We start from the raw sequence: 57,671 nt of genomic DNA on the forward strand, positions 1-57,671 counted from the left end.
CCATGCCCAAGCCCGAATTGGCCAAGCAAATGCCTGAAACCAGCGCGGCGTAAGCCATGACTTCGCGCGCTCGGCGGTTGGACGGATCTCGGGCAAGGGTCCGCAAGGATGGCAGGGCGGAACGCAAAGCCGATTCGGCCAAGGCCTCCGGAATCGGTGTGCGACGGCGACTGCAATAGCTTTCGATAAGCTGCGTGATCGCGTCCATGCCGGAATAAGCCGTCACCCGCAGCGGAGCCGAGACGGTCAACTCCGCATCGACGAGGGCCAAAGCGGGCAGGATGCGATCATCGCGGAGGCTCTTCTTGAACGGCGGATCGACACTGGAAATCACGGCATTCTTGGTGGTCTCGGTCCCGGTCCCGGCGGTGGTCGGCACTGCCACCACGGGAACGCACGGGCGGCAAAGTCGCAACCCGCGTCCAACGCCCTCGAGGTAATCGCGAATGGAGTCCCCTTCCGGATGGGTGAGACGGGCCGAGACGGCCTTGGCGAGGTCGATGGCGGCCCCGCCGCCCAGGGCAAGGATGACCGCATCGCCCAGGTCCGCCGACTTCCGCCACCGATCCGTCAAGGCGTCGACGTCCGCGACCTGAGGCTCACGGTGAATCTCAGCGATATCGGCGACGGTACAACCGGCGGCTTGGACCAACTCCGCCAGTTCATCGGCGACGCCGGATTGAAGTAAAGTCCGGGACCCCACTAGCACAAAACACTCTCGCCCCAGGGACGTAAGATATCGCGGCAATTCACGACGACGCCCCCAGCCGAAAACCACCCGTCGGGCGGTCGCAAAATCGAAGGGCGGCAAGATATCCAACGAATGGTCGCGGGACATGGTACTGAGACTTCCAGTTGCGTTGAGGAGCCTCCCGGCATGCGGACGACTCGCCGATCACTCTTCCAGCGGTTCGGGACCGCCGCGCGGCCAGCGCGCCGCCCCTGCTAAACCCGGCGGTTCGCTCGATTCATTGAAAGACGTGGGACGCAGCAATTCAAGGGACCGACCGGTCGAACGCGGCGCCGTCGCGCCCGCGGCTATGCGGCTTTCTCAAGCGGGTCCGGCCCCAGCGTTTGCGCCACCCCGTTGTTCGATACAGGCTTCTCGTTTGCTGTTCGAAGCGTGCCGAAACGAAAGACCCGACCCAATTCGCCGACAATACCGGCGGCCATCACTTGCTCGGCGAGTACCAGCATCGCGACGGGGTAGATGTGAAACATCAACCGGCGGAAGGCCGTAAACAGGTGGTAGGTAAGGGGATACGGTGTCACCAAAAACACCGCCAAGTAGGACGCCGCACCCAGCGTCGTGAGCAACCTTAGGAAGGTCGCTTCGGTCGAAACCGGGCGGTTGCGCTTCAGCATCAGCGACAAGAAAAGCGCCCCCCAGCCGAAGCCCCAAACGTTATTGACACACTCGGCGACGGCAAATGAAGCGATTTGTGGTATTCGCCCGACGCAATGTCCCAGCCAATCCCAGGACAGCGCCTGAAAATACGACCGGTACAGGGGTGAGCGCGGAATGTCGCCGTGAACCATTCGCAAAAGCACGATCATCGATAGACCCGTTACGGTGACGATGCCGAAATTCGTAAGCGACTTCCATCGTCGGCCGACGTTGACATTCGTGCCGATTCCCTCAGCAAGTAGCGATTCTCCCGCGGATCGTGCCGGGGCGCACCGTCTCCGCCGCCAGTCCACGATCCACGTCAGACCAAGAGTCGTCAAGATCAGGCCGCACCAAAGGACTCCCTCTTGCTTGACGGCCATCGCCCCGGCAATCGCCAAACCGCACACAAGGGCGTAGCGATAGCCCTTTTCGGTTGTCGATCGAGCAGCGCATACCGCCGCCGCCAAAAGGTAGGCCGTCAGGACGACATCCGCGGAACCCGACAGCCCCGCCCCCTCCGAGAATTTCCAGAGCCAGGGCGTGAGTGCAAAGAAGAGAGTGAGCCACGCCGCCGCAGTCCGGTCGAACCTCGCCACGTAGCTTGCCCAAAGAATGACGTTCGCCGTGAGGAATGCCCAAAACAGAAGCGGCAGGCCTTGATCGCTTGCGTTGCCGCTTAGCCTGAACACTTGGGCTTCCAATATCGGCACCAAAAGGGGATAGCCGGGCATGAAATGGAGACGATGGACGTCGCGGAAATCCACGTCGGTGAGCATCCCTTGCTCGGCCAGGACCTTGGCCTTCAGCCCGTAGATCGCTCGCGCATCGTAACCCAAAAGCCCCAAATGCCCCCCCACCACCGCTGCGGATAGGAGAACCGCTCCCGTTGCGGCTACGGCGATTCTCGCGGAGGGAGCCGCGTTTCGCCAGAGCGCAATCCAGTACCGGCGATCTCGAACGAGCAGCACGATCGCGGCCAAGGCAAGCCCGGCGTGGACGGACCAAACCGCCACCCAATACGCCACGGTCCAGCGTGCCCCAACGGCCAAACGCAAATACAAGAGGACCGAGAACAACAGGCAGCCCAACAGCAAGGAAGCACCGAGCCTCAGCAGCGATTCCGCCGTTTGCTGCCGATCGGCGGGCACCAAGAGTCGCGCAATGGGATAGCCCGACAACCACAACACGATCAAAACGGCTATGGTATACCCAAGCGAACCGGTCATAGGCAAATCATCATGGTCGGAAGAGGATGATTACGGCGATTTTGTTTCGGGATTCTTTCGCGATTCTTGCTGCACGGGATGGATGCCGCACTCGCATGGGCGACTTTCGTCGAAAGTGACGACGAAGTCGATGCCGTACCGTCGGATGAATTCGGCTTCCGAAATCGACTGAAAGCGGTTGGCTGCCGTCCAAAACCGATCCGTAGCCGCATCGGCGTTCGAGCGCCCATCGGTTCTCATTTCCAGCCAAGCGTGCTTGTGCCACCGCTCGGCCAGGGCTTGCAAGTCATCGGGCAGGGCGAAGACTCGCCGCGGGAACACGTCGTACGAGAAGACCATCCCCTCCCATCCGCCGCGGAACAAGATTTCGGCGTCAGGAGGCGTTTCGTCGTTCACCCTGCCAGTCCAAAAGGGAGCATTGGCCGCCCAGGAGCCTCGAAACTTTCGGACGGGACTCACCGATGCCAGACGCAGTTCCTCATCCGCAACGCGAACGTCCCAGGGGACCTCCAGCCAATAGCCCAAACCGATGAGCACGTGGGCGATGATGGCGGCAATCAGCAACCGGTGCGTCCGATCGGCCTTTAGCCAGAGGATGGAGAACCTCAAGCCGATGCGGCGTAAACGGCGACCGACGCGGCCCAGGGGTCGCGCGGACGTCATGGCCCAAACCAGCACGCCCGTCAAAACGCCCAGCAAAGGCCAGCCTGCGTGCCGAGCACCCGAGATGGGCACCGCCAACTCCGGGCGGACGGCGCCCAGCGCCCCGACCGCGAGATAGCTCAACGCGGCCAGCGCGGCGAAACCGGCGCCCCAATGTGTCAATTTCGTCGGTAACGGATGCGACCGGTAAGTGACCACCATCGCCCCTCAACTTGCTTGCGAGTTCGGGTTCAACCGTGCCATGGCTACAGTGTAACGGTCCCCACTCGATTGCCGGAACATCATTTTTCGGCGCCCCAACGGTCCCCGCCCGCTTGACGCCGCACCAAAGGACAGTAATACTTTTTGTGTGATCGTATTACCAGCCAGTCTCCCGGAGGTATTTCCATGAACAAAGCGCGCGTTCGGCGGGGTTTCACGCTTGTGGAGTTGCTCGTGGTCATCGCCATCATCGGCATTCTGATCGCGCTGCTCTTGCCCGCCGTGCAAATGGCCCGCGAAGCCGCCCGCCGTTCCCAGTGCTTGAACAATCTCAAGCAGATTTGCTTGGCCTTGCACAACTTCCACGACGTGAATAACGGGTTTCCCATCGGTTCGCCCGAAAAAGTCTGCCCAGGCTACGAAAGCATTCCCGCCTGGCAGTATCGCTGGGGACCGATGGCCATGCTCACCCCGTACATCGAGCAATACAACACGTACCAATCCCTGAATTTGGATGTGCCGCTGTACGGTCATACGGGTGTTTTCAACGGTCCCGGAGTGGGCGTCCATCCCGACAACGTCCAGCCTCTGAGTCTGGACATTAGCTTCTTCTATTGTCCCAGCGACGTTCGCCGCCGTGTGGAGCCGAATTACGGGTCCACCAATTACATGGCTTGTTGGGGGCGGGGTGCGCCGACGTCCTCCGGTACCGCCGTGTTCGACGGCGACGGACTATTCAAACGGAATTACGCCGTCACCTTTGCCGACGTGCTGGATGGCACCAGCAATACCGCCGCGTTCTCCGAGAGCCTACTTCCCAACGCGGACATGTCCTGGTCGGGAGGAATCGTTTTGTCGCAAAGCAACAAGGACCTGGTGATCGTGGGAGAGTCCAGCCGCTCATCGGGCGGGACGCTGACGAAAGAGTGGTGCATGCGATACGGACAACCGGTCGCGTCTCGCCCCAGTCGCGCGGCCCGATGGTTCGACGGTTTCGTCCTTTACACGGCCTATTACCACTGGTGGGAACCCAATTCTCAGGTCCCCGACTGCTCGAAATGGTCACCCTTGCAGTCCTTGTGGCAGATGGCCCGAAGCCACCACCCCGGCGGCGTCAACGTCGGCTTCGCGGATGGATCCGTTCGGTTCGTCGGTCAAACCGTCGATCTAGAGGCGTGGCGAGCCTTAGGCTCCATTAACGGCGGAGAAGTGACGTCCGGCCTGTGAGCAAGCGGACGGCCATTCATCGGCGCGAGCTTGCCCCACCCCCTACAGGCGATCCCAACCCTATTCCCCCCTTCAACCCGGCATTTCGGCGGCCTTCCGATCGCCCGCCACTCCCGCCGCGAAGGAGTAGAAACACACCAGGAGCAATAGCAGCCCGAATACGCCGGTGAAACAGACCAAAAGCAGCGAGACCACGCTGATCGCGAAGGCGAGTTCGCGATGTCCGGATAGGTAGCGCCAGGCGCGCCCCATGACCGCAAGGACGATTGCCAGCACCGCGATCACGACCGCGACCGTGGCGGCTTGCCGCAACCGGGCGACGGAATAGCCGGGGACCGCTCTGGCCTGAACTTCCATCTCGCCTTGCGGGGCGATGAAGCAATACAGCTTTCCTCTCGTGGGGATTTCCACGTCCAGCGTCGCGCGTCCTTTCAATCCAACGGCAGTGCCCTCGGCGGGAGGGGTTTCGGCCTTGCCCGCCCCGGCGCCGCCTTGAGTCACCGGCGCGGCGGCGCCCCCAAAGGCAACCCCGTCTTGCTTACGCTTCGCGGCATCGGTCGCCAGGTTTTCGCTCGCTTTTTCCTGTGACTCGTACAAGCCTCGCTGCCGCATTTGGTAACGTTCTTCATAACGACGAGCCGTTTCGACGGCGTTTTGCTCCAATATCGAAGTGTCGCCGGAAGCACCGAACGCCGTCCCTCCCTCTCTTGCCCCGTTTGCGCCGCTGCGACGTTCAAGTTGCTCCATCTCTCGACTCTCGGCGACTTCAAAACGGCTTTGAAGTTGCCTGGCCGGGGCTTTGGTCGGCGAAGGAGCCTTCTTGCCCTCCGGTAATCTCTCGGCGGCGCTTTTCGGCGCAGCTTTGTCCGCCCCCGGCACGGCCCCGTACCACGACTGGTCGAACGATGCCCCCGGCCCCCGGCCTTTGCTCGCTGGAATCTCCCGCCGAAACGCGGCGACACTCTCGTCCGTCTTATCGCGGACGCTGACCGCTTGCTGACTCTCGTACAAAGAGCCGAGCAGAGCGCGATTATCGAGGCTGCGATTCGAAGTCGCCGCGGTTTCAGCCTGTCTCAAAGCGTCCGCGATCTCGCCCGTCGGATACTCCGATCCCGAACCGGGAAAGGCGCTGCCGAAATCAAACGCATCATACCCTCCGGCATCGGAGGGATAGGCACCGCGCGAAAAGGGCTTTCCCAACATCCGCAGATTCAATCCGGCCCGCACTCGGGCATAGTCGTCGCCTTGCTTCAAGGTCTCCATCAGATCAGCGGCGAGCTTTTGGCGGAAGCCTTCGAAACCCGATGCCAGTTCCCCTTCCGGAACCGTCCGCGCCGTTCCTCCGAAATCAAACAGCACGCGATCATCACTGGAGTAAACGCGAAGCTGCGACCATTCCGGCGTCCAGTCGGGCGTGCGAACCAAAGGCAGCGCCTTACGACGTTTCCAACCGACGACCCAATCCGAACCGCCGTATTTGACGATCACCTTGACCGGCAGATCACCCTCGGCGGTACGCGCCACGGGGATGCGAACCACGTCCGGGTCCGCGGTCTCGCCGTCGGCAACCGGCTTGGCGGGACGCCCATCAACGGAAGCGGACCAGAGTCGGGCGCCCTCCGGCAATCGGATGCGCAGGAATTGTTCCTGACGGTTCTCGATCCAATACTGGTGCGCACCGCGATACTCGCCGTTCCCATCCAGGGTCAGAAGGCCGTCCGATAAGCGGATCCGAATCCCGCCGCTGCGCTGCGTGGTTCGAGTCCGCGGACGAAATGCCAATCGCGGATTATTCGCCCCGGCGCGTATGATGTAGGCGTCGGTCAGTCGCACGGGCGGACCGTCCGGCCCGCGTAGTCGTTCCTCCAATTGAGCGCGCCGCTGGGACCCGGCCTGCTCCACCTCTTCGGACTCCGCCACGATCACCTCGTCGCGACCGGCGTTTTGCATTGTAACGGCCTGGATCCCCACGCGTACCGGCGGACCGTCGGGAATCTCGATCTCGGTCGGCACCGAAGCCCGGTGCGGCGCGTCGGTCACGGCGAAGTCTTGTTCGACCAAGATCCGCAACAATCCCATCAGCTCATCCTGAAACTCTATCGTGACCCGTACATCGGAATCCGGATTGTCGTCGCACGGTGTGACCGATTTGGAACGCAGCATGGGGGCGTGAATCCGGCAGTCCCGCATACCGGCAGGCAGTCGAAAGCGCAGACCGCGAATGCCCGCCTGCTCCACCGAAAACTCCAACAGCAGCGTCTCTTCCACGGCACGATCGGTAAAGCGCACGTTCCCGATCGTTTCACACGAGACGACGGGCGTTCGAGCGTGAAGACCGATCAGAGCCTCCGAGGACGCGTTTCCGAATTCCAAAGCCAATTGGGTGTCGCTGCGTTGATCTTCGGGCAACCATGCCAACCGGGAAACGAGGATCGGTAGGCAATCTCGCTTAGACTTCAATTCGACCCCATAGCGCGGCTCGACCCTGACTGCCATCTCCCCTTTCAGGGTTCGCACGCCCGGCACCTGAACCGCGGGCACGCTCAATTCGGCGGGCGTATCCTCGACCGACAACGTGGCACGCACCACCACCGGCACGTCGCCCAAGATGCCGTCCTGGAGAAAAACGCTCACGCGTGTCTCGGTATCCGTCGCCTGAACGTCCCAACTCCCTTCCCCCGGCAATTCCACCTGGTCGATGCGATGGATACGAGGGGGCAGCACGATGACGCCTTGGTAGAAGGGGACATTCGTCACATGCCAGACAATCCGCGCCTCCAACGATCTGCGAAAGGATCCTACGCGAAACACCGCTTGCACGTCGGCTGTTTGCTCGGTTTGGCGCACTCGAGACTGGATTAGCAAGCGATACGCATTCGAAAAGAACGAATAGGCCGCCTGCGGTTGCAAGCCCAACGGACTGGCGGGGGCGTTTCGCACGGCTAATTCGTAGTTGGCGGGATCGGGAATCGGCACCGCCGAGACGGCCTCCGTCCGCAACGGCGTGACCTCCAAATAGGGACTCCGCCGCACAATGATTCTTCCGCCGTGCGAGGCCGCGTCCGCCACCACCAACTTGGGAACCTCGAACTCCGCCTGCGTCTCTCCCGCTTTAAGCAACGATCGGCGTAGACGGAGCACGATCCTTTCTTCTCCGCGGGCCGCGGCCAACAACATGACGGCCACACGGCGCTCGCCCTCCGCCTCCTTCATGTCCCAACTCTTGACGTTTTCACCTTCCACTTGCTCAATGCCCCAATCCTTTGGAACGAGGAATTCGAAGCTCCGACGCTCGCCTTGACGAAATCGCAATGTGGCCGCCCAATGGCACAACAAATTTTCTTCGCGAACATCCACGACGACGAAGGATTGGACCGCCAAAGACGGATCGACAACGGCCTCGAATACCTGGGGGCGCCACTGGAGTGACAATGCGCCCGGAGGCAAAAGCGTCCCTTCTACCGACGCATCCGCCGCCGCGGTCACCGTCTTCAAGCGTCCGGTCCCGGCTGGAAACAGCACTTCGCTTCCGGCCTGCGGTACCGTCAATTTCAACAGCCCGGACGCCGGACACGGCAATACGGCCTCGGCCTTGCGCCAACCACCCGTGCGTTGCAGCGGGATCAGCACTTCAATGTCCACGCGGTGGCGGCCCTTGCCGGCGACGTACAACAGCGCGTTCATCGGCGTCGCCGAATCGCGCGCAACTAGCTGCCGCGCAGTTTCGACGGTCGGCGGCAGGGGCGCATCCGGTTCACCGGGTTCCAGTGCCGCGGCCTTGCCGTCCAACCGTACCGCGATCGGTGAAGCATTGCCGAACAGCAATGGGATGCGCACCGGTTTGGAAGCATATACGAATACCTCGAAACCGCCCTGAAGCCGCAAGACCTCGGCCGAGTCGAGAATGCCTTGGTACGCTACGCCGCCCACCGCGAAGGATCGCGCCGGTTGCGTCTGCCCCTGATTCGCGCCTTCGACGGCCTGCCACAGTTCGACGTACTTGGCGAAAGGAATCAACACGCGCCCGCCCGCCGATTCCCAGCCCTTAGCCGGATCGTAGGGGATAATGACCGCGTCGTCGGGTGGATTCAACGGCGGTTCAACGCCGAGAATTCTAACGGTCAATCGTCCCGACGGGTCCGTGGCCACGACCGCCGTATCGTCCGCACCGGTCGCCTGGGCGACAACATGACCGCCTTGCGACGCGAGCAGAACCGCAAGTGCCAGCATTCCGCCCGTCTTTATCCAGGAGGATCGTTTGAAGGGTCTCTTCAACTCGCGACGCAGCCACCCGTAAGCCGCCGATAGGTTGGTTCGGCTATATCTGTAGGCCCCGGCAATCGGCGGCAAGACGAACCAAGCCAGCCACACCCCCAAGACGCCCAACAAGAAGCCGTCGCATACGGCCATGAGGATTTCAAGGCCCGGCACGAGGGGAATCAAGGACGCCAGGGCCACGAGACCCAGCAACGGCCCGTGGCCGAAACGCCCTTTTCGCGCCGCCCGAACCTTGATAACCAAGGCCGCCATGCCTCCCAGCAACGCAAATGCTAAACCGAACACATCGTACGCCCGCACGAGCGTCATGTGTACGGTCGGACGCGCCCCCAAATTGGTCAAGTTCACGATCTGGTATCCCTCGGGCGTCTGCAACTCGATGGGCAGCGGCCCGAAACCCGTCTGCATTCGTCGCTTGGGGGGAACCGCCACGGGGCTTTGAGTCGATGGCGCTGCCTCCTGGGTCGCTTGCGGTTCCGTCGGGACCGGCGGCGCGGCGGGCCTATCGGCGGGCGGCGCTAGTCCCGGGGCGCGGCCTTCCGTCGGCGTTTCCGGACCAGCGCCGGGCATGGCCAAGACCTGCCCCATCGCCGTGTCCCTTTCCGACTGGAGGGCTAATCCCAGTTCACCCGCCGATTTCTGATCCTCGGCCGCCTCCTCCGCCATAGAAAAATGGACTTTCGGAGACTCGCTCTCCGCCTGCGGCATCGGCTCCGCGAACTCGGCTTCGGTCCGGTCCCGGGCCGACTCCCGAGCGGCCTGCATTCCGCAACCGATCATCCAAGGAAATTCCTTGAGAATGTCGATCGCGGTGAGCAACAACGGCGAACGATCGGCCTGAATCTGCATGGCGTTGCCGCGACTGCGAACCACCGCAAAACCCGGCGGTAGCAACACCTCCCATTGCAAGTCCGCGCAGGCAAGTTGTTGTGCCGCTTGTCCGGTGCCGGCCACCGCCGACAGCCAGACGCTTTGCAGTTCCGCCGTCCCCAGCAAACCGAACCCCCGCAAGCGCTGCCCGTACACCAGACGCAAATGCCGTAACGCTTGAACGTCGCCGGCGGGAATGTCCAATCGGTACTCGCTTCCCACCTGCCGCACTCGCAAGGGACGACCGTCCAACAGCGCGGTCCACAATTCGCCGCTTGGCGGCATCTCCAACCGCAGGGACGCGCCCCCCGTCAGCAGAAAGAAATCGGCCTGGCCCACCAAGGCCCCGCCGACGTCGAACTGCGTCCGAATCGCAGCCCTTTGAACCAGTACCGGCGGCGTCTCCATCACCTCGTGGCGCCGGGCTTCAATCCCCAAAGGCGGTGGGTTTCCGCCATAGCTGACGACGGCTAACAAACCCGGCCCGGGCTGGTATTCGGCGGCGGCCAATTCGCCTTCATCCACCCGCCGAGCCGAACCTACCATCTCCACCTCCAATTCCGAGGTGGCCTCCAGCGAAACGATCCCCGTCTGATAAACCACATCGTCGCAGGTCGCTAAAGGCAGAGGCGTTTCCTTGCCGTCGCCGGCTTGCCACTCTTGCCGCCAATCCACGGCCAGACGAACCCCGCCGAGGGCCGGTTCCTGCAAACGAACCGTCCAGTATCGCCGCTCGCCGCGGACCTCATGCGTCACCTGCTTTACCGCATGTCCTCCGCCCGCTGTTACGCGCACTCCCTCCGGCGCGGAAAGCGGCAGACTGAACGTAAAGGCATCCTCCCGGGCGCCCTCCACGCGATAGACCAGTTCGACATGGCCGTACAAAGCCACCGTCTCCAATCGAAAGCATTGGAACAATTCGGCGCTCAGTCGCGGTCGAGCCTTGACCACGTGGAATCGCGCCGAGAAAGGTTGTTCCACGATCCGATACGCTAAAGCGGTTTCCACCGCCGTAAGCCCGAATTCCCGGCGATCGGCCGCATTCAGGGGTACCAAACGATCGAGCGAGATCGGCGCGACCTCCAAATCGGTCGCCATGACCAAAGCCGCCGCCCCGCGCTCACGCGTCGCCGAAGCTACGCGGAAGGCCGGGAAAACGACCTCGCCCGACTCGTCCCAGGACCGAGCGGGCACCGTACTCACCGCTTGAAAATCAATTCGCGTCTGCTCTCCCACGGCGATGCCTTGAGGCAATCGAACGACAAGCCGCCCTGCTTCGTCGAGCCGACCAAAGCTTTCGAAATGCACCGCCGTACCGTCCGACAGCGTCACCCGGGTCACGTGCCAATCGGCCGGTCGCAGCAGCACCACTTCGTACAGTTTCTCCTCCAGCGGCGTCAGAAAAACCTCGCCCAATAGACTCAGTTCGGTTTCCTTCACCGTGAATACCAGGTTCATCAAGGCGTCGAGCTGAGGCTGTGGACGCTCCACGCGTACCGTCACCGCCGGATCTCCCCACGGTGCGTACCAAGCCCCGACCAAACGGCCCCGCAATGTCTCGTCCGTGCCCTCCGTCAAAGGAGCGAGCACTTCCGCGACTGCGGAACCGTCGATCCGCACCACGCCGGCCTCACGAAAGCTCTCCACCCGCAAATTCGGGTCCAGCATCAGTCCAACCACCGCCGCGTGCGAGGCCGTATCCAGCGGTTGGAAGAGAGCGATCGGCACATCCGTTTCGCTTGTTCCTGTTTGCACGCCTTGTACCCGCACCGTAATCCGCCCGGCGGTCGGTTCTCGCAAAGCGATCGTCAGTTCGCGACGATCCTCCGCCTGCTGTTCCTGCCATTTCGTCGCCGCGGAACAATCTACCGCGGTCACAGCGTATCTCTCGGGAATCGACAATCGCAGCGACGATACCGGTTGATCGAGGACGTCGAAGGCGATCTCCCCGCAAATCCTCCGCGCGGCTTCGCCCACCTCCACAACATTGACGCTTCGCGCGTGAATGAGTCTGCGATCCTGCCGCAATCGGCTGTTCAAGGTCAGTACCAACGTCGTCTCTTCGTCAGGAAGAACCAAATCGAAGCGGGTATCGCCATTCGATTCCAAACGCCGATCCAAGACAACGGCGCCGGATTTCAGTTCCACGTCTCCCGGAACGACCGCCGCGGTTCGGCAAGACGCGGCCCTGGGAAGCCGCACCGTAAGACTTTGCTGCACTGACGAAACCTCAAGCGCTGCGGCAGCCATGAACGTGAACACGTGCTCCCCTACGCCTTCCGCGAACAGCTCGATCGCGGTCGGCGCACCGTTCTCTTGCACGAGCGAGATCGCCGCGGGCTGGTCGTCCATTCTTGCCAAGTGCACGACCGCCCCGCGCATGGAAAGCGGAACCGTTTGCAGACCGTCGGCACGCAACCGCAGACGCAGCGTGCCCTGGATCCAGGCCCGATCGCGGTCGAAACGGATCTCGTACTCCGCATCCGTCAGTGCCCACGATCGAGGAGCGGCGGGAGCGGGCGGCGTCCTTCGGGCTTTGGCCAGAAGTTCGTCATATTCTTGGCGGGATAGAAAAACCCGCTCGGGACGGTTCTCCAGCAGGGTCGCCCATTCCTCTTCAGGGACGAAGATTTCTCGGACGTCAATCGCCGGACGATCCCCGTTCGTTTGCGGTCCCTCGTCGGCAAACCCGGGCGATTTCACAAGCGGCAAGACCAGCCATATTGCCGCGCAACTCGCGAGCAGCCGGTGCCGCCGCGCGGATGCCATTCGATTCCATGCCGCACGGGAAGGATTACTCTTGGTCATGGCGCTGCTCTCCTTCCTGCCGCGGATCGGTCTCAGAAGCGTTCGTCTTGGCCGAAGTCGGATCGGCCGCATCCGTTTCCTCATGGCCCGATGACCGCTTTTCGATCACGACATCGTCGTCATCCATCACCACCGCCGCCGATAACACGGCGTCTTCGCGCTTGCCGCCCAACGCGGATGCCGAATCCGCGGGCAGCGGGGGCATTTCGGCGGCTAGAGGGCCGCGTGTGGGCGGCGGTTCCCCCGTCACCTTAGCCGGAACAAAACCGCCGGGCGGTCCTTTCGGACGATTTCTCAACGCATCAGAAAACAGCCACACCACGACCACGCCGACACCGACCAGGAACAAGGTGCGGTCCGCCATCTGCGCCGCGGCAATCGGAAACACGACCGCCGCTATGCACCATGCCAGCGTGAGCCAAGCCAAGATCCACAACCGTGTCCCCCATCGCAAGGGAAGCAGCAACAAACCCACGATCAATCCGCCGGCAATGAGCAAAGCGTTCCAAAGTCGGTAGTCACACATGCGCAGCTTCAGGGCCCCGTGGACGCCGGAAGGCGGATCGATGGACGAATACACCAATCCCATTCCGTCCACCGCGAAATCTCCCACTTGCACATCCGTTCCCTCCGTCACCCAATCGATCAGCGAACTCGGATCGGCCGACGCGTGCACCATAGGCTGAAGCCCCCGACCCGGTTCCATCTCCCAATCGAATTCCTCGGTCCACGGTCCGGACCGGGTCAAGACGCGCATTTCCTCGGGAACGTACACGCTCAAATACACACGTTGAATCGCCGGGGCCAACGGTTGCACGTCTGGGTCGATGGGAAATTCGGGGATCATCAGCCCCGGTTTTTGAGCCGCGGTCTGGTATCGCAATTCCAGCACCGCGACTTCGTCGGGCGAGGTCTGCGCCAAGGGGACATAGTACACCGCGCGGCCCGGTGCGACCGACTTAGGACGCGTCGCTTCCGGCGCCAATTCGAGGTCGAAGCGTCTCCCGTTGAGCCGTTGTTCGTTCGCAGGCTCGGCGCCCGGCGGCAACGCCACAGCAAGTCTTTGCTGCATGCTGCGGATGCGATACAGGGCCTGTACGGCGATCCGATCGCCGCGCGTCATGACCATACGAACCAGCGCCCGCTCGATCGCCGCCTGTTTCGCCGGTTCGATGCGATAACGCAGCGCCTCCAACGCCAGGCTCCAAGTTCCCGTGAACTCGAACGCGCCGGCGGCCTCGGGCATGTTTCGGCCGCGCATCAGTTCCCGCTGAGGATCGATCGGCCGCAAGCCCGATGTCTCGCCCGCCTCACGCACCTCGATGTTCTCGGATTTCACGACGACGATTTGCCCCCACGCTTGGTCCGCGCCGCGCGGTTGCAGGTGCGGCACCGTCACGCGCAGACTCGCGCCTTCATCCAAGTCGCCCGCCACCGGTTCCTCCCAGGTGAGCCGAATGGTGAATTCGCCCAACAATTCAGTGGCGGCCGAGAAGCCGAAAGCGACAAAGCCGGGCGCCGTGTCCGCCGGTTGCGGCGTCAATCGCGTCTCTCGAATTTGCGGCGTTTGATTGCGGAGTTTGTTGGCAACGCTCTCCGGTACGTCGATACGCACTTCCTGGATGCCGCTGAATTGCACGTCGCCAAAGAACGTGCAATCGTAGCGGATCACGCGGTCCTCGATCCGCATGACCAACAGTTGCGCAAGATTCAGTTGCGGACGTCTCCGCTGGGCCTTCACATCCAACGTGGACGCAGCTTCCGTGAAGGCATAAGCGACCATCGGCGCAAGCCCGGCGGGACGATCCGGCGCCGCCGGTTGGGGCGGGATTTCCGAGAGCGAGATCAGGTGCAATCCCGCGACGGGCTTGACTTCCACCTGCAAATACTCAGGCGCGAACAGCGTGACCCTTCCCGTGCTCCGCTCCACCGATTCCGCCGCCACTCGGGGTAGCGGCAGACTCCATTCCCGGGGTTGCATCGGTCTATCCAAACGCTCCGCCTCGGGAAGTTCTCGCGTCAAGAGGATTTCCACCGTCGCCTGCCCCAAGGCTCGTTTGCGAAAGTTGATCGTCAACCGATCCTTCGCCTCGCCTTCGACCCGCCAGTCGGCGATCTCGACGGCGGGGACGTTTTCCGCCGCTCGCGCCTGAACGCGCGCCACCTCGAACCCGGGCGGGATCGCCCAATTCACCTGAAAGATGCCGGCCCGCTCAATATTGAAAACCCCGACAATCGAGAGTTGAAGAGCGCGCTCGGTTAGGTGCAACTCCACGGTCTCGTCAACGGTCACGCGCGGCGATACAGGCTCGACGAGCAGGGCCAATTGATAGGGAACCGCGATATAGCGAAAGACCCAATCCCACGCCTGCTGTCGATTCGCGGCGGGAAGTTCGGAAGGATCCGCCTGCATCAACGCCCGTGAATCCGAGATCTCTCCGCGCAGCCCTTCGCCCAATCGAACGGCCACATAGCCTTCGTGCCGCCCCACCCCGACGGGCTGAATGACGGGCAAGGCCGTCGATTTGCCGGTTTGCGTGGGAACGGAATAGATCACGGAAAGCCGCTGCGTCTTTCGCACGGGTTCGAATAATTCCACGTCGATCTGCTGGACATCGGGCGAATCCTCGGGAAAGCTCCGGGTCCACCGACGAACGTTGGGATCGAAAACGCCCTCGACCGAGCATCCCTTGGGTAAGTGAATTCGCAAGGAGGTCAATTCCGCTCGGCTGACCGAATAGTCCAGTTGCGTCTGGATTCGGGTCTGCGTGACGTCCACGAAGACTTCGACCCTCGCTTGGACCGAGGCCAGGGCCTCCAGCCCGGCGGCCCCTTCCGCCGTCGGCGTCCACCCGATCGTTACCGAGGAACCGGGCGCGGCGTAGGCCGTCACTTCGCTGCCGACTTTTTTTCCGCCGTCCGAATCCCCCGTCGCGGTCTCCGTGCCATTGGCGTCCGGATCGGCCCCGCTTACTTCCGGCACCGGCGGCGTAGCGGCGGGCGACACTTCAATACGAACGCCTTCTTCCGGCGTATGAACGTGCCACCGACTGACCGGGACGGGCGGCGTCTCGAATGTAACCGTTCGCTCGCCGGAATCGTGAGCTATACCTTTCGCAAATTCGAGGGCTAGCTGTACGTCACGCGGTTCGGAGTCTTCGTGATACACCAGCAAGAAGTAGCCTTGCTCGAAGATCAGGTCGGCCGCCGCGTCGCCGATGCTCGCCCGTCGGATGGACACGTCGGACATCCGCAGCGGTATCAAATGCCAGCCCTTGGTCAGAACCACGACGTCCAAGGTCATGGTCCCCTGCACCGCCTGCTTCCCCAATTCCAACTCGGTGGACGCCGACCGGAAGAGGAAATTGACGGGCGGGGACGCTTCGACTTGCGGGTGCAACGCGGACTGCGCGGCTTGCCACAATTCGCGGAATTTCTCGTAGGGCAGGAAGACGCCGCGTCCATCCTGCTCGAATACTTGGCGGAACTTCTCGTAAGGGACGTAAATCGTCTGCTCGCGAATCGTCGCATCGAGCGGCGGCGACTCTTCCGCGGCGCCCGACGTGGCCGAAGCAGGCACGGCGGGGACGTCGCCCGAACCCTCCTCCGCGAGTACCGGCACGGTCGCCAAGGCTGTTGCCACGCAACACGCCAACATCGACCGGATCAAGCCGAAGGCGCAGCCGCGCAACGTTCCCGTCGTTGACATGATCCGCCGACCCCGAAAGAGCGCGTTCATCGAAAGCATCCTCGTAACAGCGACGACGAAAGCCGTCCGCAACCTGGGGCAATTACCTGCGTAAACACCTTAGTCCGCAACGGGAAAAGCGACGATAGCGTCCCACACCGGGCGTACCGCCGCCGCTTAAATGTAGCTTTCCGCCACCCTTGTCGAAAGCGTCGGAGGGGCGATCTCCGAGTTTTTCCCAGAGTTACCAAAGCAATCCGGTTGCGGCGTTCCTATGCCCGTTCCATGAAGACGATTCATCGATGCGAGCAAAAGCGGAACCTGCGCTCACAACCTCCGACCATTCGAAGTTCTTTTTAGGGGGACCGTAAAGGAAACCCGAAGCCCGCCGCCGTTAGAGGGCTAGGGAAATGAAAAAGCAAGAATGAAGATAAAGCCAAGCGTCGCCCACGCAGACGGGGCTATGCCCTTGGATGATGTTACCGCGAGAAAAGTTCAGAACAACGAGCACGATTGTCCTGCCGCCGGTCGCCAGGCGGCATTCGGAGCGGCGATTGTTCGAGTTCAGAGCGACCGTGGAAGCAAGCAACGTAAAGCCCGCCTCCATGCCGTATTGCGGCGGGCTATCTGCATGAGGTCGATTCGTGTCGCGGAGAAGAACCGGGCCGAAAGGCTTCGGACCGAAAAGGTCAGAGCAATTCGCTCGTGGAAAACACCGCATCGTGGGGAGTTACGACCTCCGCTTCGTTGACGATTTCCACGTCCGGCAGGTCGGAAAGCGCGGCTTGCGCCAATTGTTTCTGGAAATAACTGCCAACTTGGCCGTGAATGATGATTCGACCGTCATCAAACCGACAGCGCAGTCGTCGCAAAGCGGGGTAGCTACTGCGATCGAAACGGAGTTGAGCGGCCTGAGCCCAATGTTGTTCGCTGGAAACCGTCTCTCTGCCGTGATGATTCACCTGTAACGATTCTCCCGCCATCGTCCCCTCCCTTTTCCGAATTCCCAGAATCCGCGTGATCGGCGGCCGTCAAACTCTTAACCCAAAGGTTTCACGCGAACTTGCCCGCGTCCCCGAACATGGACGGGAAACATTACGAATTCTTGCTTTGAGCTGGTAACTGTTTATTGGACCTGTTACCAAGAAATCGGACAACTCACAAGCAATCTTTCACCAGATATCACATCTTTCCCATTCACCCAAATGATTCTCAAATTGCCCGTCCATACTTTCGATACAGCCATCGCTCGCGAACTCATTTTGTCACCGCCGCCACTTACCCCAGCGTCTGCAACTTGCGGATACCAAGGGGAAGCCCGTGCCTGCCGCGATCAGGAGAAGCTTCGGGCTAATGCTTGGACCGATGCCACCGAGCGATCCTGTGCCGTTACCCTTTCGCACGAACCTCCGGAACCTGTTTGACCGACGGAGTTGAGAATCGTATCATTTATCCTGTCGTCGGGCGGAAGCGGGGACAAATAAAGTTTGCCGGCCTGCGTTTCGATTGCGGGTAGGACTCGCCGTTATTTCGGGCAATGTGCCGTATTCAGTCGAGGAGATAAATGATGAGCGTTTCGACTCGCCGCGAATTTGTTCAGGGCGTTTTGGCCGGCCTGGCCCTCGGGTCCCGAATGGTCTTGGCGCAAGAGAACAGCCCCAACGGATTGCCGACTCGCCCGCTCGGCAAAACCGGAGAGCGCGTCTCCATCATCGGGTTGGGCGGATGGGACATCGGCGCCGTCAAGGACCGGAACGAGGCCGTCGCCATCATGCACGAGGCGATCAACGAGGGGCTGACCTTCTTCGACAATTCTTGGGACTATCACGAGGGCGGCAGCGAGGAAGTGATGGGACAAGCCCTGTCGGTCAACGGTTACCGCGACAAAGTCTTCTTGATGACCAAGGTTTGCGGACGGGATTACAAGACGGCCAAGTCAAATCTCGAAGACAGCTTGCGGCGACTTCGAACCGATCGGATCGACCTGTGGCAATTTCACGGCATTCAATGGGATGATGACCCGGACCTGATCTTCGCGAAAAACGGGGCCTTGGAATTCGCCTTGGAAGCACAAAAGGCGGGAAAGATTCGCTACATCGGCTTCACCGGACACAAGCATCCGCGATTTCACCTGGCCATGCTTGCCAAGCCCTACGATTGGGCCACGGTGCAGATGCCGATCAATGTGCTGGACGCCCACTACGTCAGTTTTCAAAAGCAGGTCTTGCCGGAGTGCAATCGCCGCGATATCGGCGTGATCGGGATGAAGGCTTTGGGGTCGCAAAACGGTCGCATCCCGCGCGACACCGGCATCGACGCCCCCACGCTCCGCCGCTTCGCGCTTTCGCTTCCCATCTCCAGCCTGATCTGCGGCATGCAGTCCCGCGATAATCTCCGCCAAGACGTGCAAATGGCCCGAAACTTCAAACCGCTGACGGAGAGCGAAGTCGTGGCATTGCTGGAACGGACCAAGGAACCCGCGGCCTCAGGCGAAATCGAGCAGTACAAGGTCGGCAACTACGGTTGCGACTGGTGGCACAACCTACAAAAGTCTTAAAGCCGGCCGACCATTGTACCGCAATATGCCGGCAGCAGAATCTTTGCCCGGACCATACGGCGTCGGAACCACCCCGGCGACGTGAATCTCGAGAGGAATGATGCGTCGCATCGTTCTCGTCAATATGCCGTTCGCCAATCTCGGCTGGCCCAATCTTGGGATCAGCGTCCTGAAAGCCTCTGCGCTGCGGCACGGCCTTCCCTGCGATATTGCCTACCTCAACTACGACTTTGCGGAACTCGTCGGCGCAGAGGATTATCAATGGATCGCTGATTGTTTCGCCTTCACACTTGGCGGAGAACGGCTTTTTGCCGAACACTATTTCGGCGATCGGCTCCCGTCTGCTGAACTCTACCTCCGCCGGATCCTTCAACGGGCGGATCCCGAGTTCGGCGAAGAAGATCACGCCGCATACCGCCGATTGGCGGAGTTCGTTGAACCGTTTCTCGATCGTTGCCTCCAGGCCGTAGAGTGGTCGGAATGCGCGGTCGTCGGATTCAGCGTCACGTTTCAGCAGACGATGGCATCCCTCTGCTTGGCACGAGAACTGAAGGCTCGCCATCCGGAAATATGCGTCGTTTTCGGCGGAGCGGCCTGCGAAGGAGAGATGGGCCAACAACTCCTGGCCGAGTTTCCGGAAATCGACGTAGTTTTTACCGGAGAGGCGGACCTGACCTTTCCTGCGGTAGCGACCCAAATCCTTTCAGAGGGCCGCTGTCATCATCCGCCGCCCGGGGTGTTGGTACGCGAGCAATCGCAGTCCGAGTACCCCGGACGCGACTCCCCGGCAATTGCGCGAGCGACTGAGAATCACCGATTCATCGTTCCCACGCCTGCGCCGTTGCCGCCCGACGGAGGCCGCGACGACTCGAGAACGATTTCGTTGTCCGTGGGTACGGCCTCACCGCGCGCCGCGCAGATCGAAGACCTGGATGCCCTGCCTTTCCCGGATTTTGACGACTATTTTTCCCGTCGCCGCGCAAGCCGTCTGAGTGCCGAGGTCGAACCGCAACTGTTTTTTGAGATGTCGCGCGGATGTTGGTGGGGACAGAAGCATCACTGCGGGTTTTGCGGCCTGAACGGCGATTCCATGCGATACCGCAGCAAGTCGCCCGACCGCGTCTTGCAAGAGTTGCGGTACCTTTGGGATCGCTACCATGTCGCCCTCGCCTCCGCCGCGGACAACATCCTGGACCACCGCTATTTCGACAGCCTCCTTCCACGCTTGGCGGAAGCCGATCTGCCGATACGTTTCGCCTGCGAATTGAAGACGAATCTGACACGTCGGCGGGTGGCCTTGCTGTTAGCGGCGGGGGTTCGTGCGCCTCAATTGGGCATAGAAACCTTTATCGACACAGTGCTGAAAAAGATCGACAAGGGCGCCGGTGCGATCCAGAATCTGCAAACGCTGAAATGGTTCAGCGAGGCCCGAGTGGACGCCGAGTGGAACATCCTCTACGGCCTGCCCGGCGAAACGGCGGACGACTATCTCCGGATGGCCGACTTGATCGACAAGATCGTCCATTTCTCGCCGCCGCTTGCCGTCGGTCGGGCCCGCATGGACCGTTTTTCGCCCTTTTTCGAGCGTCCCGAAGCCTTCCAAATGACCGGCAAGAGGCCGGCGGCGGCTTTTTCGTACGTTTACCCGCTCTCGCAAGAATCCCTGTCCCGGTTGGCCTACTACTTCGATTTCGATTTCGCGGACGGATGGACGCCGGAGGAACACGTCGGCCCTCTTCTTTCGGCCGTACAACGCTGGAGACGCGACCACGCTTCCGCCTCCCTGTCCATGCGAAAGATGCCCGACGGGACGTTGATTCTCACCGACACCCGACCGTGTGCCGACCGATTTCAGCGGCGTCTTTCCGGATGGCAGGCCGCCGCCTATCAATTCTGCGATAGCGGTCGGTCGCTCCGGGCCATCCTCGAGTTCCTCGTTCGGGAGTTTTCGCCTCCCCCCTCGCGGGAAGCATGTGAAACCTGGTTGCGGGAATGCCGCGACGAGGGTTTGATGGCGGAATCGCAAGGGGTCTTCTTGTCCTTGGCCGTTTGGGCGCCGGATCAGTCCGACCTGGCGGCGATCGTGCTCCGCGACCGCAACATCCTGCCGACGGTCCCCACCTAGCCCGGGGTAGTTTTGGACATGGCCGGCGAATCGGCAACAGCTTGGCTCCGGCGGCAACATGCCTAGTAGAACGATCGATCGGCGAAGAGGTGTTTTGCAGTCGGCATGCCGGTCTCTAGCCGTAGCCGGAGTGCGAACGCAACGGTGCCTTCAGCCCCGATCATGTTGTTTGCTCCGAGTATCTTACCGAATTGCGTCCGCACTCATCTTTTCGCCGGAAACGGCTAACGGCGGGAGGGTGAACGGATCGACTCGGCGAGCGTCGTCGGTGACGTGGCGGAAGTTTCATTAGGTTTCACCGTGAGCCAAGGAGGAATGAAAATGTCTAGGGTTGTTGCCGCTGTGTTGCGAAGAAAAGCGGTCTTCGCGTTCTGCGCCCTGTTTGCGGCGGCGATTCTGCTGGGGGCGGCGTTCGCCCCTTGGGAATCCGCATCCGCTCAACTGAAATTCGCGACGCCTAAGAAAGACGCCGCATCGCCCAACCACGAATTCGCGAATCAACTGTCGGCAGCGTTTCGCGATTGTGCCAACGAGGTCCTGCCCAGTGTGGTGATGATTCGGACGTTTTCCGCACCCGCCGGGCGTCGCGGCGGTCCTTCCGCCGGGGACCTTGGGGAAGGTCTCGGCCCGAACCGGATTCCGAATCCGTTCCGCGGCACTCCCTTCGAAGACCTGTTCCAGGACCCGGACTTCGATCAGATGTTCCGCGGGTTTCCAGCCCAGCCTCGGGTGGTGGAGGGGCTTGGTTCAGGCGTAGTCATTTCGGAAAACGGCTACATTCTGACCAACGCGCACGTGGTGGACGGCCAAGGGAAGGTCATGGTCCGACTTCATGACGGTCGCGAATTCGAGGCCGTCGAGGTCAAGACCGATCCCAAGACCGACCTGGCCCTGGTTCGCATCGAGGGCGCCAAGGACTTGAAGGCGGCGGTGCTCGGCGATAGCGACCGCGTCCAAGTCGGCGACTGGGTGGTGGCCTTGGGACAACCGTTCGGCTTGGAAGGCACCGTGACGGCGGGTATCGTCAGCGCTAAAGGCCGAGGTCTGGGAATCGCGGCGCGGGAAAACTTCATTCAGACCGACGCCGCCATCAACCCGGGCAATAGCGGCGGTCCGCTCGTGAATCTCGACGGTGAGGTCATCGGCATCAACACGGCAATCTCGACGCGATCCGGCGGATATCAGGGCGTCGGCTTCGCGATTCCCTCGAACTTGGCGAAATGGGTAGCCGAGCGACTCGCCGCCGACGGGGTGGTCCGCCGGGGATACCTTGGCGTGGCAATCCAACTCATCGACGCCAACCTCGCCGAGCAGTTGGGAGTTGAAAGCAAGAACGGCGTGGTGGTCGCCGAAGTCTTCCCGAAGACCCCGGCGGAAGAGGCCGGGCTGAAGTCGGGCGACGTAGTCTTGTCCTTTGACGGCAAGCCCGTCGCCTCCCCAAACGATTTGCAAGGCTTGGTAGAGGAAGCCACGCTGGATCAACGCCACAAGCTGGAAGTGATTCGCGACGGCAAGAAGATCACCGTGGACGTTGTCGTTCGGGAGCAACCGGAAGACTACGGACTGGCTCGATCCCGGACGGGCAAGGCCGCACCGCGGTCCCGCGATTCCGCCGACTTCGATAAACTCGGCATTTCGGTTCAGGATTTGACCCCGGAATTGGCCGAGAGCCTCGGCGTCAAGGCCGAGAAGGGCGCCGCGATCACGCAAGTGGAGTCGGGGAGTCCGGCCGATCTCGCGGGATTGGAGGAGGGAATGGTCATCGTCGAGGCCAACCGTAAGCCCGTCGCGGGAGTCGAGGATCTCCGCAAGGCCATCCAGGAGCAACCGCTCAGCAAGGGTCTGCTGTTGCGGGTGCAATCGTCGATGGGCACGCGATACGTAGCCATCCGCGTCGCCGATTGACGCAAAATAGTCCGCCTGTCCCCCAAGTTCAGGCGAGGGCTGGGTAGAATCTCCCCGATTCTCCCGGCCCTTCCTTCTTTCTTGCATCGAAGCGATCGCATCGGCACCCGCCACCCAAAACAGGCTCAAAAAATCCCCGGCACCGCCCGATCGATAGTCGACCGAAGAAAATCTTGGACTGTCAATGGGAACCGACATTTCCCCATTATGGGGAGGGTAAGTGTGATTTCCCCGATCTTCTCCGGATGCTATAATAATCTTTGATTTGAAAAAGAACGTTGGTGACGAAAACTCGCGATTGCAACCGCGAGCTGTTGAATTTTTTGCACGTTCGGCTCCGGAGGTATCGGCGCAACACGCGCGAGGCACGTTCGTGAAGCTTGCAAGGCGGCCGCAGTTTCGACTCCGGCTTGCCTTCGTTTTTTTGGAGACTACCCATGGACGATCGTATTCCCATGACCCAAACGGGCTACAACAAGATCCGCGCAGAGTTGGAGCATCTGGAAACCGTCGTCCTGTCGGAGGTCACGCAACGAGTGGCGCAAGCCCGCGAAGAGGGCGATCTTAGCGAAAATGCCGAATATCACGGCGCCCGGGAAACGCAGGGTATGGTGATGGCGAAAATCCAATTTTTGCGGGACAAATTGTCCCGGGCATACGTCATCGATCCCGCCCGCGTACCCCGCGACGTTGTCGCCCTGGGAGCCACCATCACGCTCCGCGACGTGGACACCGGCGAAGAAGAGACTTTCACCCTGGTCGGTGCCGGTGAAGAAGACCTCGACGCCAACCGGATCCTCATTACCAGCCCGTTCTCGAAAGGGTTTATCGGCAAGAAAAAGGGCGATATTGTCGAGGTCACGGTCCCTCGCGGAACGCAGCGCTACGAAATCCTCGATCTTCGATACGAGGACTTAGAGGAGCCGGACGCCTCAAGCTCGCAAGAGTCCTGATAAATTTTCCAAGCCCAACCGCACTTTGCACCGCTTGGGAGATTTGTGAGGATCAGTTGCCGGAGGCAACATCGGCGAAGTATGCTTGATTAACTGACGGCATTGGCCGGCACATAAGCCCAAGGTCCGTCGGCGGCCCGGTCTCGTCAGGGCCGAGGCTCCCTATCGTTTTCTCTCCCCATGCAACAGTCAACGTGCGGTCCATGACGCAGATCACTGTAGAGCAAGTGCGGGAAGCGGGAGTCGTCGGTGCCGGCGGCGCCGGATTTCCCACCCATGTTAAGTTGGCGGCCAAGGCCGATACCGTCTTGATCAATGCCGCCGAGTGCGAACCGCTATTGCACAAGGACAAGGAGGTCCTGCGAGATTACGCTGACACCGTGCTGGAAGGCCTGGCTCACGCAATGCGATTGGTTGGCGCTTCCCGCGGCATCATCGGAATCAAGGGCAAGTATCACGAAGTCATCGAACTCCTCCAAACGCGTCTGCCGCTTGGTGTCGAGATCGTCCCCCTGCCCGACGCCTATCCCTCGGGCGACGAATTCATCCTCGTTTACGAGGCCACCGGTCGCGTCATTCCGCCGGGGGGAATTCCCCTCCACGTGGGTGCGGTAGTAATGAACGTGGAAACCGCGAAGAACATTGCGGAAGCGGCCTCGCACCCCGTCACCGAAAAATACCTGACCATCGCCGGGGCGGTGGCGGAACCCGTCACGCTCCGAGTGCCCGTCGGCGTCACGCTGGAGGATTGCGTGGCGGCGGCAGGCGGGGCGACCGTGCCGAATCCGCAATACCTGGTCGGCGGGGTAATGATGGGGTACCTAGAGGACAATCACCGCGCCCTGGTGGACAAGACGACGGGCGGAGTGATCGTGTTGCCGGAAGACCACGTCGTGGTGCGACGCCGACGGCAGGATTGGTCCCAGATCGCTAGGATCGGCCGCTCAGCTTGCGATCAGTGCAGTTATTGCACCGAACTTTGCCCCCGCTGGCTGCTGGGGCACCCCATCGAACCGCATCGCGCCATGCGAAGCCTCGGTTTCAACTTGGTGGGCGAGGCCAACTTCATCGGCACCTCGTTTTGTTGCGAATGCAATTTGTGCAGCCTGTACTCGTGTCCCGAAGACCTGGATCCCAAGAACGTCTGCACACAAAACAAACGGCGATTGGCGGCGGAAAAACGGCGTTGGGAGAATCCGCCCTTCGTGCCGGAGCGTGCCGAACGTCACTTGAAGAACCGCCGAGCGCCCACGGCGCGCCTGATGCGCAAACTCGGGCTGACCGCCTTTACCAACAAGGGTCCCTTGGTGGATCGCCCGATCGCCGCGGGCCGAGTCGGAATCAAATTGAAACAGCACGTCGGCGCCCCGTGCCAACCGGTCGTCAAGGTCGGAGACGCCGTTCGTCGGGGTCAAGTCGTCGGCGTTCCCCCCGAAGTGAATGGGAAACCCGCCTTGGGCGCACCCGTCCACGCATCCATCGACGGACGCGTCACCGCAATCGACGAATCGGCGGTCTGGATTTCGGCAGAGTGACCGCCCACTTCGCGGCGCATTTTTCTCCGTAGTAGAAAAGGAAGGTCCTTCCGATGTCCACCCCTCGGGCAATTGGCGCGATCGAGCTTTCCAGCGTGGGAATCGGTTACCAAGTCGAAGACGCGATGCTCAAGGCTGCCTCCGTGGACTTGCTGATCGCGCGGACGATTTGCTCAGGCAAGTATCTCATCGTGGTCGGCGGCGGCGTCAGCCAGGTCCAATCATCCATTCAAACGGGATTGGGTGAGGCGACCGATTCCGTGATCGATCACTTGTTGATCCCCAACGTGCACGAGTCGGTCTTCCCCGCCCTGGGACAATCCGTGATCTTGGCCAAGGACCATGCCGGCGCATTAGGGGTGGTGGAGACCTTCAGTGGGACCAGTGCGCTAGCCGCTGCCGATGCCGCCGCGAAAGCCGCCCGGGTCACGCTGTTTCGCATCCATGTGGCCATGGCATTGGGCGGCAAGGGCCTGATTCTGATGACCGGCGGCGTCGCCGACGTGCGAGCGGGAGTCCAAGCGGCGGCGGACGAGGCCCGCTCACGCGGATTACTCGTGTCCGAGGTCGTCATTCCACGCCCATCCCCGGAACTCTTCGCCGACTATTTGTAAACGGTGGAACTGCCGCCGACGGCGGGTGGAACGCATCTCCACCACGGGACGCGCACTCCCGATCCCGCCACCGCGTCCGATCTCAACCGGATGCCTGTGTCGCCCCGTGAAAATGCGAAATATGGAGCGAAGTTCCCTCCCTTTGCCGAATGACACATTCACCCACCGGGCCGAACTTCAACGTGTTGCGGAGGCGCCGCCGGCCTCTTCGGAAAACGGAACCAACCGCGTCAAATCGGCCTGTTGCGCGAGTTTCCAGGTCTGTCCGCCGTCGGGCGACACAAGCAAAGCCCGGCGATTGCCCGGATAATCGTTGCGATAGAACCAGTACGTAGACCAGCAATCGTAGGATAGAAACAACCTGTCCAAGCGATCGATGGTCAATCGATGGTAAAAGACGCTGTATTCCGAAAACGGCGGAACGACCAAGACCTGAGGCGATTGCCACTCGCCTTCCAGGGCCTTCTGCTGATGCGACAGCGTTGCGAAGATACTGAGGGGATGCGGCGGTTCCTGGGTCTTCCACAACCGAAACACCGTGTGCAACGTATCGTCTTGCCCGCAAACCAGGCCGATATAAGTCTGCCGCAGTCCCTCACCCAATATTTTCGGCTCCGTCCAACCGCCGCCCGCATCATTGGGCGTCAAGGACCGCGCATAGGGAAACGGCGCCCCGTGCGTCCCGCCAAGTGTATGCAGGTAGCCGCGGCTATCCATGGTGATGCTCGGCGTATTGTGCACATCATTGGCAGGCGGACCGTAGCCGACGAATGCGCGGGGACCGAATTCGCCCCTGGAACGGTCGTAGGTCGCAACGTACGTCGGAACGCCCGGCAATTTTTCCGCTGGATCGGTCGCCTCAGACCAAATCACGTGGACTCGATCCTCACGGGACACGACGCACGACGGACTGCCGGAGTGAGCCGAATGTCCGAGCACGCTCTCGGAAACGACGATCGGTGCCACAAAAGCGATCTCCTCCCCACGAAACTCCGGTAGTATCAATTCCAGTCGATAAAGTCGCCGCCAGAATACGCGAGGATCGGCCTGGAGAAACGCGTAGCGGAGGATCGGCGGCGGACCGTCCAACAGGTTGTGCCCGGTGAACACTTCGATATCGAACGTAGTGCCGCCCCCTTTGCCGGACGGCAGTGCGAACGCGGAAAAAGTCTTCGCCCCATCGCGCGATGCCAGCAAGCACGAGCGCCCGTCCACCCGTGCAACAACGTAGACCGTATTGCGTCGATCGAATGCTATCTTTGGGTTAACCGCGACGGCGGATCGCACGGGCTTTCCCGAGTCGGCCCAACGACTGATTTCAGCGAGATCTCGTCGATCCCAGCCGCGACCGTCCCACACGAAGAGGGCGCCGCCGTCGCTCACGTAGGGGCGGTTCTCCATATCGAAATACACCTGGCTCACGGTCGGATAGTCGGGCAAGTATCCGAGTTGTTCGTTTTCGTGCTCGTAGGGACGCAGGATCAGCGGCAAGCTCAAGGGAGATTCGGCGGGAGCCTTGCCCGATATGACCGTCAGCGCCGAGTACGTCGTCACACCCGAGGCGTCGTCGGGACGAACCCGGATGAAACACCGGCGGGTATCGCCCACCGATCCGCATTGATAGCGAATCGCAACGCTCTTGGTTTCGTCCGCCTTTAGATCGAGCAATTCGGAACCGTCGATCCGCGCGGGCCACGGATCGCCCGGAAACTCGATTGCAAGCCGCAGTTTTCTTGCCGCCGACGCCTTGTTCCGTACTTGGAATACGATTGTTCCTTCCGCATCGGGCTCACCGTACACCACGCGATGATACGGCGTAATAAGCCAACGGTTGGGTAGCCAATCGAACCACGCGTGCGGTTGCGGCGACCAGGCCGTCACGTCACGGTATCGGTCCTCGGATTCCCATTGCGTAACGCCGTCGATATGGAGAACCGCTTGCTGTTTGGGGAAATGTATGCGCCACGGTACGGCCTCCCGCGACACGTTCGCCGGGAAGCGGTGCGTTGCTTCGCCCGCCCGAACGGGAATCTCCGCGAGCAGGTTGTCGCTCGCGTCGAAGACTTTCAAGGACGTAACGTCATTCGGCAACCCCGTAGCATTCACCGCGAACTCGCCTGGACGAGGCAGGAACACGACGTCGCCGGGCTTGCCGGGTTGAAGCAAGACGATCGGTTCCCGATGGGCTTCATCGCGATGACCCCGCGCCGTTTCGACGACATAATGAGGGCAATTGGTGCGAAAACCCCAAGCGATCTCTTCTCCGTAACGATCCTGCGAAATCGTGACATTCAGCGCATACACGCCGGGACGATCCACCTCCAATCGCACGCTGCGAAAAGGCCCCGGCCCCTTGCCGGCGGGCAGACCGTCGTCAGGAATACGGGCCTCGGCTAGCACGCGCCGATCGGGACCGGCGAGTATGGCTCGCAACTCGGTCACGCGGTTGAAACGGTGCAGATCGCGCTTGTAGACCTCGACCCAAAGCGTCCCCTCCGTGGCGAAGAAGTACGCTCCCCCCGCTCCCCCGATCGCCCAAGGCACTTCCTCCTCGGCCAACTCCTTCAGCGAGGGTTGGTCCGTCGCGGAAGCGGGCGGCGCGACCAATTGCAACCAAAAGCCGACGCTTACAAAAAAAGCGATTATGCGGAAACTTGACGGCATCGCACCTTCTCCCAGACTTTGGAACCGGACCGACCTCAGACTATCGCGTCGGCGATCGAACGTGTCAGATTATAACACCGTCCAATCCCCGGCGGTTTCCAACCGATGGGCGCTCCGCCTTGCCAATATGGTGTTGCGAACCGTGCCACGATGGCTCGCATCCTTCGCTCCGGTGACTTGAATCCGCGGCGACGGATCGCACCAGTCGGCCCGGCGACTCGCACACGCGAAGCAAAACTCGGCATTTGCATTGGTTCGCTACCTTGAGAGTCAGTTGCCAGGAGCGCTCTCGAGTATCCCATCAAGGCGAGACCTATCGTGAGAGTGGACGCAAATAATGCCCAGTCAAGAAGCCTATGCACGCCCTCGGTGCGAAAAGACTTCCGTACACCCCCTACCCGGTCTGCAAATGCACCCACATGGCATCCATCACGTGCCGCCCATTCCAACCACAACGGTCCCGATATCACGCCTTATCATCGCGTTGCCGCTGGACTTCGCGCGGCGGGCAGTCCCGCGGCTTTCACTACGGGAACCTCCCGTATGCGTTAAGCATGGCGAGCGGCGTGAATATCTACCTTCACCGTCGGGCTACCTTCGCCGCAGCGCGGTTTTGCGGCGAGCGCCCTTGCCCGGCGCGGGATAGAGCGCTGATACTGCGCGCTCACGCGGCGACGGACCGATAAACCGGGCGACATAGACAACCTGTAGGCATTATTAACCCCGCTCATCCGCCCTTTGGAACCGAAAACAAGGCTGAGATACTCGAGCCGCCCAGGCCGCAGTCGTTGTTCAAGGGTTCCTGTAGCAAGAGGCAATCGAGACCCATTTATCGTAGCGAACCCGCAGGCGAGGCATTTCCCAAACCAACAGGCGTCGTTTTCGCCGCCAGACGAGCCGCGCCGCCTGCCCCTTCATCACAAAACTGTTAAACTAGAAACGGGAATAGTCGTCCCCGGGCGGGGACCGAACTCCCACGCTCGAAGAATAGCGGAAATCATGAAAGGGGATGCCGGTTGGTGATTTTAGGTCTCATTCGGATAGCCGTTTGGACGATCGGCCTGACGGTCGCCGTGATCCTGCTTGCGGCGTGGGTTCTGGACCGTGCGGTGGCCGTGCCCGTCCTGGCGACCATCAAGGCGTACCAGATCGGACTCAGTCCGCTGCTGGGCCGAGCTTGTCGATTTCACCCCACCTGCTCGGCTTATACGTACGCCGCTGTCGGTCGCTACGGGGTCGTGATCGGCTGCCTACTGGGGGCGTTCCGAATTGTGCGATGCCACCCGCTTTGTCGCAGTGGGTTTGATCCTCCCTGATGGCCTGCCATGCGATGGCTTCCCCTTTGCTTGAAACCGTCCAAGACGCCGGTTCAGGGGGCGGTCGGGGCGATGCCGGCGACCGGTCAAGGCGCGCATCGCCCGTCAAACAGCGAGCGGCCCTTGCCCCAAAAGCGGCGGCTTTCAGCCGGTCCAAGTCCGCTCCACGAATGTGGTGTCGCCCCGAGACTCGGTAAAGACGGGGTGAGAGAGTATCTCGAGGTGCAAAGGCACCGTCGTCTTGATGCCTTCGATGCGCAACTCGGACAAGGCTCGCTTCATACAGGCGATCGCTTCCGCACGCGTGCGTCGATGCACGATCAGCTTACCGATCATGGAGTCGTAGTGAGGCGAGACGACGTAGCCGGGGTAGGCGTGGGAGTCGAACCGCACTCCCGGTCCGCCGGGGACGAACATGCGGTCGATGCGACCGGCGGACGGACGGAATTTGTTGGCGGGATCTTCCGCGTTCACGCGGCATTCAATCGCGCAGCCTCGGTGTTCGATATCCTCTTGCTTGAACGGTAACGGTTCTCCCGCCGCGACGCGGATTTGGGTCTGGATCAAGTCGATGCCGGTCACCATTTCCGTGACGGGATGCTCGACCTGAATGCGTGCATTGACCTCGATGAAGTAGTAATTGAATTGGCGATCGACCAGAAACTCCACCGTCCCCGCGTTGGTGTAGTTTGCGGCCTTGAGGATGCGGACGGCCGAGTCGCAAATCGAACGACGCACTTCGTCGGGCAGGTTCGGCGCGGGACTTTCCTCGATCAGCTTTTGATGACGGCGCTGCGTCGTGCAATCGCGCTCCCACAAATGCAGGACGTTTCCGAAGTGATCGGCGATCGCTTGAACCTCGACGTGCCGCGGATGTTCGATATACTTCTCCAGGTATACGGCGCCGTTTCCGAACGCGGCCTCGGCCTCCTGCTGGGCCTGCTGAAGGGCGGACTTGAGGGCGCCCTCGCTGACGGCGATGCGCATCCCCTTGCCGCCGCCGCCCGCCGCCGCCTTGATCAGCACCGGATAACCGATGGATTTCGCAACGCGGAGCGCCTCCGTCTCGCTTTCGATTGCGCCGTCGCTGCCGGGAACGATGGGCACGCCCGCTTCCTTGGCCAGGGCGCGCGCGCGGTTCTTGTCTCCCAGCATGGCCATGGCCTCATGCGGCGGGCCGATGAACTCGATTTGGCAGCTTCGGCAGACCTCGGCGAAATGGGCGTTTTCGGCCAGGAATCCGTAACCGGGGTGGATCGCCTGCGCGTTGCCGACTTCCGCCGCGCTGATCACGCGATCGAATCGCAGATAACTGTCGGCGGCCTTGGCGGGCCCGATACAGTAGGCTTCGTCCGCGAGTTCCAGATAGGCCGCCCCGCGATCCGCCTCGCTGTAAACCACGACCGTTTCGATACCCAACTCGCGACAAGCGCGAATGATTCGCAGGGCGATCTCTCCGCGATTGGCAATCAGAATTCTCTTAAACATGCCGGCTCACGCTGAACCCATCGAGGATGATGAAACACTGCCGCCCGCTCGGCTCCCGAAAAACTTCGTGCATCGCGACGGGCTACACGGCCGGATCCACCTTGAACAAAGGCTGGCCGTATTCCACCGGTTCCCCGTTCTCCACCAGCACGGCCACGATCTTTCCCGAGACCTCCGCCGGCAGTTCATTGAAAACCTTCATCGCTTCGACGATGCCGACCACCGTCTCCGGACCCACATGGTCTCCGACCTTGACGTAGGGAGGCGAATCGGGGTCCGGTGCCAAATAGAAGGTGCCCACCATCGGACTGCGGATGAGCAGGAGGTTGTCGGCGGCGGGAGCGGGAGCAGCCTCGGCCTGTTTCTCGTCCGATTCCTTCGCGGAGGGTGGAGCAGGCGCGGCGGGCGCGCCGCCCGGCGGCGCGATTGGCGAAGAAAACGGAAAAACGAACGGCATGGGAACGCCCTGGGGAACGGCCGAGGAAGTCGCTGTCGGCTGTCTTCCCTTGCGCAAACGTATTCGGATATCGCCGTCGCGGAGGTCGATCTCCGCCAATTCGTGGCGTTCCATCAACTCGACGAGCTTTCGCACGCGACGCACATCGAAAACGTCTTGACCGCTCGATTGCGGGCGACCGATGGGTTCTTCAGGGGATTCGGAATGCATGATTCAGCAATTTGCGGGAGAGTATTCAAGAGTTTCCAAAGACGTGATCTCTTCGCCCCGACGGAAGATCCGCTCAGAGGCTGACGTATATGTCATCCAAAGACTTCGGAGTGGAGGTCAAAACTTCCCTGCCGGAGCGGGTCACCAAAACATCGTCCTCAATTCGTATCCCACCCCATCCGGGAAGGTAAACACCGGGCTCGACGGTCACCACCATCCCCGGTTTCAAAACGGTTTTCGACTTTGCCGACAAACTTGGGGCCTCGTGGATCTCCAGGCCGACCCCATGCCCCAGACCGTGACCGAAGGCCCGTCCGAAGCCGGCGTCTTCAATCACTTTTCGCGCCGCCGCATCGACCTCCGCCGCCGTGACGCCCGGACCGATCGCCGCGATCCCCGCCTCCTGAGCGCGCAATACAAGCTGATAAAGCCGCTCGAATTTCGGACCGATTTTACCGGTCACCAGAACGCGGGTCAAGTCGCTCTTGTACCAACCCTCATCCGCGCCCCAATCGATCAAAAGGATGGGATGCTCGTCGACGCGGCAGTGTCCGGGGATGGCATGAGGCAGCGCCGCGCGCGGACCGACGGCAACGATCGTAGGGAAGGCGGCGCACCGGGCGCCGAGAAGACGCATGTGATGCTCTAACAGATCGGCGATTTGCTTTTCTTCGTGATCGGGTCGCAGGCTTGCTCGAACCGCCGCAAACGCCCGCATCGCTTGGCTCGCCGCCTTTTGGATCCGCGCGATCTCTTCGGAGTCTTTGACGATGCGCAGGTCTTCCACCCATTGCGAGGTCGAAACCCACTCCACACTGCCGGACTCGCGCTCCAACGATTCGCGGACATCGACCGTCACGTGGGAGGCCTCGAAGCCCACGCGGGACAGTTTCGCGCGTCGGACGACCCGCGCGGCGGCCTTCACCAAGCCGACGCCGCTCGGACGGATCATGACCTCCAGGCCGGGGCACTCTTCCGCGATCTGTAGCGTGAAGCGTGAGTCGCTGATCAAGGCTTCGCCGTCCCGCCACAGTAACAGATATGTATCCTCTCCGCTGAATCCGGAGAGGTATGTCACGTTTTGGGGTTTGGTGACGAGGAATCCGGCCAAGGAGTTCTTTTTCAACACGCGCCGAAGGCGATCCCGACGCTGTTGAAAGTATTCGCTAGTGTTTTTCATGTTCTGCCTGCTCGAGAAGTTGCGACGGCGTCCGACGACGTGCCCATGCTGTTAGCATACGCCGGACCGAGGTCTTGGGGGAGGCATGCCCTGCCGACGTTCGTTTGCGCCCGCGCTGAGACGACCGGCGTCGGCAGGTCGCGCGGGGGTTTCTTTCCATGCCTCCGCACGGGCGATATAATCGGCGAAGGCGTTGATGAGGATGCTTCTCGGATTGCTGCCGATAGTCGCCGCCGAAGGCCGCGACGCAGACGGGAGAGGCGGTCCGCGGCGGTACGCCGATCCGTGAATGTTCGGCGGATCAGGAGACTATGATTCAGCTAGGCGTCAATATCGACCATGTAGCCACGCTCCGCCAGGCGAGACGGACGTACGAGCCTGATCCTGTGGCGGCGGCGGTGCTTGCGGAACTAGGCGGTGCGGACGGCATTACGATCCATTTGCGAGAGGATCGACGCCATATTCAGGACCGCGATTTGCGGATTCTGCGTGAAACGACCGCGGTTAAGCTCAATTTGGAGATGGCCTGCGCCCCCGACGTCCTTCGAATTGCGCTGGAAGTGCGACCGGATCAGGCCACGCTCGTCCCGGAAAAGCGAGAAGAAATCACCACCGAAGGCGGATTGGACGTGGCAGGGCAAATGGATCGGGTGCGCGAGGTCGTCGGCAAGTTGCGTGAAGCCGGCGTCGTCGTAAGCCTGTTTATCGACCCGCAACCGCGTCAAATCGACGCTGCGGCCGAGCTGGGGGCCGAGGCCGTCGAGTTGCACACGGGCGGATACGCTAATGCCAAGGGTGCGGCAGTCGAAAAAGAGTTGGCCGCCCTGCGATCGGCCTCGGCCTTGGTGCATGAGCGCGGCTTGGTCCTGCATGCGGGGCACGGCTTGACCTATCGCAACGTGCAACCGATCGCGGCGATTCCGCACATGCACGAGTTGAACATCGGCCACAGCATCGTCGCCCGCGCCGTCTTGGTGGGCATGACGCAAGCCGTGCGAGAAATGAAACAATTGATGGTTGACGCCGCGAGATCGGTCGCAACCGCTACGACGTGATGAGAGCGGCGGCGACCGTTTCCGCGATGATCGTCAAGAAGTCCGAAAACGTCGGTCCTGCCGAGTCCTCTTGAGTTCCATCCTCAACCCAGCCCGTCCAACGAGAGACGTATGGCCACACGCGCAGAGCAATTCGCCGGTCTTTCAGTCGCCATGATCACTCCCTTCCGCGACGGAAAGGTGGATTATGCTTTGTTGGAGGAGCACGTCGAGTTCCAGGTTCAGGCGGGCACTACCTGCTTGTGCCCTGTGGGAACGACCGGCGAGTCTCCGACGCTGTCGCATCCGGAACATCGCGAGGTCATCGCCGCGGTGATCAAAGCCGCCGCCGGACGCATCAAGGTTATGCCGGGCACCGGGTCGAACAGCACTCAAGAGGCCCTGGAATTGACGCGCTGGGCGGCGCAAGTCGGCGCGGATGCCGCCTTGGTGGTGGCGCCCTATTACAACAAGCCCACCCAGGAAGGGTTTTACCGCCATTTCAAGGCCCTCGCCGAGGCGGTGGACATCCCGATTTGCATCTACAACATCCCGGGAAGGACCGGGAAGAACGTGGAACCGGAAACGATTCTCCGCCTGGCCGAACTACCCAATATCGCCATGGTCAAGGAAGCGACCGGTTCGCTGGATCAGGCCTCGCAGATCATCTGCGGCAGCGACTTGACGGTACTCAGCGGCGACGACAGTTTGACGTTGCCCATTCTCTCGGTCGGCGGTCGCGGCGTCATTTCCGTGATCGGGAACATCGTTCCGCGTGAGATGATCCAACTCACAGCGGCCTGGGATCGCGGCGACATCCCCACGGCGCAGTCTCTTCACAAGAAACTCTTCCCCTTGGCGCGCGACATGTTGGGACTGGCGACCAACCCAATCCCCATTAAGACGGCCATGCGGTTATTGGGTCGTGATACGGGCGAATTGCGACTGCCGATGACGCCTATCTCCCAGGAAGAGGAAGAGCGGTTGCGGCGGACCTTGCGGGCCTTTGGGTTGCTGAACTAACCGGCGGCGTTGATGCTCGGAATGTCGCGCAAGGTTACCCGCTTTGCCGCAAGCGCATAACCTAAGAAACTGCGGATGAGTCGCAGCCCCACCGGCGTCAAAATCGATTCCGGGTGGAATTGCCAGCCCACGACGTCGAATTCCCGATGGCAAATCGCCATCACGCGGTGCCGGTCCGTCCATGCGATGGTCCGGAGTAGGTCCGGCAGCGATTCGGTGGTCACGGTCAATGAGTGGTATCGACCCGCGAAAAAAGGATTCGGTAATCCGGCGAAGCACGGATGCGGAGCGTATCGAATCCACGTCCCGCGACCGTGGCACGGGTCGCTCGATTCCACAACCTCGGCGCCGAACGCCTCGGCGATGATTTGATGCCCAAGGCACACACCGAGGATCGGGACTTGTCCGGCCAACTCTCGGACAAGGGCGAGGCTATGCGGTTCGTCGCGGGGACGGCGCGGACCGGGTGAAAGGACGAGCGTCCGAAAGCCCTCTTGCAGCACCCAGTCCGGCTCCAGACGGTAGCTTCGCCGAACCGTGACGTCACAACCGGCAAGCTGAACATAACGGGCCAGATTGTGAACAAAGCTATCCTGATGGTCCACCACTAGGACGCGAGGCTTAACCCCGTCGTAAGACATGGAAACTTGAGCGGCGTTCAACCTTAGCGACCCCAAGAAGAGCCTCTTCTCGGCGGTTCGAGGGCCTTCCCGATGTGAGCGATTTGGGGGACCGACCGAGGCTCAGGCCGGCGCTGCCGCCTCTTCCTTTTCGCGCCTTTTGATGAGCGTTACCTCGTTACCCTGCGCGTTGAATTGCACTTCGTCCATAAAAGTGCGGATCAGGGAGAAACCGCGGCGTTCCTCCAGTTCCGGCGCTGCGCCGGGCGTCGCGGCATACTTCGCCACGTCGAATCCGGGACCGTCATCGCGCACGACGAATTTCGCCTGCCGACGGTCGATTTCCACGTGGACGTAGATCTTACGATCGCGGAACTCCGGTTGTGCGCGTCGCTGATCGACCAAACTGACTTCGTCGTCTCCCAAAAGACGATCCGACACGGCAGCGATCTCATCGCGAGTAATCTGAAGATTGCCGTGGAACAAGGCGTTCAGCACCGCCTCCTTCAGCGAAACTCCCATCTGCAATCGACCGGCAAAGTCGGTGAATTGCATTCCGGCCAAGGTTTGCTGCACCAAGGAAACCAGCGGTTGAATTAGGTCCGGTTCGTTCTCGAGCACGAAGTCGAACTCGATGCGTTCCAATCGCTGCAACAGCCTCTCTCGCTCTTGATTCTGCTCGGCGATGCGAAGAATGCTATCGGCCGTTTCGGGCAATCGGGCGGCCAATTGAGATTTTGGGACGTAGCTGGCGGCGCCGAGTTCCAAGGCCTCCAGCGCCAACGTATCGGTGCCGTACGCCGTCATCAGGATGACCGGCACTTCCGGATAGTGCTGACGCACCGCGCGGACCAGTTCCAGGCCGTCCATTTCGGGCATCGTCAAGTCCGTGACTACCAGATCCGGGAGCACCAGCTTCATCTTCGCCAGGGCTTCGGTACCCGTTGCGGCGTATTCGATCTTCCACGACCAACGCCGCTCCAGCAATGTTCCCACCAGTTTGCGATCGACCGGCGAGTCGTCCACCACCAGGATCGTAGTCATGGCTTCATCCCTCCTCGAATGATCAACGACAGCTTTTATAGCCGATGCGATGCCCGCTTTCCAGTGCGGGAACGATCACTCGGCTTTTTGGTAGTTTGCCGACCCTTGCCGGATTGCCGGCCTCGCCTTGCGGAAGCGGAAGGCGTTGGCATCGGTCGTGACGAGAACTCATTACCGACCGTCCGTCGTTTGCAACGAATAGCCGACCTCCAGAGCGGGCTCATCGAACCTTTCGCCCTCATTTTCACCCCGTGCCGCCGTTTGCGCGTCATCGAAAGGCTCTGCTTCGGCGTCCTCATCGACGGCGTATTCATCGCTTTCGCGCGGGATCGGCACGAACCAGGAGTAGATCAGGTATAGGGTCGGCACCAGGAACAGAACCAGAAGCGTGGAGAACGCCAGACCGAAGGAAAGCGTCACCGCCATAGGAATCAGGAACTGCGCTTGCACCGATTTCTCGAACGTGATGGGCGCCAGGCCGCCGATGGTGGTCAGCGATGTCAACAGCACCGGTCGCAACCTGCGTCTGCCGGATTCCAACAGTGCCTTTTTGATGGGCATCCCGCCTCGGACCCGGGAGTTGATGAAGTCGATCAGCACGATCGAGTCGTTGACCAAGACGCCGGTCAAAGCCACCAGCGCGAAGATTGACATCAACGTTAGCGACAGACCCATCACAAGGTGCCCCAAAACGGCCCCCACCAGGCCGAAGGGGATGATCGCCATGATCATCAGCGGCTGGAAATACGAGCGGAATTGGAAGGTCAGCAGGGCAAAGATGCCGATCAGAGAGATGAGCAGGCCGCGAATCATGGCGGTCACCGATTCGTTGGTCTGTTCCTGCGCACCCTCCCAACGAATCTGGATTCCGGCGAATTTGGGATCGGACAGCAACTGGGGCAGAAAATCCGTTTGCAATTCCCGAACCACCTGTTGGGCGTGCGTGCGGTTCTCGTCAACGTCGGCGGTGATGCTGATGGACCGCATCTGATCCAGGCGGTGGATTTGCGAATAGCCGCGTTCCACGCGGACGTCGGCCAGTTCCCGAATCGGGCGTTCCACGCCGTTGACGCGGATACGCATTTCTCCGAACTGAGCCAAAGAACGTCGTTCCTGCTCGGGATAGCGTACCATCAACTTGACTTCGTGCCGCCCGCGTTGAAGCCGCATGGCCTCTTCGCCATAGTACGCCGCCCGCACCGCGCCCGCCAAATCCGTCAACGATACGCCCAACGCCTTGCCTTTTTCCAAGGTCTTGATCTGGAATTCCCACTTTCCGGGTCGCGAATCGTCTTGGATGTCGAAGACGCCGTCGTATTCCGCCAGCTTCTCTTTGCAGCGTTCAACGGCCTCTTCCAAAGCGGCCATGCGATCGGGCGGCGCAAGCAAACGAAACTCGATAGGCATTCCGCCGGGCCCCATAGCGGCGCCCGCGAAGGTCACGCTCTCGGCCCCGGGAAAATTACGGCCCAATTCATTGGCCTTTTTGCGCCACATGTTGACGAGAGTCAGACTGTCGATCGCCCGCTCCGTCACGTCCACTAATTGCACCTGGACTTTCCCGGAGTGGCTTCCGGTGGGGAGTTCGTTGCCCACGCGCAAGGCGTTGACCGTCACGTCGCCGACCAGGCGATAGGTGGTCTGGATCAACCCCTTCGGGTGCTCGGGATGATTGCGGATGTACTCGGCATCGATTTGCCGAATGGCCTCCTCGATGACTTGCGTGGCGTGGTCGGTCACAATTTCCGGCGTCCCCGCCGGGAAATAGACGGAAGCCTCGATGACGTTGGAGTCCGTTTTGGGAAACGTTACGAAGGGGATGATGCCCGAGGCGACCAATCCGAGAGACGTGAGGAGAAAGGCAATCGCCACGCTGACGGCTACCACGGGGAAACGCAATACCAGCTTCAGGAGAGGCGTATAGGCGTGGTCGATCACCCAGCGCAGGGCGGCGTCCGCTCGGTCGTTAACGGCATTCGTGAACCTTTCGATCAGGGGCAGGTAGCTTGCCGCTACGGTCAGGAAGAGCAGGAGGGCTAATCCGATCCAAACTTGCAAGGATATACCGTACGGCAACGGGTAGCCGAGCAAGAAGGCCAGTCCGCCCAGCAGCAAAGCGACGGACGCCACCCTCCAAACCAACAAACCCAATCGCCGCATGCGAGCCGTGCCGTTCCTTGCGGCATCATCGCCTGAATATTCTTGTCCGTTCTGACTGTTGCCGCCGCTATTGCGGTGCCGTTCGTTGGCCGAGCCATGCGCCAGATGACAAGGCAGAACGAAGATGGCCTCGACCAAGGAAACGAGCAGGGCCGATACGACACCGAACGGCAAGAGCCAAATGAACTTCCCCATGATGCCGGGCACGAAGAACAACGGGCTGAAGGCGATGACGGTCGTCATCACGGCGGCAAAAACCGAGGGGATGACCTCGTAGGTTCCATCAACCGCAGCTTCGATCAATCCTTTGCCCATGTTGCGGTGCACGTAAACGTTTTCGCCGATCACGATGGCGTCATCGACCAACATTCCCAGGGCCATAAGGAACGCGAACATGGACATCATGTTCAACGTTTGATCGGTGCCGGCGAAAATGATACAGGTCCCGAGCAAGGAGATCGGAATGCCCAACGCTACCCAGAACGCCAGGTGCAATTCCAGGAAGATCGCCAAGAGGACGAAAACGATGATAAGGCCCTGCAAGCCGTTTCTGGCAAGGAGGTCCAGGCGATCGCGGACGTAAACGGAGACGTCGTCCCAGGTGGTAAGCTCGTAGCCGGGCGGCAGCTTCTTCTTCGCCAAGTACTCGCGCACGTCTTGCGTGGTAAGCAGCAAGTCCTCGGTCGAGGTGCTGGTCACCACGATAGCGATCCCCGGTCGTCCGTTGATGCGACTGATCGCCGAAGCATCCGAAAAACCGTCCACGACGTGGGCCACCTCGCCGACGGTAAGGACGGTTCCGTCGGGCCGGGTGATCAGCGGCAAGGCCGCGATCTCCTTGCCGGTCAGCCCCTTGTTTTTCCCTCGCAGAAGCACCTCTTGCGAGTCGCCGCGGAGCGTCCCGCCCGGTAATTCCACGTTCTCTCGGCGGATGATCTGGGCGACCTCTTGCAACGTCAAACCGTATTTGCGGAGAGTTTCCTCCGAGATTTCCACCGAAATCTCATAGGGTCGCACCCCCATCAGATCGGCCTGATTGACGTTGGGCAAGGCAATCAGCTCGTCGCGAATCTGTTCGGCCAATTCGCGCAAGGCGATTTCCGATTGGAGGTCATCCCCATCCGGTCCGATCAAACCGATCGTGATTGCCCCGCGACGGATGGTGATTTGCTTGATTTCAGGGTCCTCGGCCAGCAGGGGAAAACTGGGGATGCGGTCCACCTCCGCGCGAACTTCGTTCAGCACGCGTTGCGGGTCGCGGACGTTGGTATAGAGTTCCAGGATGACCGAGCCTAAACCTTCCCTCGCGACGGAGTTGACTTTCTTGATCCCCGTCACCGAGCGGACCGCCTCTTCGATCTTCTGACAAATGCCCTCCTCGACCTCGGTCGGACTCGCTCCCGGATAAGGCACCGAAATCAGGATGATGTCGAGGCTGAAATCCGGAAAGACCTCGCGACGAAGGTTGAGAAGGGAATACGCACCGACCACGAGAATCGCGGCCAGCAGCGTATTCATCGCGGGGGTATTGCGGATCGACCAAGAAAGCAGCGACTTCATGGGATCAATTGTTCCTGAACAGGGACGCCCTCGCCCATCCGAGCGATCGGCGTATTTTCCAAGAAGGGCGTGGGAGAGACGGCCACGCGGTCCCCAGCCCGCAAGCTATCGGGCGAAGCCAGGACCATCGCTTCGTCCTCCAACGTTTGAATCACCTCGACCGGCACCAGACGTAAACGTCCGTCGCGGATGCGAGCCACCTTTCCTCCCGGTTGGATTCCCCGGGCGGGCAACCGCAGCACCCTATGATCGGGAGAGACGTGAATCCGGATCGAGACGTACATTCCTCGCAACAAAGCGGGCGGGGCCCGATCGGGCACGGCATTCCGCCCATCGTCAGTCGCGCCGCCCAGCATTCGCACGGCGGTGGGATCATCGACCAGGACGCGGCAGGGAATCATGCGCGTCTGCTCGTCCAATCCCAGACCCTCATAGCCGTCGAGGGTTCCCGTCCAGGCGTATTGCAGACCGTTCGCCTCGTACACCACGGTGGCCGGAACCCTAGGCACCTCGTAGGCCGTGGTCCGAGCATTCGCGGCATTTCCGCCTTGTCGCAAGACGGCCCATAGCCAGGCCAACTGATCGACCCTCAGGCTGCACTTGATCTGCGCCTTCGAGGTGTCCTCGAAGACCAAAACGGCGGTGCCTTTGCGAACGTAGCTGTCCGCTTCCACCAGGTCCTGCACGACCACGCCGTCCGCCGGGGCCCGAATATCCGTGCGAGCAAGGTCCAATTCCGCCTTTTGCAAAAGCACCGCGGCTTGATCGCGCGCCGAAGCCATGCGTTCCCGGGTCGCTCGTTTGAGCCGCAGTTGGTTCTCCAGGTTCATGAGGGCGGATTGGGCCGTGATATAGTTTCGCTTCGCCGCGTCCAATTCGGCTTGAGTCATCGCGTTGCTGCTGAACAACGTTTCTGCACGCTGATAGTCCCTTGATGCGATTTGAAGTTCGTTTTGGGAAAGCTCGATCAGTCGGCCCGTATTTTCGATGTCAACGTCCAACTCTTTGACGGAGTTCTCGGCCTGCTTGACCTGTTCCTTCAATCGCTCGACTTCGATCTCGAAATCGCGTTTCTCGATGGATAATAGAAGGGTGCCCCGCTTGACGTAGGTACCCGCCTCGCACTCCGGGGTCTTCAGCACGATTCGACCGTCCACTTCCGCCGCCACCTGGATCTCGCGGTACGGCACGACGATGCCGTCCCCGGAAATCTCCAAGCCGGCTTCATGGGGTTTTACGACCGCTGCTTCCACGACCGGCAACGTCGCGGGCGGTTCTTCCCGGGCAGGCGGTTGTCGCAGGCTTTTCAAAAACAGGAAGCCCACTACCCCGAGTACTAGAATCAGCGGCGGGGTTCCGTATTGGATCAGCGTTTCCCAAAGGGACGATCTGTACGCGGTCGCATTGGCCATAAACCAAGGTCTCGTATCAAGGAGAAATGATTGCCGGTCAAGGAGGAGCTAATTGCGAGTTCGTCGGAGGTCGCTCGATCTTGATTCGGTTGAGTCCCTCCACGAGCTAATCGCCTGGAATGTCGAGGAACGGCACCGAGGCCGCGATGGGTTTGTGCTCCTCCAAAGCGGGTTCGCTTTCGCGTTCGCAATCCAAGTCATCTCCGCGCCACCGATCCACGAACGAGGGCGTCAGTCCCAACGCCGAAAAAACGAATTCCGTGATGTGCTGCGCAATGTGTTCCACCGTGAACTGAGGCCGGAGCGATTCCGGGATAATCTTTTCCAAAAGCCTTCCCGCCGCCCGATAGTGCGTGCACTGCGCGACGATGCTCAATGCGATTTGATAACGTCGGTGCTCCGGCACTCTTTCCGGCAGGATCCGTTCCAATATCCCTAAAAGCATGCGAAAATTGTTGAGCACGTGTTGCCGAAAAAACGCTTCGCAGGCGGGCGTCGGATCGAGCATTTCGCGCATGATGAGCTTGATCTTCCAAGATGGCGTATCTTGCCCAATCATATGTTCCAGCATGAGCCGGATGTAGTCCGCCAGCAGTTGCCCAGGATCGCTCTGCCCGGGATCGGAGGGTTGCCGTTCAAAAACGGCCTCTGCGCGAAAAATCGGGGCTGCAGCCTTGACAGCCTCCACGTAAAGGGCCTCTTTTCCTCCGAAATAGTAGTTGATCGCAGCGACGTTCACCCCGGCCCGATCGCAGATTTCGCGCGCACTTGCCCCGTCAAAGCCTCGCTCCGCGAACAGCTCCCCCGCTGCCAACAGGAGTCGACCTCGCGTATCTTCCACGAAAGACCTCCCCAAAAAATCTCTTATGGAGCAAATGAGCGATTAAAGCAATTGTATTAAACGGACGTTTGTTAGGCAAGCTTTTCTTTGCAATTTTTGAACTGGCGGAACGGAAACCGCCTCTCCTAGCTTTTAAGATAAGGGGTCCGTGTCGCTACGAGAGAATCGCGGCGATGCACGCGGTTGTGTAGCAGGCCAGCGTACCGGCAATCATGGATCGAAGACCCAGTTGAGCCAATTCCCTCCTCCGGTTGGGTACCAGGCTTCCAATGCCGCCGATCATTACGCCGATGGAACCGAGGTTCGCGAACCCGCATATGGCGTAGGTAGCGATTAGGAAAGACCGGGGAGATAAGCTGTCCCGCATCGAGGTCAACTGTTGGTACGCGATGAATTCGTTCAAAACCATTCGGGTCCCCAGCAGCGAGCCGACCGATCCTGCATCCTTCCAGGGGACGCCCATCAACCATGCTAGGGGGGTGAACATCCAACTCAAAATGCGTTCCATCGTCAGCGGTTCCCCGCCCGGCCTGCCTAGAAGTCCTAAAGCCCAGTTCACCATGGCGACTAACGCGATAAAAGCGATCAACATGGCGGCCACGTTGATCGCCAACTTCATCCCGTCCGAAGCCCCGCGGCAAGCGGCATCGAGCACGTTCGCGTCCAAGCGTTCCACACGCACGGTCACGGTTCCTTTGGTCAGCGACTGCTCCGTCTCGGGGACCATGATCTTGGCGAAAACCAAGGCGGCGGGAGCCGAGATGAGGGACGCCGTCATGATGTGTCCGGCATCCACGCCCATGGTCACGTAAGCCGCCATGACCGTCCCGGCGATGGTGGCCATGCCCGCCGTCATCATGGCCATCAACTCCGACCGCGTCATGGTTTCTAGGTAGGGACGCACGACCAGCGGGGCTTCCGTCATGCCGACGTACACGTTGGCCGAGGCTGCCAGCGATTCGGCACCGGAAACGTCCATGACCCACACCATGATGTGGGCCATGATTCGAACCAGCCATTGAAGGATTCCCAGATGGAACAGCACCGCCGTCAGGGACGAGACGAAGATGATGACGGGCAGTACCTTGAAGGCGACCTGGTGATGTTCCCACTCGGGGCCGAAGACGAACGCGGATCCCTGATCGACGAAGAACTGGAGTCGCTCGATGAACGATCGAGCGGCGGTGAAGGCTGCTCGCCCGAGGGGCGTCCGCAGCAGCACGATCGCCATCAGCAATTGCAGCAGCATTCCGCTGATGACGAGGCGCCCATTCATACGGCGACGGTTTTCCGAACCCAACCATGCCAGAAAGACCATGGTGAAAAGTCCGAGAATGGGAATCCATCGTTCCATGCTGCCGTCTCCTGGTCGAGGTGGCCGGTTTCTAGAAAGTATTTTTGCAGAAGGGACCATCGGAAACCGACTGCGTGTTCCCCCCTTCCAATCGAATTGGCCTTCCGATAAAAACGAGCGTCCGCATGCCATCATCGCGGTTGCGCGCCGCGGCGACCGCCCATTGTGGGCGTATTTTTGGGCCGATAAAATGGGGGCTTATTATCTTTTTGCTGCTGTCGGCAAGAGAGCAGGTCCATCATGGAGCGGCGATGCGCCGGGTCGGATTCCGAGGCGAACGTCGCGACGCGCATTGCAACCTTTCATAGCGGATAAAGCGGTACCGGCAGGCGATCGAGCACCGGGTTTGGGGAACGTACGACGGGGGTAAAGATGGCCAAGAAGAATATGGTGGTTGCCCAAAGCGGCGGGCCGACGCCCGTCATCAATAACAGCCTCCGCGGAATCATCGAGGCGGCGCGAGATTTCGATACCGTCGGCAGCGTGTACGGCGCCAGGCATGGCATTGAGGGTGTGCTTAAGGAAGAGTTGATCAACCTGTCTTCACAACCGCCGGAAGAGATCGCCCTATTGCGGTACACGCCGGTGGCGGGGTCCATCGGGACGTGCCGTTATAAGCTCAAACCGTCGCAGACCGAGGATTTCGAACGGGTCATCGACGTGTTCCGTGCTCACAACGTGGGCTATTTCCTCTACATCGGCGGTAACGACTCCATGGATACGGCGAACAAGATCGCCCAACTCGCCAAAGAGCGCGGTCTCGATTTGGTCGCCGTAGGAGTACCCAAGACGATCGACAACGATGTGGGGGATTCGGATTTTCAATTGGTGGATCACACGCCGGGTTATGGGTCGACGGCCAAGTACTGGACGCACGTAGTTCAGTATGCGAATGAGGAAAACGGGGGATCGTGCCCCGCCGATCCGGTCCTCGTGATGCAGGCCATGGGGCGAAAGATCGGTTTCATCCCTGCGGCCGCGCGATTGGCCGATCCGCATCGGGAAATGCCCCTGCTTATTTACTTGGCGGAACGTCCCTGCCCGCTGGATCGCATCGCCGATGAAGTCAACGATATGCTGCGGAAACGCGGGCGCTGCTTGGTGGTGATCAGCGAAGGTTTCCACGTGGGCGACGTGGGCGAGATCAAGGACGCTTTCGGCCATACTTCGTTCAGTTCCAGCAAACTGACGGTGGCGCAGATCCTCGTCAACTACTTGAATGAAAAAGGTCTAGCCGCCAAAGGAGCCGCGCGTGGCAACGTGCCCGGCACCGATCAGAGGCATTCGATGGCCTACGCATCGACCGTGGATTTGGACGAAGCATACAACGTGGGTCGCGTTGCTGCCGCCTTGGCCGCCGAAGGCGCATCGGGATTCATGGCTACCATTCTCCGTAATCCCGGACCCGCCTACACCGTGCGTTACGACAAAGTGCCGCTGCCCGAGGTCGCGAATAGCGAGCGAAAATTCCCAGCGTCCTGGATCGCTCCCAGTGGGAACGATGTGACCGATGATTTCGTGAAATACGCCCGCCCGCTTATTGGTGAAGATATGCTGACGTTGCCGATGTGCGACGGTCGGCAGCGGATGACGCGATTCCAACCGATCTTCGCTGAGAAGAAACTCCCGGCGTACGTGCCGCAAATGGATCGCAAAGGCTAGGCGATTGTCGATGCGAGACTTGCCCCGAGGTTGGGTTTACGGGCACCGAGTCGCAACAGACCGACAACGGAAAAGCGGGATTCGAACAACTAAAGGCCATAGCTAAGCGAAAATGAGGGTTACATGATCGATTTCGCGCCGAAGCACGATTTCTTGGTGGGCATCGACTCCGACGGTTGCGCGTTCGATACGATGGAGCTTAAGCACAAAGAGTGCTTCATCCCGAACATCATCTACTACTACGACCTACAAGGCGTCAGCAAGTATGCGCGCGAGGTGGCGGAGTTCGTCAATCTGTATTCCAAGAGTCGCGGTATCAACCGCTTTCCCGCCCTGATCGAGACGTTGCAGCGTCTCCGCCGACGCCCCGAGGTCAAGGCTCGGGGAGTTCCCATCCCTCTTCCCGAATCCCTCATGAAATGGATGAAGCAGGAGAAAAAGCTCGGCAATCCCGCCTTGGAGAAAGCGGTGGCGGAATCGGGCGACGCGGAATTGGGCAGGGCCTTGGAATGGTCGCAGGCCGTCAATCGGAGCGTCGAATGGATGGTGCACGGCGTTCCCCCGTTTCCCTGTGTGCGTGAATCGCTTCAAGCCCTGGCCGACAAGGCCGACATCCTGGTGGTTTCGGCAACCCCGGAGGATGCGCTTCGTCGCGAGTGGCAGGAGCACGGGCTGGATATTTACGTCCGTGCCATTTTGGGACAAGAGAGCGGAACGAAGAAGGATTTTCTGGCTTTGGCCGCCAAATACCCTGCCGGACATGCCCTAATGGTCGGCGACGCCCCCGGCGACCATCAAGCCGCGAAGGCCAATCAGGCCCTCTTCTTCCCGATCAACCCGGGCAACGAAGAGGCGAGTTGGCGGCGGCTTTTCGAGGAAGGACTGGAGCGATTTCTGCAAGGGACCTTTGGCGGCGATTATCAAGAGTCGCTGCTGTCGGAGTTCGACCGCTGTCTGCCCGTCGATCCGCCTTGGGTGGAAGAAGCCGAGTGAACCGAGATTGCCGGTTGGCGGTTTGGTCGGATTGCGAACACCTGAAAACATTGCCGTATCCCAGCTTTCGTGGATTGGGTATATTGACAGGTGTGCCTGATCCTCGGAAAGTCACACCCTGCCGCGGAAACATATTTTCCAGGCTTGCCCGCCTCTCACCTGTTTGGCACGATGGTCGTCCGACAGTCATGAAAGGGGCGTCGTGACTGCGAGACGGCGGTCCGTCCGGCCAAGGACTCCGGTTGATCGACGATCATGAATGAAACCTCGAATGGCATCTTTTATGCTTTCGGCCGATTTTTTTCCAAGGCGCCCGACGCGGTGACGCCGGTCGAACGCACCCAACCCGGCGGGAAGTCCGGCAAGCGTTCCCACTCGGAAACGTCTTCTGTGTCGAAGCCGGTCGGCAAGGAGTCCGGGGGTCAAGTCGGTTGGCTCCGCGAGGTGGTGGAGGCCATCGCGATCGCATTGGTTTTGGCCTTCCTCTTCCGATCCTTCGAGGCCGAGGCCTTCGTGATTCCGACCGGATCGATGGCGCCCACGCTGATGGGCCGACATAAGGATGTGATTTGCGATTCGTGCGGATTTCGCTTTCAGGTCGGGGCGAGCGAGGAGGTGGACAAGATCACGAATCGGCCGACCGGTCGATGGGTGATCGGCGGAACGTGCCCGAATTGCCGTCACACGCTCGCGCTGGGATCCAATCGATCGGCGAAACCGTCCACGCCTTCATTTAAGGGCGACCGAATCCTCGTCTCGAAGTATGCCTACCATCTCGCGGAACCGAAACGCTGGGACGTCGTCGTCTTCAAGTATCCCGGCGGCGCCACGACCAACTTCATCAAACGTCTGATCGGAATGCCGAACGAGACGGTTCGGATATTTCACGGCGATATCTTCGTTAAGAAGCAGGGCGAGGAAGAGTTCTCCATCGCGCGTAAACCCCCCAAGAAAGTCTTGGCCATGCTGCAACCGGTTTACGACGACGACAATCCGTCGCAGATCCTTCTGGATGCGGGTTGGCCGGAACGTTGGTCGGAAGAAGCGACCCCTGCGGCGGGAAGCGCGGCGGCGTGGCGGTTGGATGTGGATAAGCGAGAATGGGAATGCCGAGCCCCGCAGCAGGAAGTTGCGTGGTTGCACTACCGCCACATCATCCCCGACTGGGACGTTTGGCAAGCGATTACGGACGGTCGACCGATAGCGATCGACGCCGCACGACCTCAATTGATCAGCGACTTTGTGTCGTACAACACGAATGAAGCCGAGGATACGCCCTTCGCGCCGATCGGTCCGCCGCGCGGCGATCAATTGGGACTGCATTGGGTGGGGGATTTGGCCGTCGAATTCGAGGCGGAATTGCAAAACGTGCAAAGCGGCGGTGAACTTCGCGTGGAACTGGTGAAGGGCGGTCGGGTGTTTCGCGCCGTCATCGATGCCGTCACCGGGGAGGCCCGATTGGAAGGCCTCGGCGACGACATCACGCACGACATGCAAGCCGACCGGCAAGATCTGCGTTCGTTCACGACGCGCCTTCAAGGAAGCGGGCGGCACCGGGTGCGACTGGCCAACGTGGACGATCAGCTCATACTTTGGGTGGACGGGGGAGTGATCGTTTTCCCGTATCAAGTTCGCGCTTGGCAGGGACCGACGCGAGAGGATCTGGAACGACCGATACGAATCGGCGGTCGCGGGGTGGACATGAAAGTCCGCCATCTCAAAGTGTTTCGCGACATCTACTACATCGCCCACGACGCACGATCGCGGTCCTTTATGCACGACTTTGATTGGAGTGCCTCGCCTTACGCCCGAGTCATCTGGAGCGGCGACGCCATGGAACGGTTTCGCAAAATGGTCGGCGAGGTGATGTCCGATCCGCAGCAGTGGGATTTCTTCGCCACCGGACATGCCTTAGATTTCGAACTGAAGGACGACCAGTTCTTTGTCCTGGGTGACAATAGCGCCCAAAGCGAGGACGGGCGATTCTGGACCAAGGAACATTTCGTGCGGCGAGAATTGCTGGTGGGCAAGGCTTTGGCCGTCATTTGGCCTCACGCTCTCAATCATTTGCCCGGTACGTCGATCCCGTTCCCCCTCTTCCCGAACTTTGGAGATATGCGAATCGTTCGCTGAGCGGTCATGGGACAGGTCGAACGAAGCTCGGGCAAGGCCGCACCGTAGGGAAGGGTTAACTCAAGAGACGGAACTCATGAGCCTGTTACGATCGTTGTGGAGCACGGAAGAGATCGAAGCATCACCGCACATTCGTCCCACGCCGGGCGCGGTCTTGGCCGTCTGCGGTCTGGTCAAGAGTTACGGCGCCCGAAAAGTGGTGGACGGCGTCAGTTTCGAGGTCTGGCCCGGCGAAATTGTCGGCTTGCTGGGGCCTAACGGTGCCGGGAAGACCACGAGTTTCCGCATGACCTGCGGCCTAATTCGTCCCGACGAAGGGACGGTCTATTTGCTGGGCAAGGACGTCACGTCATGGCCCATGCACCGTCGGGCACGCGAAGGCGGCATGGGGTATTTGGCCCAAGAGTCCAGCGTCTTCCGCAAGCTGACCGTGGAGGAGAATCTGCTGGGCATCATGGAACTATTGGGCTTCGACCGAAAAAGCCGCGTGCTCCGGTGTCGGGAACTCTTGGATCAATTCAGTTTGACCCCGCTCCGAAAGTCGCGTGCAGGATCGCTTTCGGGCGGTGAACGCCGACGGTTGGAAATCGCCCGTGCGCTGGTCTCCGATCCCAAAATCATTTTGCTCGACGAGCCGTTCACCGGCATCGATCCCGTCACCATCGACGCCATCCAAGAGATCATCCGCGGTCTGAGAGAACGCGGTATCTCCATCCTCATCACGGATCACCAGGTTCGCGAGACGCTTCAGGTGACGGATCGCAGTTATGTGATTCGGGCGGGACGCGTGTTGTGCCACGGTGCACCACAGGAAGTGCTGGAGAATCCGGAGGCACGGAAATACTACTTCGGCGACGACATGCAACTTTCTTGATTCGGTGCCGCGGATTCGAGATCGGGGCGTTTCCAGCGGCGGGTCGTCGCCGTTGAGGCGGTCGCTCGACGTCGTGGGCCGAAGCATGATCGGCAAGCAAGGGCCTCAACGCCGAGTTGGGCGAATTGTTGCCGCCCGACGAAAACGCTATACTTTCGGTTTCGTGGGGCCAAGCGGTCGTGACGCTCTCCGTTCCGCCCGCGGCGCGGGGAAGGTCGCTTTTCCGGGTAGATATGTTCTCGCTGCCTGTCGGCGGCACACTTTGGGATGCCATTCCGCGGACGCGCGGCACGGAGGACGTCCGCAACGAAGATCGTGGACGAACTACAAGACGATATCAGGTCGGCATTGGGTACTAAGGGAGAGGAAAATCATGGCGGCAACGTGTGACATCGCGGTGATCGGTCTGGAAGTGATGGGGCGGAACTTGGCCCTCAATATGGAGAGTCGCGGTTTCACGGTGGCGGTGTACAACCGGACCACCGAGAAGACTGAAAAGTTCATGGAAGGCCCCGGCAAGGGCAAGCGCTTCGTGGCGTGCCGCACCCTGGAAGAGGTCGTCGCCGCGCTCAAGTCGCCGCGAAAAGTGATGATGATGGTCAAGGCGGGATCGGCCGTAGACGCCTTGATCGATACCTTGCTTCCGCTCCTATCGCCCGGCGACGTCATCATCGACGGCGGGAACACGCACTTTGCCGACACGGAGCGGCGCACGGCCTTTGTCGAGAGCAAAGGTCTGTTGTATATCGGAACGGGCGTGTCGGGCGGCGAAGAGGGCGCTCTCAAAGGCCCCAGCATGATGCCCGGCGGCAGCGAAAAGGCTTGGCCCTTGGTCAAGCCGATCTTCCAGGCGATTGCCGCAAAAGTCGGTCCGAACAACGACATTCCGTGCTGCGATTGGGTCGGGCCTCGCGGTGCCGGGCACTACGTGAAAATGGTCCACAACGGCATCGAATACGGAGACATGCAACTCATTTGCGAGGCCTATTGGCTGCTCAAGCACGTGTTGGGCCTGAGTAACGACGAGTTGTACGACGTCTTCGATCAATGGTATCGCGGGGAACTGAATAGCTACCTCATCGAAATCACGCGCGACATTTTCAGCGTCCGCGATCCCGAGGCAGACGGCTACCTGGTCGATAAGATTCTGGACAAGGCCGGCGCGAAAGGCACCGGCAAATGGATGAGTCAACTGGCCTTGGACCTGGGCGTTCCCAGCACGTTGGTCACCGAGGCCGTCCACGCGCGCAATCTCTCCGCGATGAAGGAAGAACGCGTCCGTGCGGCCAAGGCATTGACCGGACCGGCGCCGCAACGCTACCAAGGCGATCGCGGGCAATTCATCGAGGACGTCCGGCAAGCGCTCTACGCCTCTAAGATCGTCAGTTACGCCCAGGGATTCGTGCAAATGCGGGAGGCCGCCAAGGAACACCAGTGGCCGCTCAACTACGGCGGCATCGCCATGCTGTGGCGAGGTGGGTGCATCATTCGGGCGGTGTTTCTGGAGCGAATCAAAGAGGCCTTCGACGAGAATGCCGACCTGGAGAATCTCCTGTTGGCGGGCTACTTCCGCCAAGCCGTGGAGAAAGCACAGCAACCCTGGCGGCGCGTGGTCTGCGCTGCCGTCGAGATGGGAATTCCCACGCCGGCCTTCTCCACGGCGATTGCCTACTATGACGGATATCGATCCGCCGTCTTGCCGGCCAATCTGCTTCAGGCTCAGCGCGACTATTTCGGCGCCCACACGTACGAGCGGGTGGATAAGCCGGGACAAGGACCGTTCCACACCGATTGGCTTTCCGTGCGGCGGCCTCCCAAGACCGATCACGATGGCTGAATGCGAATAGGACCGATCAATTCCCGTGCGAGGATATGGCTATGTCGAGCAAGGATTACCTCTACGAGTTGTTCAATCTGGAAGGTCAGGTCGCCGTTGTGATCGGCGGGGCGGGTGAATTGGGCGGAGCGCTTTGCGAGGGCATTCTTCGCGCGGGCGCCCATGTCGTGGTGGCCGACGTAAGCGAGGACGCTTGCCGCCGTCGCGTCGATCTCCTCCGCAAATTCGGCGATCGCGCGAGTTACGCCTTGGTGGACGTCACGAATCGGCGGTCCTTGGAGGCGCTCTTGGAAGAGTCGCTGAAGATCCGAGGGCGGGTCGAGATTCTCGTGAATTGCGCGGGAATCAATGCGGGAACTTCCTTCCTGGACGCCGACCCCGCCCTTTGGGACAAGATCATGGCGGTCAACCTCAAGGGCGTTTTCGAGGCGTGCCAGGTGTTCATTCAGCACATGCTGCCGGCGGGCGGGGGCGCCATCCTGAACATCGGTTCGGTGACTTCGCATCTGCCGCTCTCTCGGGTGTTCGCGTACGCCGCATCCAAAGCCGCCGTGGTCAACCTGACCAAGAATATCGCTCAGGAATTCGGCGACAAGGGAATTCGCGTCAACGCGATTTGCCCGGGTTTCTTCCCTGCCGAGCAGAATCGTCGCCTATTGGACGAAGAGCGCGTGCGGAACATCATCGACGGCACGCCCATGCATCGCTTCGGCGAGCCTCACGAATTGATCGGCGCCGCGCTGCTGCTGCTATCGCCCAAAGCGGGTAGCTACATCACCGGGGCGGCATTCAATGTGGACGGCGGTTTTACGGCGGCATGGTTCTGACGTTGCCGCTTCGGTGGGCCGCAGCGGTGCACGACGACGGGGTTTTCGCCGGCAAATGCGGACGAGCGGAATCATTCGGTCGCCGATCTAGCCGGGCCGACTGAGGCTGAAGATCGGCAGCAGCAACGCCAGACCTATGGTCCCCACGACGCCGCCCATGACGATGATCATGGCCGGCTCGATTAAGCTGACTGCCGTTTTCACCGCGGTCTCTAGTTCCCGGTCGTAGAACGTCGCCGTTTTGGCGAGCACTTGATCCAGGTTTCCGGTCGCTTCGCCTGCCGCCACCATCTGCACCAAGATGCGTGGAAAGATGGAATGTCGCCGCAGCGCTTCGCCGAGGCTTTTTCCCTCGACCAAATCGCGGTTCACCTCGTCCCAAGCCGCCTTGTGCAGACTGTTTCCGGCCGTGTCCCCCGTCAGTTCGACGGCCTCCAGCAGCGGCACGCCGGCACCCAGCATTGTGCCCAGAATCCGAACGCAACGGCAGAGGATGATTTTCCGGTAAATGGGGCCCACGACCGGTAGAGACAATTGGAGGCGGTCCAGCCACTTTCGTCCGGCCTCGGTTTGTTTCAGTCCCCACCATGCACCGACCAGAGCCAGTACGGCGCCCAGGAGGTAGGGATAATTGCGAGTCACGGCATCGGAGGCTCGCAGCACGGTCTTGGTGATGGTCGGCAATTCCATGCGTCGGGACTCGAATACCGGCACGAATTTGGGCAGTACGAAGGTGAGCAGAAAGATCGTCACTGCGACGGCCACGACCAGCATAACGCACGGATAGATCATGGCAGCCCGGATTTTGCCGCGAGTTTCGTGCTCGGCCTGAAGGCTCGCGGCCACACGAACCAGCATCTCGCCCAGGGCGCCCGTCTTTTCTCCTGCACGAACCAGGGCCACGTAAACCTGGTCGAAGACGTCATCGTGCCGGGCCAAGGCGGCGGAAAGGTCTTCACCGCCTTCCACCCGAGACTTGACGTCCTCCAGAATGCTTTTTAGCAGGGGATTGCGTTCCTCTTCGATGGCTGCCGCCAAGGCCGGCGTGAGCGAGATGCCGGCTTCCGTCAAGATCGCCAGTTGGTTGGTCGCGTAGATCAACTCGCTGCGGCGAACGCGTCGAAAAAGCGACAGGCCGTCATCCTGTTCCTCTTCGTCCTCAGCATTTATTTCCAAGGGCAGCAGGCCTTCCCCTTTCAATTGGGCCGAGACGTCGCCTTCCGACTCGCCGCGGATCGAGCCTTCGATGATCTTTCCCAGTGGGGTCTTCGCACGGTAGGTGTATGCAAAGGACATGATCGCGTATTCCTGCTGTTTGGCGGACTCAAACCACACCGTCGTCACACGAGGGATCGCGAGGGGGAGCGATCAGCGAGGCGGCGAGGGTTTGGCGACGGGTCGGCGTCATGGTGGGACCGTGCACGGGAGGCACAGCGGTTTTTCACTCCTTCGGGAGGATCACTCTCATTCCAGTCGCGACAGTCCGGTCCAATCGCCGATGTCGCCGACGGCGTGCAAGACCTCTTCCACCGTCGTCAGCCCCTCTTGGACTTTCCGAAAACCGTCTTGTCGCAAGTTGATCATCCCCTGCGTCTCGGCGACTTTGCGGATCTGGTGCGCGCTGGCGCCGGCGACGATCAAATCGCGGATTTCATCGTTGAGAATCAGCAACTCGTGGATGCCGACGCGACCACGGTAGCCCGAATTGCGGCAGTTGCGGCAACCGACGCCCTTGAAAAAGGAGTCCGCGGCGTAGCCCATCCGCTCGAGGGCCTTTCGCAAAGGGCGAGGCGGTTCGTAGGGGTGTTTGCACTTGGGGCAGATTCGTCGCACCAGACGTTGCGCTAGCACGGCGTTCAATGCGGCGGCGATCAGGTAGGTTTCGATTCCCATATTGGCCAATCGCGTGACGGCGGAGGCGGCGTCGTTGGTGTGCAACGTGCTGAATACCAAGTGGCCGGTCAACGCGGCTTGGATGGCCGTCCGCGCCGTCTCCTCGTCGCGAATCTCTCCGACCATGATGACATCCGGGTCCTGCCGCAAAAGGGTTCGCAGGGCCTTGGAAAACGTCAAGCCGATCCGTTCCTGCACCTGGAATTGATTGACCAAAGGCAAGTGATATTCGACGGGATCCTCGACCGTGCAGATATTCGCCTCCATGGAGGAAATTGCATTGAGGCAACCGTAAAGGGTCGTGGACTTGCCGCTGCCCGTCGGACCGGTCGCCAACACGATGCCATTCGGCGCTCGAATCAGGGCCTTGAGTCGCGCCAGGGTATCCTCCGCGAATCCCAAGTCCTCCAAATTCAGGGAGACCACGCGCGTATCGAGAACGCGAATCACCGTCTTCTCGCCGCGTTGCGAAGGAAAGGTATTGACCCGCAGATCGATCTTGCGTCCGTCCAACAGAACGTTGACGCGACCATCCTGCGGCAGTCGCCGCTCGCTGATGTCGAGCGACGCCATGATTTTGATACGACTGGTAACGGCGTTGATGAGATGGGCCGGCACTTCGAGCGACTTGTACAACCGCCCGTCGATGCGGTAGCGGACGCGGACGCAGCGATCGGCCGGTTCGATGTGGATGTCGCTGGCCCCTTCCTTGACCGCGTTGTAGATGATGTAGTTGACCAGGCGAATGACGGGTGATTGCCCGGCCACGTCCGCCACATCGCCGATGTCCTCGATCGCCTCCTCGATCAACGTCACGTCGGCGTTTTCCGAGCCTTCGATGATGTCCTCGATTACGAATACCGCCGAGTTGGGAAGCGAGCCGATCATCCGCCGGATGTCGCGAACCGTCGAGACGACGGCTTGGACCCGAAGCTTCGTAAGCGACTCGATCTCTTGAATCAAGAATAGGTTGGATGGCTCAGCCACGGCGACGGTCAGCGTTTCGCGGACCTTGAACAAAGGCAGCACCAGGTTGTTCTCGATGTACTCCCTGGGCAATACGTCCACGATCTTGGCGTCGAAGAGACGCAGTTCCAAACGCGCGAAGGGCAGGCCGTACTCGTCCGCCAGGCATTCGGCGATCTGTTCCTCCGAGCAGAATCCCAACTCGACCAGAATCTCGCCGAGGAGCTTCGTGCGTCCGGATCGCCGTTGTGTCTCCAGGGCGGCGTGAAGTTGATCCTCTCGCAGATAGCCCCGCTCCAAAAGCAAGTCGCCCAACCGACGCCGCGGAGTCGCGGCGACCGCTGCTTCCGTCATGGAGAATGGGCTTGGTTCGGCTTGCATCGAGGTACGCCTCAGGGACGCCATGCGGCGTCGGGTGCTCTCGGTGTCGCGGGGATAGGGTGCTCGATTACAGCCCGGGCCGAAAACTCTTGACGGCTTCCACAAGGCCGGAGAATACTTCCAACTCCCGATCCACGCGCGTGATTTCCAGAATCTTTCGATTGACCGTGTTGGCGGTAGCGATCTTGAGATCGCCGCCGCGAGTTTGCAAAAGCTCGTGAAGGTTGAGGAGCATCGTCAAGCCTTGGCTATCGATGCTCTCGGTGTCGTCCAGATCGGCCACGACGCGGCAATAACCCATACCCTCGATGCTTTGCCGGACCGAGTCGACCGTCTCTTCGCTGAATTCCTCGGGCGTATGAACGACCAAGACATCGCCGAATACCTCGGTTTGGATGTTCATGGTGGCTACCTCGTCCGTCGCTGGTTCTTTTGCGTCGGTGCCGCGTTCGTGTGCATGGCCCGACAAAAAGACGGGCACGGTCAGGCCGATATTTCGATTTCCAGCACGCTTTGGACGCGGGCGAGAATTTCGCGAGGGCTGAAGGGCTTGGCCATGACGTCGATGACCCCCAACTCGTCCCGCAGCGTCTGCTTATTCAATTCGAAACCCTTGGCGGTCAACATGATGACGGGCAAGCTCGCGAATCGCGCATCCGCACGCAATCTCCGCAGCAGGCCGATGCCGTCCAAACGCGGCATCTGGCAGTCGCTGATGAGGAGGTGGGGGGATTCGCGGCAAGCGGCTTCCCACGCGGCCTCGCCGTCGCCCGCCGTAATGACGCGAAAGCCGGCGTTGCGCAATTTGAATTCCGCCGCCTTCAAGATCGCCGGTTCATCGTCGCAAAGTAATATCGTCTTTTCGTTCGACATGGTCGGTTCCCTGCAATGGATGGCATTCAACGCACGACCGCCGCGTTCTGTTGCGAAGCCCGCGGCAGCACGACGCTGAACGTGCTGCCCTCACCTAACCGACTCGCGACCGTTATGGTGCCGCGATGGACGTCCTCCACGATGTGCTTCGCCAAGGGAAGCCCCAGGCCGGTCCCGGAGGCCATGTCCTTGTTGCGATCCACGCGGTAGAAACGCTCGAAGATTCGTTCGCAATCCTCCGGAGCCAGTCCTACGCCCGTGTCGGAGACTTCGAAGAGCACGCCTTCATCGACGAGACGACTGCGGAGGGTCACCGTGCCGCCGTTCGGCGTGTACTTCACGGCATTGGAGAGCAAGTTGATGGCCGCCTGAAGCAGCAGGTCCTTGTCCGCCAGCACCGGCAGGTAGAGCGGACTCAATTCCCGACGGAGAGTGATCTGTTTCATGCCGGCCTGCGGTTCCACCACGCCGCTTGCTTCTTCCAGCAGATCGTTCAGCGACTGGGGCTCTTTGTTGACCTTGATGATTCCGGCCTCGATTCGGGCCAAATTCAAGAGGTTTTCGATCAGTCGCTGTAGCCGCGTGGTCTGGGCGTCGATGATGCCGAGGAACTCCTCTCGGGTCTTTTCATCGCCGGCGTCGCCGTCCGCCAAGAGTTCCACGTAGGCACGGATGGCGGCCAGCGGGGTCTTCATTTCGTGGCTGACCGACGACACGAATTCGGCGTGTCGGCGACGAAGATCGCAGAGGGCGGCCATGTCGCGGAAGACGATGACGTGGAACGACCGTTCTTCACTGTTACCGGACGAATCCCCCTGTAGCCCGGACC

The 57,671-nt window shown here is 60.7% G+C and carries 37 protein-coding genes (2 of these 37 only partly in view); 16 read left to right on the forward strand and 21 right to left on the reverse strand.

Annotated elements, in window-relative coordinates:
- The 3 genes from ACYQ6J_RS08490 to ACYQ6J_RS08500 form a co-directional block, all read right to left on the reverse strand.
- Positions 1–838: the 5' portion of an iron-containing alcohol dehydrogenase gene (locus ACYQ6J_RS08490; RefSeq protein WP_460183752.1), read on the reverse strand. Its footprint begins 365 nt before the window's first position; only the first 838 of its 1,203 coding nucleotides appear in the window; its start codon is at positions 836–838; its stop codon lies beyond the left edge, outside the window.
- A gap of 200 nt (positions 839–1,038) precedes the next feature.
- Positions 1,039–2,616, reverse strand: a complete 1,578-nt coding sequence (locus tag ACYQ6J_RS08495) for a hypothetical protein (protein ID WP_460183753.1) — start codon at positions 2,614–2,616, stop codon at positions 1,039–1,041.
- A 30-nt stretch (positions 2,617–2,646) separates the two neighbouring features.
- Positions 2,647–3,480: a hypothetical protein gene (locus tag ACYQ6J_RS08500; RefSeq protein ID WP_460183754.1), complete on the reverse strand. Its 834-nt coding sequence runs from the start codon at positions 3,478–3,480 to the stop codon at positions 2,647–2,649.
- Between the two features lie 186 nt (positions 3,481–3,666).
- Here ACYQ6J_RS08500 and ACYQ6J_RS08505 point away from each other — a divergent pair, with 186 nt between their 5' ends.
- The gene (locus ACYQ6J_RS08505; protein ID WP_460183755.1) at positions 3,667–4,707 is read left to right on the forward strand and encodes a DUF1559 family PulG-like putative transporter; all 1,041 of its coding nucleotides are present in this window, start codon (positions 3,667–3,669) and stop codon (positions 4,705–4,707) included.
- 72 nt (positions 4,708–4,779) lie between these two features.
- Here the strand turns inward: ACYQ6J_RS08505 and ACYQ6J_RS08510 are convergent, their stop codons facing one another.
- The 3 genes from ACYQ6J_RS08510 to ACYQ6J_RS08520 form a co-directional block, all read right to left on the reverse strand.
- Positions 4,780–12,663 carry a hypothetical protein gene (locus ACYQ6J_RS08510; protein WP_460183756.1) on the reverse strand — a complete coding sequence of 2,628 codons (7,884 nt, stop codon included), beginning with the start codon at positions 12,661–12,663 and terminating at the stop codon, positions 4,780–4,782.
- Entirely contained in the window at positions 12,650–16,402 is a 3,753-nt protein-coding gene (locus tag ACYQ6J_RS08515; protein WP_460183757.1) for a hypothetical protein, read from the reverse strand. Before ACYQ6J_RS08515 ends, ACYQ6J_RS08510 begins: the two co-directional genes overlap by 14 nt.
- Before the next feature lie 638 nt (positions 16,403–17,040).
- On the reverse strand, positions 17,041–17,334 hold the full coding sequence (locus ACYQ6J_RS08520; RefSeq protein ID WP_460183758.1) for a hypothetical protein: 294 nt from the start codon (positions 17,332–17,334) through the stop codon (positions 17,041–17,043).
- Positions 17,335–17,918: 584 nt separating this feature from the next.
- Here ACYQ6J_RS08520 and ACYQ6J_RS08525 point away from each other — a divergent pair.
- The 6 genes from ACYQ6J_RS08525 to ACYQ6J_RS08550 all read left to right on the forward strand — a co-directional run bounded on the left by ACYQ6J_RS08525 (position 17,919) and on the right by ACYQ6J_RS08550 (position 26,040).
- Complete coding sequence (locus tag ACYQ6J_RS08525; protein WP_460183759.1) at positions 17,919–18,908, forward strand: aldo/keto reductase; 990 nt, start codon at positions 17,919–17,921, stop codon at positions 18,906–18,908.
- Between the two features lie 97 nt (positions 18,909–19,005).
- Positions 19,006–21,033, forward strand: a complete 2,028-nt coding sequence (locus tag ACYQ6J_RS08530) for a RiPP maturation radical SAM C-methyltransferase (protein ID WP_460183760.1) — start codon at positions 19,006–19,008, stop codon at positions 21,031–21,033.
- Between the two features lie 321 nt (positions 21,034–21,354).
- Complete coding sequence (locus ACYQ6J_RS08535; protein ID WP_460183761.1) at positions 21,355–22,938, forward strand: trypsin-like peptidase domain-containing protein; 1,584 nt, start codon at positions 21,355–21,357, stop codon at positions 22,936–22,938.
- A 437-nt stretch (positions 22,939–23,375) separates the two neighbouring features.
- A complete protein-coding gene (greA, locus tag ACYQ6J_RS08540; RefSeq protein WP_460183762.1) occupies positions 23,376–23,891 on the forward strand; it encodes a transcription elongation factor GreA in 516 nt (171 codons plus the stop codon).
- A 203-nt stretch (positions 23,892–24,094) separates the two neighbouring features.
- Complete coding sequence (locus tag ACYQ6J_RS08545) at positions 24,095–25,426, forward strand: 4Fe-4S dicluster domain-containing protein (RefSeq protein WP_460183763.1); 1,332 nt, start codon at positions 24,095–24,097, stop codon at positions 25,424–25,426.
- Positions 25,427–25,479: 53 nt separating this feature from the next.
- Positions 25,480–26,040, forward strand: coding sequence for a BMC domain-containing protein (locus ACYQ6J_RS08550; protein ID WP_460183764.1), 561 nt, complete (start codon positions 25,480–25,482; stop codon positions 26,038–26,040).
- Between the two features lie 177 nt (positions 26,041–26,217).
- Here ACYQ6J_RS08550 and ACYQ6J_RS08555 read toward each other — a convergent pair whose 3' ends face one another.
- Complete coding sequence (locus ACYQ6J_RS08555; RefSeq protein WP_460183765.1) at positions 26,218–28,704, reverse strand: BNR-4 repeat-containing protein; 2,487 nt, start codon at positions 28,702–28,704, stop codon at positions 26,218–26,220.
- A gap of 1,019 nt (positions 28,705–29,723) precedes the next feature.
- Between ACYQ6J_RS08555 and yidD the strand changes: the two genes are divergently transcribed.
- Positions 29,724–30,020: a membrane protein insertion efficiency factor YidD gene (gene yidD, locus ACYQ6J_RS08560; RefSeq protein ID WP_460183766.1), complete on the forward strand. Its 297-nt coding sequence runs from the start codon at positions 29,724–29,726 to the stop codon at positions 30,018–30,020.
- A gap of 144 nt (positions 30,021–30,164) precedes the next feature.
- Here yidD and accC read toward each other — a convergent pair whose 3' ends face one another.
- The 3 genes from accC to ACYQ6J_RS08575 form a co-directional block, all read right to left on the reverse strand.
- Positions 30,165–31,508, reverse strand: coding sequence for an acetyl-CoA carboxylase biotin carboxylase subunit (gene accC, locus ACYQ6J_RS08565; RefSeq protein WP_460183767.1), 1,344 nt, complete (start codon positions 31,506–31,508; stop codon positions 30,165–30,167).
- 82 nt (positions 31,509–31,590) lie between these two features.
- Complete coding sequence (gene accB, locus ACYQ6J_RS08570) at positions 31,591–32,175, reverse strand: acetyl-CoA carboxylase biotin carboxyl carrier protein (RefSeq protein WP_460183768.1); 585 nt, start codon at positions 32,173–32,175, stop codon at positions 31,591–31,593.
- Positions 32,176–32,248: 73 nt separating this feature from the next.
- Positions 32,249–33,355 carry a M24 family metallopeptidase gene (locus tag ACYQ6J_RS08575; protein ID WP_460183769.1) on the reverse strand — a complete coding sequence of 369 codons (1,107 nt, stop codon included), beginning with the start codon at positions 33,353–33,355 and terminating at the stop codon, positions 32,249–32,251.
- 311 nt (positions 33,356–33,666) lie between these two features.
- Between ACYQ6J_RS08575 and ACYQ6J_RS08580 the strand changes: the two genes are divergently transcribed.
- Both ACYQ6J_RS08580 and dapA read left to right on the forward strand, forming a co-directional pair.
- A complete protein-coding gene (locus ACYQ6J_RS08580) occupies positions 33,667–34,410 on the forward strand; it encodes a pyridoxine 5'-phosphate synthase (protein WP_460183770.1) in 744 nt (247 codons plus the stop codon).
- A gap of 111 nt (positions 34,411–34,521) precedes the next feature.
- Positions 34,522–35,412, forward strand: a complete 891-nt coding sequence (dapA, locus tag ACYQ6J_RS08585; protein ID WP_460183771.1) for a 4-hydroxy-tetrahydrodipicolinate synthase — start codon at positions 34,522–34,524, stop codon at positions 35,410–35,412.
- Here dapA and ACYQ6J_RS08590 read toward each other — a convergent pair.
- The 6 genes from ACYQ6J_RS08590 to ACYQ6J_RS08615 form a co-directional block, all read right to left on the reverse strand.
- Positions 35,409–36,089: an anthranilate synthase component II gene (locus tag ACYQ6J_RS08590; protein ID WP_460183772.1), complete on the reverse strand. Its 681-nt coding sequence runs from the start codon at positions 36,087–36,089 to the stop codon at positions 35,409–35,411. The genes dapA and ACYQ6J_RS08590 overlap by 4 nt on opposite strands.
- A 66-nt stretch (positions 36,090–36,155) precedes the next feature.
- Positions 36,156–37,076 (reverse strand): response regulator, encoded by a 921-nt coding sequence (locus ACYQ6J_RS08595; protein WP_460183773.1) that lies wholly within the window; start codon positions 37,074–37,076, stop codon positions 36,156–36,158.
- 171 nt (positions 37,077–37,247) lie between these two features.
- Positions 37,248–40,796: an efflux RND transporter permease subunit gene (locus ACYQ6J_RS08600; protein ID WP_460183774.1), complete on the reverse strand. Its 3,549-nt coding sequence runs from the start codon at positions 40,794–40,796 to the stop codon at positions 37,248–37,250.
- Positions 40,793–42,208 (reverse strand): efflux RND transporter periplasmic adaptor subunit, encoded by a 1,416-nt coding sequence (locus tag ACYQ6J_RS08605; protein ID WP_460183775.1) that lies wholly within the window; start codon positions 42,206–42,208, stop codon positions 40,793–40,795. The genes ACYQ6J_RS08600 and ACYQ6J_RS08605 overlap by 4 nt, the downstream gene beginning before the upstream one ends.
- A gap of 106 nt (positions 42,209–42,314) precedes the next feature.
- Positions 42,315–43,049 carry a TetR/AcrR family transcriptional regulator gene (locus ACYQ6J_RS08610; RefSeq protein ID WP_460183776.1) on the reverse strand — a complete coding sequence of 245 codons (735 nt, stop codon included), beginning with the start codon at positions 43,047–43,049 and terminating at the stop codon, positions 42,315–42,317.
- Positions 43,050–43,203: 154 nt separating this feature from the next.
- Positions 43,204–44,403, reverse strand: a complete 1,200-nt coding sequence (locus ACYQ6J_RS08615; protein ID WP_460183777.1) for a NupC/NupG family nucleoside CNT transporter — start codon at positions 44,401–44,403, stop codon at positions 43,204–43,206.
- Positions 44,404–44,775: 372 nt separating this feature from the next.
- Here ACYQ6J_RS08615 and ACYQ6J_RS08620 point away from each other — a divergent pair, with 372 nt between their 5' ends.
- The 6 genes from ACYQ6J_RS08620 (at position 44,776) to ACYQ6J_RS08645 (ending at position 52,729) form a co-directional block, all read left to right on the forward strand.
- The gene (locus ACYQ6J_RS08620) at positions 44,776–46,065 is read left to right on the forward strand and encodes a diphosphate--fructose-6-phosphate 1-phosphotransferase (protein ID WP_460183778.1); all 1,290 of its coding nucleotides are present in this window, start codon (positions 44,776–44,778) and stop codon (positions 46,063–46,065) included.
- A 123-nt stretch (positions 46,066–46,188) separates the two neighbouring features.
- On the forward strand, positions 46,189–47,058 hold the full coding sequence (locus ACYQ6J_RS08625) for an HAD family hydrolase (protein WP_460183779.1): 870 nt from the start codon (positions 46,189–46,191) through the stop codon (positions 47,056–47,058).
- 390 nt (positions 47,059–47,448) lie between these two features.
- Positions 47,449–49,191, forward strand: a complete 1,743-nt coding sequence (gene lepB / locus ACYQ6J_RS08630; RefSeq protein WP_460183780.1) for a signal peptidase I — start codon at positions 47,449–47,451, stop codon at positions 49,189–49,191.
- Positions 49,192–49,267: 76 nt separating this feature from the next.
- Positions 49,268–50,065: an LPS export ABC transporter ATP-binding protein gene (gene lptB / locus ACYQ6J_RS08635; RefSeq protein WP_460183781.1), complete on the forward strand. Its 798-nt coding sequence runs from the start codon at positions 49,268–49,270 to the stop codon at positions 50,063–50,065.
- Positions 50,066–50,438: 373 nt separating this feature from the next.
- Positions 50,439–51,902, forward strand: a complete 1,464-nt coding sequence (gene gnd, locus ACYQ6J_RS08640; protein WP_460183782.1) for a decarboxylating NADP(+)-dependent phosphogluconate dehydrogenase — start codon at positions 50,439–50,441, stop codon at positions 51,900–51,902.
- A 41-nt stretch (positions 51,903–51,943) separates the two neighbouring features.
- Positions 51,944–52,729: an SDR family NAD(P)-dependent oxidoreductase gene (locus ACYQ6J_RS08645; RefSeq protein WP_460183783.1), complete on the forward strand. Its 786-nt coding sequence runs from the start codon at positions 51,944–51,946 to the stop codon at positions 52,727–52,729.
- A gap of 87 nt (positions 52,730–52,816) precedes the next feature.
- On the opposite strand, the gene ACYQ6J_RS08650 is transcribed toward ACYQ6J_RS08645, so the two are convergent.
- The 5 genes from ACYQ6J_RS08650 to ACYQ6J_RS08670 all read right to left on the reverse strand — a co-directional run.
- Positions 52,817–54,025, reverse strand: a complete 1,209-nt coding sequence (locus tag ACYQ6J_RS08650; RefSeq protein ID WP_460183784.1) for a type II secretion system F family protein — start codon at positions 54,023–54,025, stop codon at positions 52,817–52,819.
- Positions 54,026–54,193: 168 nt separating this feature from the next.
- The gene (locus ACYQ6J_RS08655) at positions 54,194–55,969 is read right to left on the reverse strand and encodes a GspE/PulE family protein (RefSeq protein WP_460183785.1); all 1,776 of its coding nucleotides are present in this window, start codon (positions 55,967–55,969) and stop codon (positions 54,194–54,196) included.
- Between the two features lie 67 nt (positions 55,970–56,036).
- Positions 56,037–56,372, reverse strand: coding sequence for an STAS domain-containing protein (locus tag ACYQ6J_RS08660; protein WP_460183786.1), 336 nt, complete (start codon positions 56,370–56,372; stop codon positions 56,037–56,039).
- 80 nt (positions 56,373–56,452) lie between these two features.
- A complete protein-coding gene (locus ACYQ6J_RS08665; RefSeq protein ID WP_460183787.1) occupies positions 56,453–56,842 on the reverse strand; it encodes a response regulator transcription factor in 390 nt (129 codons plus the stop codon).
- Between the two features lie 26 nt (positions 56,843–56,868).
- On the reverse strand, positions 56,869–57,671 hold the 3' portion of the coding sequence (locus ACYQ6J_RS08670) for an ATP-binding protein (protein ID WP_460183788.1). Its footprint extends 679 nt past the window's final position; 803 of the gene's 1,482 nt are visible here — the last part of the coding sequence; the start codon falls outside the window, past its right edge; it ends in the stop codon at positions 56,869–56,871.

It is taken from the genome of Thermopirellula anaerolimosa, from assembly GCF_054657335.1.

Coding starts and splice junctions, on each gene's coding strand:
- ACYQ6J_RS08495 (WP_460183753.1), bottom strand. CDS start 2,616: ATGACCGGTTCGCTTGGGTATACCATAGCCGTTTTGATCGTGTTGTGG.
- ACYQ6J_RS08500 (WP_460183754.1), bottom strand. CDS start 3,480: ATGGTGGTCACTTACCGGTCGCATCCGTTACCGACGAAATTGACACAT.
- ACYQ6J_RS08505 (WP_460183755.1), top strand. CDS start 3,667: ATGAACAAAGCGCGCGTTCGGCGGGGTTTCACGCTTGTGGAGTTGCTC.
- ACYQ6J_RS08510 (WP_460183756.1), bottom strand. CDS start 12,663: ATGACCAAGAGTAATCCTTCCCGTGCGGCATGGAATCGAATGGCATCC.
- ACYQ6J_RS08515 (WP_460183757.1), bottom strand. CDS start 16,402: ATGAACGCGCTCTTTCGGGGTCGGCGGATCATGTCAACGACGGGAACG.
- ACYQ6J_RS08520 (WP_460183758.1), bottom strand. CDS start 17,334: ATGGCGGGAGAATCGTTACAGGTGAATCATCACGGCAGAGAGACGGTT.
- ACYQ6J_RS08525 (WP_460183759.1), top strand. CDS start 17,919: ATGAGCGTTTCGACTCGCCGCGAATTTGTTCAGGGCGTTTTGGCCGGC.
- ACYQ6J_RS08530 (WP_460183760.1), top strand. CDS start 19,006: ATGATGCGTCGCATCGTTCTCGTCAATATGCCGTTCGCCAATCTCGGC.
- ACYQ6J_RS08535 (WP_460183761.1), top strand. CDS start 21,355: ATGTCTAGGGTTGTTGCCGCTGTGTTGCGAAGAAAAGCGGTCTTCGCG.
- greA (WP_460183762.1), top strand. CDS start 23,376: ATGGACGATCGTATTCCCATGACCCAAACGGGCTACAACAAGATCCGC.
- ACYQ6J_RS08545 (WP_460183763.1), top strand. CDS start 24,095: ATGACGCAGATCACTGTAGAGCAAGTGCGGGAAGCGGGAGTCGTCGGT.
- ACYQ6J_RS08550 (WP_460183764.1), top strand. CDS start 25,480: ATGTCCACCCCTCGGGCAATTGGCGCGATCGAGCTTTCCAGCGTGGGA.
- ACYQ6J_RS08555 (WP_460183765.1), bottom strand. CDS start 28,704: ATGCCGTCAAGTTTCCGCATAATCGCTTTTTTTGTAAGCGTCGGCTTT.
- accC (WP_460183767.1), bottom strand. CDS start 31,508: ATGTTTAAGAGAATTCTGATTGCCAATCGCGGAGAGATCGCCCTGCGA.
- accB (WP_460183768.1), bottom strand. CDS start 32,175: ATGCATTCCGAATCCCCTGAAGAACCCATCGGTCGCCCGCAATCGAGC.
- ACYQ6J_RS08575 (WP_460183769.1), bottom strand. CDS start 33,355: ATGAAAAACACTAGCGAATACTTTCAACAGCGTCGGGATCGCCTTCGG.
- ACYQ6J_RS08580 (WP_460183770.1), top strand. CDS start 33,667: ATGATTCAGCTAGGCGTCAATATCGACCATGTAGCCACGCTCCGCCAG.
- dapA (WP_460183771.1), top strand. CDS start 34,522: ATGGCCACACGCGCAGAGCAATTCGCCGGTCTTTCAGTCGCCATGATC.
- ACYQ6J_RS08595 (WP_460183773.1), bottom strand. CDS start 37,076: ATGACTACGATCCTGGTGGTGGACGACTCGCCGGTCGATCGCAAACTG.
- ACYQ6J_RS08600 (WP_460183774.1), bottom strand. CDS start 40,796: ATGAAGTCGCTGCTTTCTTGGTCGATCCGCAATACCCCCGCGATGAAT.
- ACYQ6J_RS08605 (WP_460183775.1), bottom strand. CDS start 42,208: ATGGCCAATGCGACCGCGTACAGATCGTCCCTTTGGGAAACGCTGATC.
- ACYQ6J_RS08615 (WP_460183777.1), bottom strand. CDS start 44,403: ATGGAACGATGGATTCCCATTCTCGGACTTTTCACCATGGTCTTTCTG.
- ACYQ6J_RS08620 (WP_460183778.1), top strand. CDS start 44,776: ATGGCCAAGAAGAATATGGTGGTTGCCCAAAGCGGCGGGCCGACGCCC.
- ACYQ6J_RS08625 (WP_460183779.1), top strand. CDS start 46,189: ATGATCGATTTCGCGCCGAAGCACGATTTCTTGGTGGGCATCGACTCC.
- lptB (WP_460183781.1), top strand. CDS start 49,268: ATGAGCCTGTTACGATCGTTGTGGAGCACGGAAGAGATCGAAGCATCA.
- gnd (WP_460183782.1), top strand. CDS start 50,439: ATGGCGGCAACGTGTGACATCGCGGTGATCGGTCTGGAAGTGATGGGG.
- ACYQ6J_RS08645 (WP_460183783.1), top strand. CDS start 51,944: ATGTCGAGCAAGGATTACCTCTACGAGTTGTTCAATCTGGAAGGTCAG.
- ACYQ6J_RS08650 (WP_460183784.1), bottom strand. CDS start 54,025: ATGTCCTTTGCATACACCTACCGTGCGAAGACCCCACTGGGAAAGATC.
- ACYQ6J_RS08655 (WP_460183785.1), bottom strand. CDS start 55,969: ATGCAAGCCGAACCAAGCCCATTCTCCATGACGGAAGCAGCGGTCGCC.
- ACYQ6J_RS08660 (WP_460183786.1), bottom strand. CDS start 56,372: ATGAACATCCAAACCGAGGTATTCGGCGATGTCTTGGTCGTTCATACG.
- ACYQ6J_RS08665 (WP_460183787.1), bottom strand. CDS start 56,842: ATGTCGAACGAAAAGACGATATTACTTTGCGACGATGAACCGGCGATC.